General features: G+C 73.5%; 30 protein-coding genes. 13 read left to right on the forward strand and 17 right to left on the reverse strand.

Annotated elements, in window-relative coordinates:
* From BMW85_RS32330 to BMW85_RS32360, 7 genes are all read right to left on the reverse strand, one after another.
* Positions 1-2,366, reverse strand: a 2,366-nt coding sequence (locus BMW85_RS32330) for a non-ribosomal peptide synthetase (RefSeq protein WP_177240998.1), incomplete at its 3' end; no start/stop codon positions are given.
* Positions 2,367-2,379: 13 nt separating this feature from the next.
* Positions 2,380-2,571: an MbtH family protein gene (locus tag BMW85_RS32335; protein ID WP_091089109.1), complete on the reverse strand. Its 192-nt coding sequence runs from the start codon at positions 2,569-2,571 to the stop codon at positions 2,380-2,382.
* Positions 2,572-2,573: 2 nt separating this feature from the next.
* Complete coding sequence (locus tag BMW85_RS52105) at positions 2,574-8,060, reverse strand: type I polyketide synthase (protein ID WP_091089112.1); 5,487 nt, start codon at positions 8,058-8,060, stop codon at positions 2,574-2,576.
* Positions 8,060-12,952, reverse strand: coding sequence for a non-ribosomal peptide synthetase (locus tag BMW85_RS32345; protein WP_091089114.1), 4,893 nt, complete (start codon positions 12,950-12,952; stop codon positions 8,060-8,062). Before BMW85_RS32345 ends, BMW85_RS52105 begins: the two co-directional genes overlap by 1 nt.
* 46 nt (positions 12,953-12,998) lie before the next feature.
* On the reverse strand, positions 12,999-14,186 hold the full coding sequence (locus tag BMW85_RS32350) for a thioesterase II family protein (protein WP_091089116.1): 1,188 nt from the start codon (positions 14,184-14,186) through the stop codon (positions 12,999-13,001).
* 788 nt (positions 14,187-14,974) lie between these two features.
* Complete coding sequence (locus BMW85_RS32355) at positions 14,975-15,973, reverse strand: linear amide C-N hydrolase (protein WP_091089118.1); 999 nt, start codon at positions 15,971-15,973, stop codon at positions 14,975-14,977.
* 101 nt (positions 15,974-16,074) lie between these two features.
* Positions 16,075-17,997, reverse strand: a complete 1,923-nt coding sequence (locus BMW85_RS32360) for an Ig domain-containing protein (protein ID WP_091089121.1) — start codon at positions 17,995-17,997, stop codon at positions 16,075-16,077.
* Positions 17,998-18,345: 348 nt separating this feature from the next.
* Here BMW85_RS32360 and BMW85_RS32365 point away from each other — a divergent pair, with 348 nt between their 5' ends.
* Genes BMW85_RS32365 through BMW85_RS32380 form a run of 4 tightly spaced genes read left to right on the forward strand, consistent with a single transcriptional unit; the run spans position 18,346 to position 23,406 of the window.
* On the forward strand, positions 18,346-20,220 hold the full coding sequence (locus BMW85_RS32365; protein ID WP_091089123.1) for a glycoside hydrolase family 127 protein: 1,875 nt from the start codon (positions 18,346-18,348) through the stop codon (positions 20,218-20,220).
* Positions 20,221-20,232: 12 nt separating this feature from the next.
* Positions 20,233-21,603, forward strand: a complete 1,371-nt coding sequence (locus tag BMW85_RS32370) for an extracellular solute-binding protein (protein ID WP_091089126.1) — start codon at positions 20,233-20,235, stop codon at positions 21,601-21,603.
* Position 21,604: 1 nt separating this feature from the next.
* Entirely contained in the window at positions 21,605-22,504 is a 900-nt protein-coding gene (locus BMW85_RS32375; protein WP_218156020.1) for a carbohydrate ABC transporter permease, read from the forward strand.
* Between the two features lie 5 nt (positions 22,505-22,509).
* Entirely contained in the window at positions 22,510-23,406 is an 897-nt protein-coding gene (locus BMW85_RS32380; RefSeq protein ID WP_091089529.1) for a carbohydrate ABC transporter permease, read from the forward strand.
* 40 nt (positions 23,407-23,446) lie between these two features.
* Here the strand turns inward: BMW85_RS32380 and BMW85_RS32385 are convergent, their stop codons facing one another.
* The gene (locus tag BMW85_RS32385; RefSeq protein ID WP_091089129.1) at positions 23,447-24,475 is read right to left on the reverse strand and encodes a LacI family DNA-binding transcriptional regulator; all 1,029 of its coding nucleotides are present in this window, start codon (positions 24,473-24,475) and stop codon (positions 23,447-23,449) included.
* Positions 24,476-24,729: 254 nt separating this feature from the next.
* Between BMW85_RS32385 and BMW85_RS32390 the strand changes: the two genes are divergently transcribed.
* From BMW85_RS32390 to BMW85_RS32405, 4 genes are all read left to right on the forward strand, one after another.
* On the forward strand, positions 24,730-25,449 hold the full coding sequence (locus BMW85_RS32390; protein WP_218156021.1) for a fasciclin domain-containing protein: 720 nt from the start codon (positions 24,730-24,732) through the stop codon (positions 25,447-25,449).
* A 121-nt stretch (positions 25,450-25,570) separates the two neighbouring features.
* Positions 25,571-26,449, forward strand: coding sequence for an alpha/beta fold hydrolase (locus BMW85_RS32395; RefSeq protein WP_091089133.1), 879 nt, complete (start codon positions 25,571-25,573; stop codon positions 26,447-26,449).
* Positions 26,443-27,273, forward strand: coding sequence for a MerR family transcriptional regulator (locus tag BMW85_RS32400; RefSeq protein ID WP_091089136.1), 831 nt, complete (start codon positions 26,443-26,445; stop codon positions 27,271-27,273). The genes BMW85_RS32395 and BMW85_RS32400 overlap by 7 nt, the downstream gene beginning before the upstream one ends.
* 132 nt (positions 27,274-27,405) lie before the next feature.
* The gene (locus BMW85_RS32405) at positions 27,406-29,265 is read left to right on the forward strand and encodes a glycoside hydrolase family 15 protein (protein ID WP_218156022.1); all 1,860 of its coding nucleotides are present in this window, start codon (positions 27,406-27,408) and stop codon (positions 29,263-29,265) included.
* A gap of 31 nt (positions 29,266-29,296) precedes the next feature.
* Here BMW85_RS32405 and BMW85_RS32410 read toward each other — a convergent pair whose 3' ends face one another.
* Complete coding sequence (locus tag BMW85_RS32410) at positions 29,297-30,019, reverse strand: VOC family protein (protein WP_091089139.1); 723 nt, start codon at positions 30,017-30,019, stop codon at positions 29,297-29,299.
* A gap of 237 nt (positions 30,020-30,256) precedes the next feature.
* On the opposite strand from BMW85_RS32410, the gene BMW85_RS32415 reads away from it, so the two are divergent.
* On the forward strand, positions 30,257-31,906 hold the full coding sequence (locus BMW85_RS32415; protein ID WP_091089141.1) for an FAD-dependent oxidoreductase: 1,650 nt from the start codon (positions 30,257-30,259) through the stop codon (positions 31,904-31,906).
* Between the two features lie 11 nt (positions 31,907-31,917).
* On the opposite strand, the gene BMW85_RS32420 is transcribed toward BMW85_RS32415, so the two are convergent.
* The 3 genes from BMW85_RS32420 to BMW85_RS32430 form a co-directional block, all read right to left on the reverse strand.
* Entirely contained in the window at positions 31,918-32,733 is an 816-nt protein-coding gene (locus tag BMW85_RS32420; protein WP_091089534.1) for an alpha/beta hydrolase, read from the reverse strand.
* 133 nt (positions 32,734-32,866) lie between these two features.
* Complete coding sequence (locus tag BMW85_RS32425) at positions 32,867-33,511, reverse strand: M15 family metallopeptidase (protein WP_091089143.1); 645 nt, start codon at positions 33,509-33,511, stop codon at positions 32,867-32,869.
* Positions 33,512-33,604: 93 nt separating this feature from the next.
* Complete coding sequence (locus BMW85_RS32430; RefSeq protein ID WP_091089147.1) at positions 33,605-36,613, reverse strand: AfsR/SARP family transcriptional regulator; 3,009 nt, start codon at positions 36,611-36,613, stop codon at positions 33,605-33,607.
* A 147-nt stretch (positions 36,614-36,760) separates the two neighbouring features.
* On the opposite strand from BMW85_RS32430, the gene BMW85_RS52650 reads away from it, so the two are divergent.
* The 3 genes from BMW85_RS52650 (at position 36,761) to BMW85_RS32445 (ending at position 40,196) form a co-directional block, all read left to right on the forward strand.
* Complete coding sequence (locus BMW85_RS52650; RefSeq protein WP_091089149.1) at positions 36,761-38,110, forward strand: CHAP domain-containing protein; 1,350 nt, start codon at positions 36,761-36,763, stop codon at positions 38,108-38,110.
* 82 nt (positions 38,111-38,192) lie between these two features.
* Positions 38,193-39,674, forward strand: coding sequence for a GH25 family lysozyme (locus BMW85_RS32440; protein WP_091089152.1), 1,482 nt, complete (start codon positions 38,193-38,195; stop codon positions 39,672-39,674).
* A gap of 150 nt (positions 39,675-39,824) precedes the next feature.
* On the forward strand, positions 39,825-40,196 hold the full coding sequence (locus tag BMW85_RS32445) for a winged helix-turn-helix transcriptional regulator (RefSeq protein ID WP_091089155.1): 372 nt from the start codon (positions 39,825-39,827) through the stop codon (positions 40,194-40,196).
* An 86-nt stretch (positions 40,197-40,282) separates the two neighbouring features.
* Here the strand turns inward: BMW85_RS32445 and BMW85_RS32450 are convergent, their stop codons facing one another.
* Positions 40,283-41,194, reverse strand: a complete 912-nt coding sequence (locus tag BMW85_RS32450) for a TIGR03619 family F420-dependent LLM class oxidoreductase (RefSeq protein WP_091089156.1) — start codon at positions 41,192-41,194, stop codon at positions 40,283-40,285.
* A gap of 96 nt (positions 41,195-41,290) precedes the next feature.
* Between BMW85_RS32450 and BMW85_RS32455 the strand changes: the two genes are divergently transcribed.
* A complete protein-coding gene (locus BMW85_RS32455; RefSeq protein WP_091089158.1) occupies positions 41,291-42,544 on the forward strand; it encodes an aminotransferase class I/II-fold pyridoxal phosphate-dependent enzyme in 1,254 nt (417 codons plus the stop codon).
* 14 nt (positions 42,545-42,558) lie between these two features.
* On the opposite strand, the gene BMW85_RS32460 is transcribed toward BMW85_RS32455, so the two are convergent.
* From BMW85_RS32460 to BMW85_RS51445, 4 genes are all read right to left on the reverse strand, one after another.
* Positions 42,559-43,947, reverse strand: coding sequence for an APC family permease (locus tag BMW85_RS32460; RefSeq protein WP_091089161.1), 1,389 nt, complete (start codon positions 43,945-43,947; stop codon positions 42,559-42,561).
* Positions 43,948-44,059: 112 nt separating this feature from the next.
* Positions 44,060-45,004: a CAP domain-containing protein gene (locus BMW85_RS48725; RefSeq protein WP_218156023.1), complete on the reverse strand. Its 945-nt coding sequence runs from the start codon at positions 45,002-45,004 to the stop codon at positions 44,060-44,062.
* A 163-nt stretch (positions 45,005-45,167) separates the two neighbouring features.
* The gene (locus tag BMW85_RS32470; protein ID WP_091089164.1) at positions 45,168-46,337 is read right to left on the reverse strand and encodes a CaiB/BaiF CoA transferase family protein; all 1,170 of its coding nucleotides are present in this window, start codon (positions 46,335-46,337) and stop codon (positions 45,168-45,170) included.
* A 59-nt stretch (positions 46,338-46,396) separates the two neighbouring features.
* Positions 46,397-46,783: TetR-type transcription factor C-terminal domain-containing protein (locus BMW85_RS51445; RefSeq protein WP_483869909.1), on the reverse strand; the 387-nt coding region annotated here is incomplete at its 5' end.

Raw genomic sequence — 46,783 nt, forward strand, 5'->3', positions numbered from 1 at the left:
GTGACTCCGGCTCCGCCGATCAGCAGTTCGCCGGGCACGCCGACCGGCACCGGCCGCAGCTCCCGGTCCACCACGTACGCGGTCGTGTTCGCCAGCGGCCCTCCGATCAGCATCACGGCGGGGGAGCGCGGCACCCGGTACGCCGTCGACCAGATCGTCGTCTCCGTGGGCCCGTAGAAGTTCCACAGCTCGCCCGCGACGTCCAGCAGCCGCGCGGCCAGCCCGACGGGCAGCGGCTCGCCGCCGAGGATGACGCGCGGCAGCCCCGGCGGCAGGTGCTCCACCGCCAGGCTCGCCACCGACGGGGTGAGCTGCACCAGGTCCGCGTACTCGGCGGCCCGGCGGAGCTCCTTGGGGGTGCGGGCGGCGTCCTCGGGCGCGATCACGAGCGTGCCGCCGGACAGCAGCGGCGTGAAGATCTCCAGCGCCGCGATGTCGAACGACAGCGACGTCAGGTAGAGCGCGCTGCCGCCGCCCAGCCGCCGGATCACGTCGGTGACCAGGTTGACCACGCCGCGATGCGGCACCTGCACCCCTTTGGGCCGGCCGGTGGAGCCGGAGGTGTAGATGAGGTAGGCGAGGTGATCGGGCCCCACCGGCGACGGCGCCACCGCCGGCGCCACGGGCTCGGGCGCGTCCAGCAGCAGCGCCGGAGGCCGCTCCACCGGCAGCCGGTCGAGCTGCCCGGACTCCGTGACCAGCAGCGCCGCGCCGGAGTCGGCCAGCAGGTACGCCAGCCGCTCCGCCGGGTACGCCGCGTCCAGCGGCAGGTAGCACCCGCCCGCCCGCAGCACGGCGAGCAGCGCGACGACCTGGGACACCCCGCGCGGCAGGCACAGCGCCACGCACGTCTCGGCCCGCACGCCCGCCGCCGCCAGCCGCCCGGCCAGCGCTCCGGCGCGGGCGTCCAGCTCGGCGTAGGTCAGCTCCTCGCCGTCCGGCGCGCGCACCGCCACCGCGCCGGGGGTGCGCGCCGCCTGCTCGGCGACCAGCGCGTGCAGGGTCCGCTCCGGGTACGCCGCCGCCGTGCCGTTCCAGCGGGTCAGCAGCTCGTGCCGCTGCGCCGCCGTCATCAGCGGCAGCTCCGACAGCCGCGTGCCGGGATCGGCGGCGGCGGCCTCCAGCACCAGCAGGTACGCCTCCGCCAGGCGGGCGATCGTGCCGGCGTCGAACAGCTCGGTGCTGTACTCGAAGTAGACGCCCGCGCCGTCGGCGGTCCTGACGACGTCCACGTTCAGGTCGAGCTGGGCGGTGCCGTTCGGGAACTGGCCGCGCGTGCTCATCGGCAGCAGGTTGAACCCCACCTGGTAGAGCGGTGTGCGGCTGGTGTCGCGTACCGGCTGGAGCGCCTCCACCAGCCGGTCGAACGGCGCCTCGGCGTGGTCCAGCGCGTCCAGCACGGTCTCGCGCACCCGCTCCAGCAGCTCGCCGAACTCGGGGTCGCCGCCGAGGTCGGTCCGCAGGACCAGCGTGTTGACGAACATGCCGAGCAGCGGCTCGAACTCCGGCAGGTCGCGCCCCGCGACCGGCGTGCCCACGACGACGTCGTGCTGGCCGGCGTACCGGGACAGCACCGCCTTCAGCCCGGCGAGCAGCACCATGAACAGCGTCGCCCCGCGCCGCCTGGCCAGCGCTTCGAGCGCGCCGGTCAGGTCGGCGGGCAGCGCCAGGTGGTGCTCGGCCCCGGCGTGCCCGCGAACCGCCGGCCGGGGCCGGTCCGCAGGCAGCCCGAGGTCGGGCGGCAGGCCGGCGAGGCGTTCCCGCCAGTGGCCGAGCTGGGCGGCGAGCACCCCGCCCGCCAGGTGCTCGCGCTGCCAGGCGGCGTAGTCGGCGTACTGGACGGGCAGCTCGGGCAGCCGGGGCGGCCTGCCCTCGGCCCAGGCGGCGTCCAGCTCCTCCAGCTCGGCGGCGAAGTTGGTGGCCGAGCGGGCGTCGAACACGGCGTGGTGCACCACGAACACCAGCCGCTGCGCGGCTCCGCCGGGCATCCGCACCAGGTGCGCCCGCCACAGCGGTGCCCGCTCCAGCGCGAACGGCCGCCGCGCCAGCTCCCGCGCCAGCGCGCCGAACTCGCGCTCGGCCCGCTCGGTCGGCAGGCCGCGCAGGTCGGTCAGGGGAAGCGCGACCGGCAGCTCGACCTGCACGACCTGGACGAGCTCCCCGTCCTCGACGGCGAGGGCGGTGCGCAGCGTCTCGTGCCGCCGGACCAGCTCGCGCAGCATCCGCTCGCACCGGTCCGGGTCGTCGCGTTCGGGCAGCTCGATCACGGCGTTGATGTGGTACGCGGGCGCGCCGGGATCGAGCCGCGCCAGGAACCACAGCCGCTCCTGGGCGAACGAGGCGGGAAAGGCGTACGTGCCGGTCACCTGGGCCGCTCCTCTACTGCCCCATGGCCTCGCGCAGGCTGCGCGGGCGCATGTCGGTCCAGACCTGTTCGACGTGGTCGAGGCAGTCCTGCTTCGACCCCGCGAACCCGGCCTCCCGCCAGCCCTGCGGCAGGGGACGCCCGTCGAACCAGATGGAGTACTGCTCCTCGTCGTTGACCACGACCTTGTACGTGCCGTCCGCCATGTTCAGCGCCTTTCCTCTCGGGGCAGCCTGGTGATCGTCGCGGGCCGTGCGGGGGCGTCCTGGCCGCGCAGCTCCTCCACCAGCGCGGCCATCCCGGCCACGGTGGGCACCTGGAAGAGACTGCGCATCGGCAGCCGCACGCCGACCTTCTTCCTGATGAGCGCGATGAGCTGGACCGCGACCAGCGAGTTGCCGCCCAGCTCGAAGAAGTCCTGCTCGACGCTGACCCGGCGGGCGCCGAGCACCTCGCCCCACAGCCCGGCGAGCGTGCTCTCCAGCTCGGTACGCGGGGCGACGTGGTCGTCGTCGGCCGTGTCGCTCTCGCCGGTCGCGGCGGCGGCGCCCAGCTCGTCGGCCACGGTGTCCTGGGTCAGCTCGCGCACCCCGGCCACGAACTCGGGCAGCGCGGTCGCGTTCACCACGACCTGGCTGCCGAGGCCGGCGGCGAGCAGCCGCCGGAACGCCTCGGCGCCGTCGGCGGGCGGGATGCCGCGCCTGGCCCCGTCGAGGTCGAGGGCGACGCCCGCGGTCGCGGACTCCTCCTTGACCGGCACGGCCTCGGCGGCGTTCCTGGCGCCCTCGCCGACGGTCCTGGTCATCGACTGCCGGTCCACGCGCCTCAGCACGAAGTCGGAGATGTCCACCACCGGCTCGCCGGCGTCGTCGTACAGGGTGAGGTCGGCGGCCAGCACCTCGCCGCCGCCGGTGTCGCGCAGCCGCGCGTGGCTCCACAGCGTGGCGGGCAGCGGGCCGCGCACGGTGATGCGGCCGTAGCCGAGCGGCAGGTAGCTGTGCTCGCCGGACACGGCGACGAACGCGGTCGCCTCGTCCAGCAGCGCCGGGTGCAGCGGCAGCGCGGCCAGCTCGGCGGCGACGTCGGGGACGGCCACCAGGTGGGCGAGCTGCTCGTCGCTGCCGAGCCGTACCTCGCGCAGGCTGCGCCAGCGCGGCCCGAACGTGACCAGCCCGGACGCCGAGGCGAACGGGTCGGCCGCGCCGGAGCCGTACGCGCAGCGGGCCCGCACCTCGGCCAGGTCCGCGGCGGGCTCGCCGGCCGCCACCCACGCCGCCGAGCCGCGCGCGTGCTGCACCGGCTCGCCGCCGGCGGAGCTGACCACCTCGAAGTCCATGCCGTCGCCCGCCGGGGTGAGCAGCACCCGCAACTCCGCGCTGGTGCCCTCGGCGACCGGCAGCGGCGCGACGAAGGCGACGTCACGCAGCTCGATCGCGTGACCGGGCCCGGGGCTCGGCACGGCCGCCTCGAACGCGGCCCGCGCAGTCTCCAGGTAGCCGGTGCCCGGCATCACCGGCACCCCGGCCACCCGGTGCTCGCCGAGCACCCAGTGCGTCTCCGGCGACAGGGTCGCGGCGTACCAGGGGCGGCGGCCGGCGCTCTCGTGCCGGTGACCGAGGATCGGGTGCTCCAGCCGGGTGACCCGGTCGCCGCGCTGCAGGGCGCGGAACGCGACCGGCGCGGCCACCTCGGCGGCCATGCCGACCTCCAGCCAGGCCCCCCAGTTCACCGACACGACCCGGCCCGGCCAGACGTGCGCGTACGCGTCCATGAAGGCGTTGGCCGCGCAGTAGTCCACCTGGCCGAACCCGCCCGCGACGGCGGTCACCGAGGAGCAGAGCAGCACGAAATCGAGCGGCAGGTCGCCGAACACCTCGCGCAGCGCCGCCGTCCCCGCGAGCTTGGGCGCCATGACGGCGTCGGCGGCCCGCCGCTCCTTGACCTCGGCCATGCCGCCGCCGGGCACCCCGGCCGCGTGCACGATCCCGTCGATCCCGCCGAACCTGGCGAGCGCGTCGTCCCGTACCCGGCGCAGCGACGCGGGATCGGCCACGTCGGCGGAGAGCACGAGCACCTCGGCGCCCGCCCGCTCCATCCGGCGGACGGCGGCGACGGCCCGCCTGGTCCGCTCCGGCGCGCCGTCGAGCGCGTCCCACTCCTCGCGGGGCGGCAGCCCGGTCCTGCCGAGCAGCACCAGCCTGGCCTGGGCGCGCCGGGCCAGGTCCTCGGCCAGGGTCAGGCCGATGCCGCCGAGCCCGCCGGTGATCACGTACACGCCGTGCCGGCGCAGCGGGTCGTCCTGCGGCGGCAGCGGCACCGGCGTGAACGCGCGCACCCAGCGGCGGCCGGCGCGCAGCGCGACCGGGGACGGCGGCACGCCCTCCTCCGGCTCGACCGGCTCGGCGGCCAGCTCGGCCAGCACCTTCGCGGCGTCGTACGGCCCCGCCTCCAGATCGACGTGCCGGGCCGTCAGCCACCGGGCCTCCAGCGGGACCACGCCCGTGATCCCGGCCACCGTGGCGTGCTCCGGCCGCGACACGTCCCCGCCGGTGACGCCCTGCGCGCCGGCGGTCACGATGTCCAGGTGGACCGGCGTCTCCCGCTCGGCCCCGGCCATCGCCTGCGTCAGCGCGAGCAGGCTGTGGAAGCCGAGGTCCTGGGCCGCGGTGACCTGGTCGGCGGTCGCGGCGGGAGCACCGTCCAGCGCCCAGGCGTGCACGACGCGGGCCGGCACGCCGGTCGCGGCCAGCAGCGCCTCGTAGTCGTCACGCTCGCCCGGCCGGACGGTGAACGTCCCGTCCGGGCCCACGCCGTACGCGTCGCCCGGCACCACGTGCACCACGTCCGCGCCGGCCGCGCGCAGCCCGTCCAGCAGCGGCCCGGCGGCCGGTCCCGCGAACACCAGGCAGCGCAGCCCGGCGAGCGCCGCCGTCCCCGCCGGGGCGACCGGCTCCTGCCGCCAGGCCGGCACCGAGAACCACTCCTCCAGCGGCAGCGCGCCCGCCCGCGGCGGCCGGGGGAAGACCAGCTCGGGATCGAAGTCGGTGCGCACCCAGTGCTCGGCCCGCTCGTACGGGTACGCCGGCAGCGGCACCCGGCGGGCGGGCTCGGCCAGCGCGTCGGTGTCCAGCGGCACGCCCGCCGTCCACAGCGCGCCGGCCGCCGCGTACAGGACCTCCAGGTCGGCCTTCGCGTCGGCGGGTCCCGGCAGGCTGGCCAGTGGGCGCGGCGCGGTCTTGGGGAGCTGGTTCCTCGCCAGCCCGGCGAGCTGACGTCCCGGGCCGCACTCCACCAGCCGCCACTCGCCCTCGGCGGCGAGCGTCGCCACGCAGTCGCCGAACCGGACGGTCTCGCGCACGTGCCGCGTCCAGTAGGCGGGGTCCGTGGCCTGCTCGGCGGTGATCCACGTGCCGGTGACGTTCGACAGGAACGGCAGCGCGGGCGCGTGCCGGGCCACGGCGGCGACCGCCTCGTGGAAGTCGCCGAGTATCGGGTCCATCATCGCCGAGTGGAACGCGTGCGAGGTGCGCAGCGCGGTGTGCTGGACGCCGGCCTCGTCGAGACGGGCGGCGTATTCGGCGACCAGCTCGCCGGGACCGGCGACGACGCACGTGCCGGGGCCGTTGACGGTGGCGATCGACAGGCCGTCCGGCAGGTCCCCGCGCACCTCCTCCTGGTCGCGGCGGACCGCGAGCATCGCGCCCGCCGGCACGGACTGCATGAGCCGGCCACGGACGGCGACCAGGCGCAGCGCGTCGGGCAGGGAGAAGACGCCCGCGACGGTCGCGGCGACGTACTCGCCGATGCTGTGCCCGATCATCGCGGCCGGCTCCACGCCCCACGAGCGCCACAGGGACGCCAGCGCCCACTCCAGCGTGAACAGCGCCGGCTGGGTGAGCGCCGTCTGCCGCAGCCGCTCGTCGGCGGCCTCCCGCTCGTCGTCGCCGGGGAACAGCAGGGTGCGCAGGTCCAGGCCCAGCTCCTCGCGCAGGATCGCGGCGCACTCGTCCACGGCGGCGGCGAAGGCCGGCTCGGTCCGGTAGAGGCCCGCGCCCATGCCCGCGTACTGCGCGCCCTGGCCGGAGAACAGCCAGGCCACCTTCGGCGTGCCCGCCCGGCCCTTGACCAGCCGGCGCGGCGTGCTCAGCGCCGCGACCGCGTCGGCGGTGTCGGCGGCGACCACGGCGGCGCGGTGCGCGTACCGGCGGCGGGAGCGCAGCGTGTGGGCCACGTCGGCCAGGTCGAGCTCCCGCCCCTCCAGGTGGCCGGCCAGCCGGGCCGCCGTCGCGTCCAGCGCCGACGGGGTCCGCGCCGACAGCAGCAGCAGGTGGGCCGGGCGCGGCTGCGCGGTGGGCAGCGGTGCGGGCGGCGCCTGCTCGACCAGCACGTGCGCGTTGGTGCCGCCGATCCCGAACGAGCTGACGCCCGCCCGGCGCGGGAAGCCGTTCGTCTCCCACTTGGTCAGCGCCGAGACCACCCGGAACGGGTTGGAGCCGAAGTCGATGCGCGGGTTCGGCGTCTCGAAGTTGAGGCTCGGCGGGATCAGGCCGTGCTCCAGCGCGAGCACCGTCTTGATGAAGCCCGCGATGCCCGCCGCCGGGCCGAGATGGCCGATGTTGGTCTTGACCGAGCCGAGGCCGCACCAGCCCGCCTCGTCGGTGCCGGCGCCGAGCACGCTGGACAGGGCCGCCACCTCGATCGGGTCGCCCAGCGAGGTGCCGGTGCCGTGCGCCTCCACGTAGGTGACGGTGCGCGGGTCGATCCGCGCCACGCCGAGCGCCTGCGCGACCGCCGCCGCCTGGCCCTCGGCGCTCGGCGCGGAGAAGCCCATCTTGGTGGCGCCGTCGTTGTTGATCGCGTTGCCGATCACCACGGCGCGGATGTGGTCGCCGTCGGCGAGGGCGTCCGACAGGCGCTTCAGCACCGCCATGCCGCCGCCCCCGCCCCAGATCGTGCCGGCCGCGGCGGCGTCGAACGCCCGGCAGTGCCCGTCGGGCGCGTAGATGCCGTCCTGGTGGAACTGGTATCCCCACTCGGCGGGCAGCTCCAGCGAGGCGCCGCCGGTCAGCGCCATGTCGCACTCGCCGGTGCGCAGCGCCTCGCACGCCACGTGCAGCGCGACCAGCGAGGAGGAGCACGCCGTGTGCAGGGTCAGGCTGGGGCCGCGCAGGTCCAGCTTGTACGACACCATCGTGGCCAGGTAGTCGGGGTGGTTGCCGGTGTAGACGGCGAGGTTGCCGACGGAGGCGAACACCTTCTTGTTCGGCCGGATGTACATCCACTGGTACTCGTCGGAGCCGATGGCGCCGTACACGCCGATCTCGCCCGGATAGCGGGCCGGATCGTAGCCCGCGTCGTCCAGCGCGCTGCTCGCCAGCTCCAGGAACATGCGCTGCTGCGGGTCGCGTAACTCCGCCTCGCGCGGCGACATGCCGAAGAAGGCCGCGTCGAGGGCGCCGTAGCCGTCCGCGATCGAGCACGCCCTGACGAAGGTCGGATCGTCCAGCAGGTAGTCGGGCACGCCGAGCGCCGCCTGCTCCTCGCGGGTGTAGAAACGCACCGACTCGACGCCGCCGACCAGGTTGCGCCAGTACGCGGGCACGTCCTCGGCGCCCGGGAGACGGCAGGCCAGGCCGACGACCGCGATCGGCTCGACCCCGGGCCCCTCGTCGTCGTGGTTCAGCTCAGCGGTCATCAGTCACTCTCCCGTCTGGCCCGGTGGGGCCGAGTTGAGGGCCGTGCTCTGCGCGCCGCGACCCGCCGCGCGGCGCGCTCCGCGCCCGGCGTACGCCGCTCGCCGTCGAGGTGCGCGGCGAGCGTCCGTACGGTCGGGAAGCGGAACAGGTCCACGATCGGCACCTCGCGGCCGAGCGCGGTGGCGAGGCGGGCCTGGACCTGCGCGGTGGCGAGCGAGTGCCCGCCGATCTCGAAGAAGTTCGCGTCGGCGGCCACCCGGGGCAGGTTCAGGACCTCCCGCCAGACGCCGGCGACCAGGCGTTCGGTCGCGGTGGCCGGCTCCTGCCCCGGCCCGGCCGCGGCGCGCGGGGGAGGGGCGGGCAGGGCGGCCCGGTCCACCTTGCCGTTCGGCGTCAGCGGCAGCGCAGGCAGCAGCACCAGCTCGGCCGGCACGGCGTGGTCGGGCAGGCGGGCCGCGAGATGCCGGCGCAGCTCCCCGGCCTGTACGGCCGCGCCGGCAGGCACCGCGTACGCGTGCAGCACCGGCCCGCCGGGCTGCTCGGCCGCCCGTGCCGCCGCCGCCAGGACGCCGGGGTGCGCGGCCAGCGCCGCCTCCACCTCGCCCAGTTCGACCCGGTGGCCGCGGATCTTCACCTGCCCGTCGGCCCGCCCGGCCGGCACCACCCGGCCGTCGGGGTCGTAGCGGCCGAGGTCCCCGGTGCGGTAGCGGGCGGGCCCGCCGCCGGGCTCCCTGCTGAAGCGGCTCCTGGTCAGCTCGTCGTCGCCCGCGTACGCCAGCGCCAGGCGGCGGCTGCGCACCACGACCTCGCCGAGCTCGCCCACGGCCGTGGGGGAGCCGCCGGCGTCGAGCACCAGCAGCTCCGCCCCGTCCACGCCGTGACCGACAGGGACCGGGTCGCCGCTCGCGCCCACCTGGCCGGTGATCTCGTGGACGGCCTGCGCCTGGGGCGTCTCGGTGGTGCCGTAGGCGTTCACCAGGCGCGCCTTCGGCGCGACCGCCGCGAACCTGGCCACGTCCGCGAACGTCAGCCGGTCCCCGCCGAACACCACCAGCCGCAGGTCGGGCAGCTCCACCCCGGCCGCGGCGATCAGGGTGGCGAGCTGCGGCGTCACGTGCGCCACCGTGATCGCCCGCTCCCGCAGCCACGCCGCCAGCCGCGCCGGGTCGCGCACCCGGTCCTGGGCCGGCACGTGCAGCGTGGCCCCCAGGGTGAGCGGCGTCCAGACGTCCCTCAGCAGCGGGTCGTGCGCCAGCCCGGCCAGCAGCGCGAACCGGTCGTCAGAGGTCAGCGCGAACTCGGCGGCGTACCAGTCCAGGAACCTGGCCAGCGGCTCCTCGGCCGCGACCACTGGCTTCGGCTCGCCGGTGGTGCCGGAGGTGAACGCCAGATACCCCCGCTCCCCGGGCTTCGCCCTCCCGAGCGCCTCACCGGCCGGCTCGGAGGGCACGGTCAGCTCGGGCAGCCAGGCCAGCTCGGCGGGGACGGGGACGCCGGGGCAGGTGATCAGCGCGCGGGCCCCCGCGGCGCGCGCCTGGGCTTCGAGGCGCGCGGCCGGCAGGGCGGGGTCCAGCACGGCCCAGCGCCCACCTGCCCCCAGGACGCCCAGCATCAGCGCGGGCAGCTCGTACGTCCGGGCGGCCAGGATCGCCACCACCGCTCCCGGCTCCACCGCCGTGGCCACGGACCCGGCGACCGCCCCCGCGAGCCGGACCAGCCCGGCGTAACCGAGCGCGCCCTCCTCACCGGCGACGGCCACCCGGTCGCTCCCGGCCTGGCCGACCACCCGTTCCACCACGCCGGGCCCGCTCCAGCCGGGCAGGTGACGGGTGCCGTCGGGGAGCCGGACGCCCTCCCGGCCCGGCAGGGGGCGGAGGGACGCGCGGCGCACCGGCAGCTCAGGCGCGGCGACCAGGTCGCCGAGCAGCCGCAGGTAGCCGGCCAGCAGCTCCTCGATCCGCTCCCTGCGAAACAGCCGCGGGTTGTACGCGGCCTGCAGCACGTACCGCCCGTCGCGTTCCCCGGCGTACAGGGTCAGGTCGAACAGCGCGCCCGGCAGCCCGGGCGGCAGCGGGACGGCCGTGACGCCGGGCAGCTCCAGGCGCGGCTCGGCGAAGTCGTACATGTTGAACAGCACCTGGACCAGCGGGTTCCTGGACAGGTCGCGGCCCGGCCCGAGCCGGTCGACCAGCCGCTCCAGGTGCACGTCGAGATGGGCGAGCGCGCCGGACAGCGTCTCCTGGCAGCGCGTCACGTGCGCCGCGAAGCTCGCGCCGTCCTCGACGCGCAGCCGTACCGGCAGCACCTGCACCAGGCATCCGACCAGCGGATGGAAGGCCGGGTCGCGCCGGTCGGCGACGGGCGCGCCGACGATCAGGTCGTGCTGCCCGGTGAGCCGCCGCAGCACCTGCCCGAACGCCGCCAGCAGCACCGCGTACGGCGTGCTGCCGAGCCGCGCGGCCAGCGCCCGCACGCCGTCGCTGACGGACGCCCCGGCCTCGGCCGCCGCGCCGGCCCCCTCGAACGTCTGCACCGCCGGGCGCGGATGGTCGCGCGGCAGGTCGAGCACGGCGGGCGCGCCCTCCAGGTGCCGCCGCCACCACTCCAGGCTCGCCTCGCCGTCCCGATCGCCGAGGTAGGCCGTGTACCCGCCGAACGAGGTGCGCAGCGGCGCGAGCGCCGCCTCCCGGTAGGCGCGCCCGAGGTCGTCGTAGAGCACCCGCTGCGACCAGCCGTCGAACACCAGGTGGTGCGCCGTGATCGCCAGCACGTGCTCCCCGGCGGCGACCCGCAGCAGCCGGGCCCGCCACAGCGGCCCCGCCGCCAGGTCGAAGGCGAGCCGGGCCTCCTCCGCCAGCCGCTCGCCCACCTCCGCCTCCGTCACGTCCTCCACGGGCAGCGGCACCGGGCCGGGCGGCGACACGGCGACGGCCGGCACCCCGCCGGACTCCGGGACGCGCCACCTCAGCACCTCGTGCCGCTCGGCCACCGCCGCCAGCGCGGCGCGCAGGGCGGCGACGTCCAGCGGCCCGGACAGGCGCTGCGCCATCGCGATGTTGTGCGCGGGCGTCCCGGGCGCCAGCCGCTCCACGAACCACATCCGGCGCTGCACCGCCGACAGCGCGGCGGGCGCCGCGGCGAGCGGTTCGTCCCGCGCGGGCGGGGCCAGCTCGGCCAGGCGGGCGATGCCGGCCACGGTGCGGCCCGCGAGCACGTCCCTGACCTCGATCTCCTTGCCGAGCCCGGCCCGCAGCAGCGCGGCCAGGCGCATGGCCACCAGCGAGTGGCCGCCGGACGCGAAGAAGTCGTCGTCCGGCCCCGGCTCGGCCCCGCTCCCGAACGCCTCCGCCCAGGCCGCCGCGACGCCCCGCTCGGCCACGCTCCGGCCCGGCCCGGCCGCCGGGGACCTGCCGGGCCGGGCGTGCGACGCGCGCAGGGCCGCCAGGTCGATCTTGCCCGCCACCGTCAGCGGCAGCGCCGCCAGCCGCACCACCCGGGTCGGCGCCATGTACGCCGGCATGCTCTCCATGCAGTGCGCCCGCACCTCCTCGATGCCGGGCGCGTCCTCAGGCGTCAGGTACGCGGTCAGCTCCTTCAGCCCCGTGGCCCCGTCCGTCACGTCCGCGACCGCCTGCCGCACCCCGGGATGCGCCCGCAGCACCGCCTCGACCTCGCCGATCTCGACACGCTGGCCCTGGACCTTCACCTGCCGGTCCAGCCGCCCGATGAAACCGATCCGGCCGTCCTCCTCCAGCACGACCTGGTCGCCGGTGCGGTACATGCGCGCCCCCGGCCCGCCGTACGGATCCGGCACGAACCGCTCGGCCGACAACCCCGGGCGGCCGAGATAACCACGGGCGAGCTGCGGGCCGCCGATGCACAGCTCGCCCGGCGTGCCGGGCGGGCAGGGCCGCAGGAGGTCGTCGAGGATGTACGCCCGGCAGCCCGGCAGCGCGTGCCCGATCGGCAGCGGCCGGTCCCAGACGCCCGTCAGCTCGGTGCCGACGACGCACACCGTGGTCTCGGTGGGGCCGTACCAGTTGTGGAAGCGCCGCCCGCCCGCCGTCCAGCGGGCCACCTGCTCGGGCCCGGCGGGCTCGCCCGCGGTGAGCAGGTCGCGCAGCCACGGCAGCCGCTCCGGCTCCAGCAGCGGGAGCAGCGCGGGCGGGATCGTGCCCCAGGTCACCTGGTGTCGTTCCAGGAAACGCTGGAGCCGGGCGGCGTCCACCCGGTCCTCCTCGGGCACGAGCATCACCGAACCGCCGCGCGCCAGCGGCGCGAAGACGTCCAGCACCGACACGTCGAACCCGAGCGCGGCGAACCCGATGGACCGGCAGCCGGCGTCGAGCCCGAACACCTCGCCCGCCATCGTCACGAACGACACCGCCGAGGCATGGCTCACCACGACCCCCTTGGGCCGCCCGGTCGAGCCGGAGGTGTAGAGCACGTAGGCCGCCGCACCCGCCGGCGTGACCGGCGCGTCAGCCCCGGCCCGCTGCCCGTTCTCCAGCGGCCCGGTCTCCAGGCGTATGGGCAGCCCGGCCAGCAGCTCCGCGCCGGCCCCGTCCGCGACGACCGTGGTGATGCCGGCGTCCTCGATGACGCCGGCGAGCCGCCGGCGCGGATGCGCGGGGTCCAGCGGCACGTACGCGGCCCCCGACATCAGCACGCCGAGCACGCGGGCCAGCAGGCCGGGCGTGCGGCGGTGGCAGATGCCGATCCGCGTCTCGGGGCCCGCGCCGAGCTCGCGCAGCCGGTGCGCCAGCACCGCCGCCGCCGAGACCAGCTCGCGGTAGGTCAGGCTCCGCTCGCCCTGCCGTACGGCGGTCGCGTCCGGAGTGCGTCCGGCCTGCGCCAGGACGAGGTCATGAAGAAGCGGCCCGTCGGTCACTCGTGTCTCCCCGCATTCTTCCCGCTGTCTTCTCGCCCGCTCCCCGTCACCTTGCTCGTTCCGGCGGCAGGTCGACGCTCAGCCGCACCCCGTCGCGGGGCACGGCGACTGCGGCCAGCGCCTCGCCCCGGGCGGTGTGCAGCGCCAGGTGCGTGATCCGCCACCGGGACAGCCGGTCCGGCTCCTGTCCGGGCTGGACGCGCCAGGGGCCGGGATCGGCGAGGTCGGGAAACCCGATCGCCGCCGGGTCGGCGGCTCCGGCGTCGGCGGCCGTCAGCGCCCGCTTCGCGGTGACGGCGCGCAGCGCCAGCCACCCCCGGTCCTCCTCGGCGGCCTCCTCGACCTGCTCCCGCTCGTCCGCGCTCAGCTCGACCGGCTCGCCGAGGTCCCGCGCGCGCAGCACGCACACCCCGATCCCTGGCCCGTGCCCGGCGGCCACGGCGGCCAGGTCGCCGGCGTCGCTCGTGCCGACCGCGCCCCGCCCCGCGTGCCGGCGCAGCACCGCGTCGCGACCGGCCGCCGGCCCCACCCACAGGTGCACCTCGTCCGGCTCGGCGGGAACCTGCGCCGCCGTGAGATCGGCGGTGATGAGCTCGGCGAGCTCGGCCGGGCGGTCCTTGACGAACAGGTGGCCGCCGCGGACCGTCCGCAGCCGGAAGCCCGCGCCGGTGTGCCTGGCCCAGCCGAGCATCTCCGCCACCCCGGCCTCCCCGTCGTCGAGCCCGGCGAAGGCCACGATGGGGGTGTCGAGGGGCGGCTCGGGGACGAAGGCGTAGTTCTTGATCCAGGCGAAGTCCGAGCGCAGCACCGGGAGCATCAGCTCCCGCAGCTCCGGCAGGTCCCTGAGCTCGGGCAGCGCCCCCGACCTGCGGATGAGCTGGTCGATGAAGGCGTCGTCGGGCAGGTCGGCGGCGGCGGCCAGCGGCACCCGGCGGTCCGGCGGGTGCGCGCCGCCGACGTACAGTCTCGACGGCTCGCGAAGGCCGCGCCTGCGCAGCTCGCGGGCCACCTCGAAGGCCAGCCGGGCGCCCATGCTGTGGCCGTACAGGACGTACGGCTCGCTGGTGGCGGGCACGATCTCGTCGGCGAGGTCGCTGATCGTGAAGGTGGGCGGCTCGCCGATGCGGTTCTCCCTGCCGGGAAGCTGGAGGGGGAGCACGGTGAGGCCGGTGAGCCGGCGGAGGAGCCCGGCGTAGGCGCTCGCGCCTCCTCCGGCGTAGGGCAGGCAGATCATCGTACGGGCGGGGCACGGACCGGTGGGGTGGGGGTCCCGTGTCGCCGCGGCTAGCTGGCCACTGATCGCCCAGCACCTCCCTTGCCGGGAGTCGCCGTCCGCGGCGCACGCGGCCTGGGGAGGGGGGTCGGCTGGGGGTTTCGTCGCTGAGTACGGAGGTCGTCAACCGCCATGTTACGGCGCTCCTCGACAAATGCCGCGAAACAACACCGAAATGTAAGGGGTGCGAAATGTCGGACAATGCGTGTGATCTCACGCGGTTGCACGACATGAACCTTATATCGACGCGGCCGGGTGACGTCAATGAGCGATTCGCGGGCCCGCGTCAGGCCGTCATTCGCCCAAGGAGCCTCTTGCACGGCGGGTCGCGCGGTGATAGATGAGCGAGCTCAGGCGAGGACCGTAAAGAAGATTCGGACGTCCGAAACCCCGGTCTGTACCCGCCGGCCACCCGGGGAGAAGCCGCACGAGAGCCGGGGCGCCGCGCCGCCCGCCGCCGTTTTCCGGCGGCCATTCGCCAAAAACCGCCCAGCCCTGGGGTCCGAGGGCCGGACGGCACGTCCACTCACCTCCGGACTCTCTTGTCGGCGACTTTGTCAAGCGGCCATGAAACTTTCAAGTATCGGCCCGTCCGGATTGCTTGATCACCCTGACCCGGGCTCGTGACGCGCCGAAACTTCCGGCTCGACGTGCGCGGTTGAGTATTCACCAGAAAATGAGTTCATTTCCGGATTAACCGAGGAAAGGCGAAGCAGTCCGCCGGAGAAGTCAACGCGAAAGTCGCGCGCTCAATCGGCCGCGGAAAGACGTAAATCACGCACGCGGTTCCACCGCTGCGCCGTGACGATTCTCGCCGTCAAATTCTCGAGGTCATAAACGATCGACCATTGGGTGTGCGGCTGGGCGACCCGGCGGAGCAGTTTCATCGCCTCCGTGCCGCCGCCCTCGGCGAGGAGCCGGTAACGGCGGTCGGCCATCCTGGCGGCCCGGTCCGCGCCGGTCATCGTGATGTTGGTGAGGTAGCGGTCGTCGATGACGTTCATGCGGCCCTCGGCGTACTCGACCACCGCCGACCTGCCCGCGCGGTCCGCGATCAGATAGTGGAGCTGCGGGCCGCCGGTGAAGTCGAGGTCGTAGCGGCGCATCAGCTCGATCGCCTCCGGCACGGTCGCGGCCTTGTCCAGCATCAGCCGGATGATCCGCACCCCGCTCACCGTGGTACGGCCCGCGCCCGGCTCGGGCAGCTCGGCGTCCGGGGCCTGGGCCAGGCCGACGACGAGCCCTTTCTCGTTCATGCCGTCGAACGGGATCAGCACCGCGTGCGCCAGCCGCCGCCGGTCCTCGGCCTTGGTCAGCTTCGGCTTGATCCGCGGGTAGAACAGGTAGGAGACGTCCACCAGGGAGATCGAGGCGTAGCCGCCCGGCGGGCGCGCGTGGACGACCATCGCCGGGTTGGGCTGCCAGTCGAAGTTCCTGCCGAACTCGCCGGGGCGGTGGAACAGCGAGCAGGCCCAGCCGTCGCCCTTGCGCGCCAGCTCCGCGTCGGTGAGCGGCGCCTCGGCGTCGTAGCCGCCGTGGTAGGTCATCTCGTACAGCGGCAGGTCGTCGAGGAGGCGCATGCTCGCCGACGTACGGGCGATCTCGTCCGCCGTCTGCCGGAGGATTCCCTGCGGGGCCGTGGGGGTGGGCTTCGGGGTCTTCGGGGGCGGCGGGGCCGCGGTGGGCGCGCACGCCACCGACGCGGCGAGAGCCAGAGCCGACAACACCGCCATGGCAGGGGTCCGCATGCCTGTAGTGTGCCGCACCTCACAAAAGGTGTCACCCGCGCGAACGGTGTGACCCGCGCGCCCCGGACGCACGGCGGCGTCCGGGGCGCGCGGGGCGCGCGTCAGGCGAACGCCTTCACCTCCAGCAGCCCGACCGACCCCTGGCCGCTCTGCAGCACCACCCGCAGCCGCGTGGTGCTGACCGCGGCGAAGCACACCCGGTTGTAGGCGTCGGCCGCCACCGGATATGTCCCCGGCACGTCGGCGTAGGCGCTGCCGGTCCAGTACTGGAGTTTCCAGGACGCCGGGACGCGCACGCCGCCGCCGTCGTCGAAGAAGTACACGTCGGCCGAGCGCAGGGTCTGCGTGGCCGGCCAGGTCAGCTCGGCCCATTGCGTGCCGGTCTGGGGCCAGGTGCCCCAGCGGCGGTTGACGGTGTCGTTCGAGCGGGGCGGGTCGATGCCGTCGTTGATCGCCGCCACGCTCTCCCACGCCGAGGTGTAGGAGGCCGACGGGGTGGCCGAGCGGGCCAGGTTCGAGGGGGCGGTGCCGGTGACCGTCAGCGTGTACGTCCTGGTCACCGGCGTGCTGAGCCGGTCGTAGTCGCGCAGCCTGACGGTGAAGGTCGACGTCCCGGCCGCCGTGGGGGTGCCGGTGATCGCGCCGGTGAAACGGTCGAGGCTCAGCCCGGCCGGCAGCGACCCGCTGGTGACCTGCCAGTCGTAGAACGGCACGCCGCCCTTGGCCTGGAGGGTCTGCTGGTAGGCGGCCCCGGCCGCGGCCTGGGGGAGCGAGGTGGTGGTGATCGACGGCGGCAGGAACGGGGTGAGGTCGCGGTTGAGCTTCCAGCCGGCGTTCTCGGCGACGAGCAGCGCCAGCTTGGTCAGCATCCACCGGCGGGTCGGGAACAGGTGCGTCCAGCCGCCGCTCTGCCCGCTGATGCGGTCCCAGTTGGGTTGGTCGCCGGGGATGTGGTAGCTGGAGTCCAGCGGGACCGCGCGCCCCTGGTAGGCGACCACGTCGGGGTCGGTGCCGCCGGAGGCGACATAGGCGCGCATGCCGGCCCAGTCGCTGTGGAAGGCGACCGCGTGGCCGTACTCGTGCATGACCAGGCCGTGCACGTCGAGCACGGAGCCGGCGATGTCGGTCTTGTACCAGTCCTCGTCGGCCAGGGAGGTGAACAGCTGCTTGCCCGCCTCGTCGTACTCGAAGATCATCGCGGTCGAGCGGTGCAGCGGGCCGGCGAGCTGCTGGCCGCCCCGGGTGCTGTAGCGGCCGTTGGCGGCGGGGTAGCCGGTCGAGTACGGGGTCTGGATCCCGCGGAAGAACACGTACATGCCGTTGTAGGCGGCGTTGTTGGTGACCGTGACCGTGTTCTGCCAGTCGTTGCCGGGCAGGTGGTTGGTCTCCGCGCCGGCCGCCACGGTGTCGAAGGGCGCCATGTCGAAGAAGCGGAACCAGTCCTTGACCGCCTCCTCGGCCGCCGTGCGGAAGGCCGGGGCGGAGAAGTAGCCGGTGATGGTGTCGTAGCGGTAGTCGAACGTGAGCGGCAGCGAGGGCTCCAGCGCGGTCTTCTCGTCCTGCTGGACCCGGATCGGCATCGACTGCTGGTACGTCGCCCCGCCCGCGTCCCTGACCGTCAGCCGCAACGTGTGCAGCTCGTCGGCGCCGGGCCCGCGCTTGGAGTGGATGGCCAGCCGGAACACCTTCGTCTCGGAGGCGGAGGCGAAGGTCAGGGTCTTGGTCGCGCCGGTGGCGGTGAGCTGGCTCGGCAGGTCCATCATCAGCCGGGAGGTGCCCTCGGCCTTGAGATCGACGGTGATCGGGTAGCGCACGTCGGCGGGCGGCCGGACGGTCAGCTCGACGTACGGGTTGGCCAGGTAGCCCTGCCAGTCGACGAGCTTGACGCCGTAGTCGTTGACGACCCGGCCGAAGATGTCCACGACCTGCGCGGTGGGCGCGGCGTGCGCGGCGGGCGGCGCGGCGGTGAGGAAGGACGCGAGCAGGACGGTGAGAAGGGTGGCCAGCACGGCCGGTCGTCTCATCGGCGGCACCTCTCTGTGTTAGCGCTAACAAAAGCGCGGCGGGACGAGCGGGGGGAACAGGTCCTGCGGATGGCGCCCGGGTGCGCGTGCGGACGCCCACGTACTCGAAAATGACTGAAAGGTTTTCGGCAGCAAACCCCACCGTCAACCCCACTGTCAAGAGCCGACTGCAACTCCAGCACAAAGGTTTTCGCTCAAACCCGGCTCACGGTGCAGCGCAACCGTTTTCTCGCCGCTGCTCACCGCCCCGGAAGTCGGCGGTCTGCACCGGTACCTCTATTGACGAGTGCTGTATCACACCTTACATTGCCTGCGAGAAAACCTATTCTCAGTTCGACGAGGAGCTCGATGTCCGGCTTCCCCGACCCCGTCCGCGGGCCGCTCGCCCCCACCGCCGGAGTCCTGCGGCCGTTGGGCGTGCACGACGTCACGATCAGCGGCGGTCCGTTCGCCCGATGGCAGGAGATCAACCGATCGGCCAGCATCCCGCTCGGCCTGGAGCAGATGGAGGCGTCCGGCGCGCTGCCCAACCTGCGCCTCGCGGCGGGGGAGGGCGACGGCGACTTCCGCGGCTACCGTTTCCAGGACTCCGACCTGTACAAACAGCTCGAAGCGGTCGCCTGGGAGCACCTGCGCGCCCCGGACGCCGGCTACCCGGAGTTCGTCGCCGCCTCGGCCGCGCTGCTGGCCCGCGCGCAGCGCCCCGACGGCTATCTCAACTCGCACTACCAGGTGGTCAAGCCCGGAAAGATCTTCGCCGAGCTGGAGTACAGCCACGAGATGTACTGCGCCGGCCACCTGTTCCAGGCGGCGGTCGCCGCCTCCCGCGCCGGGTGCGGCGACGACCTGCTCGCCGTCGCCCGCCGCTTCGCCGACCTGCTGGTGGAGCGGTTCCTGACCGGCGGCGACGACGGCATCGACGGGCACGCCGAGGTCGAGACGGCCCTGGTCGAGCTCTACCGGCACACAGGCGTGAGCGCGTACCTGGAGCTGGCGCGCAAGCTCGTCGACAACCGGGGCAAGGGCCTGATCGCCGACAGCGGCATGGGCCCGCTCTACTCCCAGGACCACCTGCCGGTCCGCGAGGCCGGCACCGCCGCCGGCCACGCGGTGCGCCAGCTCTACCTGGAGGCCGCCGTCGTCGACCTCTACCTGGAGACGGGCGACGAGTCGCTGCTCGAATGCTCGGTGCGGCGCTGGGAGGACATGGTCGCCACCAAGACCTACCTCACCGGCGGCCTCGGCGCCCGCCACGACGGCGAGTCGTTCGGCGAGCGCTACGAGCTGCCCTCCGACCGCGCCTACAGCGAGAGCTGCGCCGCCATCGCGAGCGTCCACTGGAACTGGCGGCTGCTGCTGGCCACCGGCCACGGCCGCTACGCCGACCTCATCGAGCGCACCCTCCACAACGCCTTCGCCGCCTCCACCTCGGCCGACGGCGTCCGCTTCTTCTACGTCAACCCGCTGCAGCGCCGCGCCGACCTGTTCGAGGACCGCTACCTGGGGCGGCGCAGGGAGTGGTTCGCCTGCGCCTGCTGCCCGCCGAACATCATGCGCCTGGTCGCCTCGCTCGGCCACTACGTCGCCACCACCGACGACGAGGGCCTGTCGGTCCACCAGTACGTGCCCGGCGAGATCCGCGCCGGCGCGGTCACGCTGGAGGTCGAGACCCGCTACCCGTGGGACGGCCGCGTCCGGTTCACCGTCAGGGAGACCCCCGGCGGCCCGTGGACGCTCAAACTGCGCATCCCCGCCTGGAGCGAGGGCGGGCTCGTCCCGGACGCCGACGGCTACGCCCGCGTCCGGCGCGACTGGAAGCCCGGCGACGTGCTCGACCTCGACCTGGACCTGACGCCCCGGCTGGTGGTGCCGCACCGCAGGATCGACGCGCTGCGCGGCTGCGCGGCCGTCGAGCGCGGCCCGCTGGTCTACTGCTTCGAGCAGATCGACCAGGAGGCCGACCTCGAGGACCTGGCGCTCGCCGCCGAGCCGCGGCTGCGCGCCGTCGAGCGCGACGTGCCCGGCCTCGGCCCGACCGTGGTGATCGAGGCGGACGCCGTCCGGCTGCCGCCCGCCCCGGCCGACGGCCTGCCCTACTTCCCCTCCACCTCCACCGCCGCCGCCGAGTCGGCGCCCACCCCTGTCACCGCGACCGCCGTTCCCTACTACCAGTGGGACAACCGGGACGGCGGCGTCATGCGGGTCTGGACCCCCCACCTGTAAGGAAGCACGCCGATGAAGAGAAGAGACCTGTTCAGGATGGGCGGCCTGGCCGCCCTCGGCGCCGCCGCCGCGGCCTGCGGATCGGGGGGCGGGACGGCCGGCGCGGGGGCCACGCGGCTGCAGTTCATGTACTGGGGCTCGACCTTCGAGAAGACGGCCGTGGAGAAGATGCTCCGCTCCTTCGCGGAGAAGAACCCCGGCGTCGAGGTCAAGCCGCTGTTCACGCCCGACGAGTACGACGTCAAGCTCAACAGCCTCATCGCCGGCGGCAACGTGCCCGACCTCGGGTACGTGCCGATGTCGATGTCCTACCGCCTGGCCGAGCAGGGCAAGCTCGTCAACCTGTTCCCGTACCTGAAGAAGTATCCCCAGCTCGCCGGCTACCTGCCGGACGCCTACCTCTGGTACGGCCCCGACCAGCTGCACGGCGTCGCCACCGCCAACGAGATCGAGCTGCTGTGGTACAGCAAGGCGGCGATCGCCGAGGCCGGCATCGCCGCGCCGCCCGCCGTCGCCGCCTCCGCCTGGAGCTGGGACCAGCTCGTCGAGAACGCCTACAAGCTCACCGTCGACCAGAACGGCCGGCACCCCGACGAGTCCGGCTTCGACCCCAAGCAGGTCCGCCAGTTCGGCATCTCGGTCAGCATCACCTACGCCGCCGCCTGGTACGGCTTCCTGCGCAGCAACGGCGCCGACTTCGCCGACGAGGCCGGCAAGCGCTGCCTGCTGGACACGCCCGAGGCGATCCAGGTGTTCCAGAACCTGCAGGACCTCATCCACAAGCACCGCGTCGCGCCGGGCCCCGGCCAGCTCGCCGCGACCGGCGACGACGTGCCCGGCACGAACATCCTGCTCAAGACCAAGCGGGTGGCGATGGTCGTGGACGGCCACTGGGCGCTGCTCGACATGAACGAGAGCAAGGTCGACTACGGCATCGGCGTGCTGCCGAAGTACAGCGAGCCGTTCACCACTTCCCAGGTGGCCGGCGCCTCGTCGGTGTTCGCCGGCGGCAAGCACGTCGAGGAGGCGGTCGAGCTGTTCGCCTTCCACATCGACCCGCGTTACGTGGACCTGTACCGGCAGGGGTTGTGGATGCCGCAGGAGCGCAAGTACTACGAGGACCAGGCCGCCATCGACTCCTGGACGAAGAACGACGGCCACCCGCCCGAGTTCCGCACCGCCGTGGTCGACTACGCCCGCGAGCACGGCGTGCCCGACCTGCGCAACCGCGTCAAGAACCTGTCGGCCATCTCCAGCGACGTCCTCACCCCCGCGCTGCAGGAGATCGAGTCGGGCAAGCGGCCCGCGGCCGAGATCCTGAAGGCCGTCACCCCGAAGATCACCGGCATGCTGCAGGGCTGGCAGCACACCCAGGAGGTCTGACGTGGCCGGCCTGTCGGGTCAGCGCCGCCTGGAGCGGCGCTGGGGCTGGCTCATGGCGCTGCCCGCCGTCCTCGGGTTCCTGATCTTCACGGCGGGGCCGATGGTGGCCTCGCTGGCCTTCAGCCTCACTGATTGGCAGGTGGGCGGCAGCCCGTCGTTCGTCGGGCTGGACAACTACACGGCGATGGCGAGCGACGAGCTGTTCTGGACGTCGCTGGGCGCGACCACGTACTACACGCTCGGCGCGGTGCCGCTGGTGCTCATCGTGTCGTTCGCGGTGGCGATGCTGCTCAACCAGCGCGTACGCGGCCTGTCGCTGTGGCGGACGATCTTCTACCTGCCGACGCTGGTGCCCTCGATCGCCAACGTGGTGCTCTGGATCTGGATCTTCAATCCCGACTTCGGGCTGCTCAACTCGCTGCTGCGCCAGGCCGGGCTGCCGTCCGGGCAGTGGATCTACGACGAGGCGACGGCGATCCCGTCGCTGATCGTCATGAGCACCTGGGGCTTCGGCAACACGATGGTGATCTTCCTGGCCGGGCTCCAGGGAGTGCCGCGCCACCTGTACGAGGCGGTCTCCATCGACGGCGGCGGCGCCTGGCGGCGCTTCTGGCACGTGACGCTGCCGATGATGACGCCGACCATCTTCTACAACCTGGTCGTCGGCGTGGTCGGCACCTTCCAGGTGTTCAACCAGGCGTACGTGATGACCGAGGGCGGCCCGAACAACGCCACCCTCTTCTACGTCTACTACCTGTTCCGCAAGGCGTTCAGGGAGAGCGAGATGGGCTACGCCAGCGCGCTCGCGTGGGTGCTGTTCATGATCATCGTGGTGATCACGTTCCTGCTGTTCAGGAACGCCCGCCGCTGGGTCCACTACGAGATGGCGGGCGCGAGGTGACCGCCGTGGCCGCGCCGCCCCGCGAGCCGCGCACCGGCCGGGTAGCCCCCACGGGCGGGCTGCGCCGGCGGCGCCCGTACGGCAAGGCGCTGCTCTACCTCGCGCTGGTCGCCGGGGCGGTGCCGACGTTGCTGCCGTTCGTCTGGCTGGTGCGCAGCGCGCTCATGGAGGACGCGCAGATGTTCACCGCGCCGCCGGAGTGGATCCCGCGGCCGTTCCGGTGGTCGAACTTCGGCGAGGCGCTGACCGCGCAGCCCTTCGGGCTGTACTTCGTCAACACCGTGATCGTCGCGGTGATCAGCGTGCTGGGGACGGTGATCACCTGCTCGGTGGCCGCGTTCAGCTTCTCCCGGCTGCGCTGGCGCGGCCGGAACGTGGTCTTCGCGCTGCTGCTGAGCGCCGTGATGCTGCCGTACGCGGTCACGCTCATCCCGACGTTCGTGATGTGGCAGGAGCTCGGGGCGCTCGACAGTTTCATCCCGCTCACCGTGCCGAGCTGGTTCGCCGGGGCGGGCGGCGGGGTGTTCAACGTGTTCCTGCTGCGGCAGTTCTTCCTGACGATCCCGTTCGAGCTGGACGAGGCCGCCTACATGGACGGCGCCTCGCCCTGGCGGGTGTTCTGGACGGTCGTCATGCCGCTGTCGAAGCCCGCGATCGTCGTCGTCACCATCTTCACCTTCATCGGCACCTGGAACGACTTCCTCGGCCCGCTGCTCTATCTCAACGACGAGGAGAAGTACACGCTCTCGCTGGGGCTGGCCTCGTTCCAGAGCATCTACATCACGCAGTGGGGCTACCTGATGGCCGCCTCGGCCGCCGTCATCGCCCCGATCATCGCGCTCTTCTTCTTCCTGCAGCGCTACTTCATCGAGGGCGTCACCCTCACCGGTATCAAGAACTGAGAGGGGCCCCCTGGGAAACCCGTTTCCCAGGGGGCCCCGGTCAGATGCTGCGCCGGGTCGAGGCGCGCGGCACGAGCGCGGCCGGGACGACGTGGACGCCGGACGGGACCGGCTCCCCGGCGATCGCGTCGAGCAGGTGGCGGGCGGCCAGCCGGCCGATCTCCCCGAGGTTCATGTCAACGGTGGTGAGCGGCGGCCGGCAGCCGAGCGCCATCGGCTCCCAGTTGTCGAAGCCGACCAGCGCCACGTCGTCCGGCACCCGCCGCCCCCGCTCGCGCAGCGTCTCGGCCACCCCGCGGGCGATCTGGTCGCTGCCGCAGAAGACCGCGTCCACGTCGGGGGCGGCGTGCAGGAGGATGTCGGCGGCCTGCCGCCCCCACTCCTCGCTCCACTCCCCGAACAGGATCTCCCCGGCGGGGGCCAGGCCCGCCTCCGCCAGCGTCGCCGTCAGGCCGGCGGCGCGCTCGCGGGCCGCCTGGAACCCCTCGGGGCCGGTGATGTGCCCGACGCGGGCGCGGCCGGTCGCCAGCAGGTGGCGGGTGGCCAGGACGCCGCCGCCCCGGTCGTCGGGGATGATCGAGTAGTCGGACTCGTCGGTGGACTGCGTCATCGCGTACACCACCGGGACCGGCAGGTCGTGGCCGATGCTCGGGCGCGGCTCGGTGCGGCGGCCGGTCACGATGATCCCCTCGACCCGCCGGGCCAGCAGCCGCTCCAGGTAGTGCCGCTCCCTGATCGGGTCGTCGCGGGTGTCGCAGAGGAAGACGGAGATCTTCCCGGCGCCGAGCGCGTCCTCCGCGCCGAGCATCACGGGGATGCTGAAGCGGCCGTAGCTGTCGCCGGTGACCAGGCCGACCGTGTACGTGCGGCCGGCCAGCAACCCCTGCGCGAGCGGGTTGGGCCGGAAGCCGAGCCGTTCGGCGGCGGCGAGCACGCGGTCGCGGGTCTCGTCCCGCATCCTGCCCCGGCCGTTCAGCGCCTTGGAGGCGGTGCCGATCGACACGGCGGCCGCGGCGGCGACGTCCCTGATGGTCGCCGGGCGCGCCACCTGCTCTGGAGGGCTGGCCAATCCTGGGTCCTTTGCGTACGAGGAGGTGGGTGTGCTGTATGACACTCTACTCCGACCGTGCGCAAAGGTATTCCCACTTCGCTGTGATCTACAATGTAAAGGCGGCGGGTTTCACCTTTTGTCCCGCTTTGGTGGGGATAGTACTTCTTCTTCTCCTTCTGCCAGAGAGACTGGAAGCGCTCGGAACGTACGTGAGATCTGCTTCGATCGCGCCGCGGGCCAACCCCGGAGGCGCGAGAGATTCGGGGGACACTGTGAAACGAGTGCTTCTCGCGGCGGCGCTCGCGCTGACCGCGGCCACCGCCGGGACCAGCGCGGCCTCCGCCTACGCCCCTGAGCCGGAAGGCTCACCGGCGCCGGAGATGACCAACATGCCGGAGGAGAACGCGCCGGACGAAGGCGTCCCGGAAGAGACCACACCCGGAGAGACCGGCGCTCCCGGAGAGACCGGCGCTCCCGGCGCACCCGGCGGTCCGGAAGCGACACCGACGGGGGAGATGACGCCGGGCATGACCGCCAGCCCGATGGGACCGGGCTGCGCGTCGCTCAAGGACACCATCTCCGGTGTCGCCGATCAGCCGGCCGGCACCGCCCTGACGAAGATCCCGGACCTGTCGAAGCTCTCGCAGGCGGTCAAGCAGGTCGGGCTGGAGGAGAAGCTGAACTCCGCCAAGGACATCACGATCTTCGCGCCCAACGACGCGGCCTTCGGCTCTGCCCCGACGGACGTGCAGGACGCGATGTCCGACAAGGCCGCCGCGACCAAGATCCTTTCGTACCACGTGGTCGAGGGGAAGGTGAACCCGGCCGACCTGAAGGACGGCGACATGCTCAAGACGCTCCAGGGCGGCGAGCTGTCCGTGAAGGGCACCGGCGAGAACATGACCATCAACGACGCCAAGATCGTCTGTGGTGGCATCCCGACCAGCAACGCCACGCTCTACATCATCGACAAGGTCCTCATGCCCAAGTGAGGCACCCGCCCGCCTGTGACGGACGGAGAGAGCACGGCCACCGCGTTCAGTGGTGGCCGTGCCTTCTTCACGTGGGGGCGGATTTGGCCCTGACGCAAGGTCAACCTCCCACCATGGGCGCATGACGACGACGACCACCTCGCCCGGCGACGGCACCACGCTCCGGCAGCACACGATCCACCACGACGGCGTCACCATCCCGGTGACGCGCGGCGGCACGGGCCGGCTGCTGGTCCTGTGCCCCGGGCTGAGCTCCACCCAGGCGGACCTGAGCGAGCTGGCCCGGCTGCTGCGGCGCGACCACGACGTGGTCACCTTCGACCTGCGGGGCCACGGCCTCGCCTCGGCCGCCTCCCGGTACTCCTTCGCGGCGTTCCGCGCCGACCTCGCCGCCGTGCTGGCGGACCTGGCGCGCCGCGAGCCGGGCGTGGCGCCCGTGCTCGTGGGCTACTCGATGGGCGCCGACCTCGCCGTCCACCACGCCGCCGACAGCGCGGCCGACAGCGCGGCCGACAGCGCGGCCGACAGTGCGGCCGACAGTGCGGCCCACCACCCTGTCGCCGGGCTCGTGCTCATCGACGGGGCGAACCCCGTGCCGGAGCCGTTCCTCACCGACGACCTCCTGCCGCAGCTGCGCGTGATGTGGGAGGACCAGGCCGCGCGGCAGGAGGCACTGCGCGGCACCCCGCGCCAGGTGCTGCTCACCGCCCCCGAGATCGAGGCACTGAACGCCGAGATCGACGCGGTCCGCTCCGCCGTTCTCGGCCGCTACCGGAGGATCGAATGCCCGATCAGCATGATCATGTCCACCGCGATGGCCGGCCACGGCGACGAGGAGCCCCTGCCGCGGCTCAACCGGAACTGGCGCTCCGGCGTCGAGCGGCTGACCCGCGAGCGGCCGCAGGTCGCCGTGTCCTGGCTGGACGCCGATCACGGGCTGGTCCACACGCACGCGCCGGAGATCGCCCGGATCATCCGTGGGAGGCTGGAACGGTGCTGACCATCGGGGAGCTGGCGTCGTACGCGGGGGTGTCCGTGCGCACGGTGCGGCACTACCACGCCAAGGGGCTGCTGCCGGAGCCGGAGCGGGACCACCTCGGCTACCGCAGGTACGACGCGGGCGCCGTGGTCGAGCTGATCAGGATCCGCACCCTCACCAGGGCCGGGGTGCCGCTGGCGCGCACGCGGGAGCTGCTGCGGGCCGGCGAGGAGGAGTTCGCCGCGGCGGTCGCGGACATCGACCGGCGGCTGGAGGCCGAGATCCGGCAGCGGCAGCGACGCCGCGAGCACCTGGCCGGGCTCACCGCCGGTGACGGCCTGGCCCTGCCGCCCGAGGTGGCGGGATACCTGGCCCGGCTGCGGGAGCTGGGCGTCGGCGAACGGCTCGTACGGGCCGAACGCGACGGCTGGGTCCTGCTGGCCGCGCACGCCCCCGAACGGGTCGCCGAGTGGATCGCCCGCAAGCGCGAGCAGCTCGCCGACCCGCGGCTCGCCGGCTTCTACCTCACCCTGGGCCGGGCCCTGGACCACGCCCCGGACGACCCCCGGACGGCCGAGCGGGCCGACGAGCTGGCCGCCTGGCTCACCCGGCTCGCGGAGGAGAAGGGCGAGGACTACCTCGGCGACGTCGACCTGGAGCCGCCGCTGATCACGCTGATGGACGCGCGGGCGCTCGACACGCTGCCCGCGGCCCGCCGGCTGATCGAGCTGCTGCGGGAACGCGGCTGGACCGGCTGGACGAAACTCGAACGCGTCCCCCCGCCCACGCAGAGAGGGGTGTGCGAGCCCTTCCCCACCTCATCTCTCCGAAAGGGCTGGTCGTGACGGGCCTGCGGGTGGTGGACAGGACCTCGGCCGGGGAGGTCGTCTCGCTCTGGCGTCTCGCCGGCGCCTGACGAAGGATCGTCACCGGGGGGTCCGCGGGACCTGGGCCGCGTCGCTGTTTATGTTGGAAACATGCAGGCAGACAGCGCCGCACCGGCAGACGGCCCGAGCGGTCCCTGCGGGCGCCGGGGCGACCCCCGCTATCTGCCGATCGGCGAGCACGGGCTGATCGGCGATCTGCGCACGGTCGCGCTCGTCGGCACCAACGGCACCATCGACTGGTACTGCTGCCCTCGTTTCGACGCCCCGTCGGTGTTCGGCTCGATCCTGGACGCCGACCGGGGCGGCTCGTTCGAGCTGGCCGCCGACGTGCCGTACACGACCAAGCAGTTCTACTTCCCGGACACCAACGTCCTGATCACCCGGTTCTTCGCCGACGACGGCGTGGGCGAGATCCAGGACTTCATGCCCGTGGAACGTGACAACACCGAGGTCGACCGGCACCGGCTGATCCGGCGCGTCACCGTCGTACGCGGCCGGCTGCCCTTCCGCGCCCTGGTCGCGCCCCGCTTCGACTACGGCCGCGTGCCGCACACCGTCACCCAGGACGCCGGCCTGACCGTCTTCACCTCCCCGGAGCTCAGCCTGACGCTGGTCTCCAGCGTGCCCGTCGAGCACGACGGCCGCGACGCCACCGCCAGGTTCGTGCTGCGGGAGGGGGAGCAGGCCGTGTTCGCGCTCGACCGGGTCGCTCCCGGCGTCGAGCCCCGCGGCTGCGCGCTGGAGCAGGCCGAGGACCTGTTCACGGCCACGGTCGGGTTCTGGCGCAAGTGGCTGTCGGCCTCCCGCTACCGGGGCCGCTGGCGGGAGATCGTGCACCGTTCGGCGCTCACGCTCAAGCTGCTCACGTACGCGCCGACCGGCGGCATCGTGGCCGCGCCGACGACGAGCCTGCCCGAGCGGATCGGCGGCCGGCGCAACTGGGACTACCGGTACGTGTGGGTGCGCGACGCCGCGTTCTGCGTCTACGCCCTGCTCCGGCTCGGCTTCACCGAGGAGGCCGAGGCGTTCATGGGCTTCCTGGACGAGCACGTCCGGATGGACGGCTCCTGCCCGGCCGGGCCGTTGCAGATCATGTACGGCATCGACGGCCGCCGCGAGCTGCCCGAGGAGGAGCTGTCGCACCTGGAGGGCTACCGCGGCTCGCGTCCTGTCCGGATCGGCAACGACGCGGTCGGCCAGCTCCAGCTCGACATCTACGGCGCCCTCATCGACTCGGTCTACCTGTACAACAAGTGGGGCACGCCCATCTCCAGCCGGCGCTGGGACGAGCTGTGCACGGTGGTCGACTGGGTCTGCGCCCACTGGGACCAGCCGGACGAGGGCGTCTGGGAGACGCGCGGCGGGCGCAAGCACTTCACCTACTCCCGCCTGATGTGCTGGGTCGCGATCGAGCGCGCCATGCGCATGGCGATCCAGCGGGGCCTGCCCGCGGACATGCCGCGCTGGCGCGAGAGCCGCGACGCGATCTACCGCGACATCATGGAGCACGGCTGGTCGGAGCGGCTGCAGGGGTTCGTCCAGCACGCCGGCGACGAGGTGCTCGACGCCGCCGTGCTGATGATGCCGCTGGCGAAGTTCGTCTCGCCGACCGACCCCAAGTGGCTGTCCACGCTGGACGCGCTCGGCGACGCGCTGGTCTCCGACTCCCTGGTCTACCGCTACGACCCCGAGCAGAGCCCGGACGGGCTGGAGGGCCCGGAGGGCACGTTCTCGATCTGCTCGTTCTGGTACGTCGAGGCGCTGTCGCGGGCCGGCCGTCTGGACGAGGCCCGCCTGGCCTTCGAGAAGATGCTCACCTACGCCAACCATCTCGGCCTGTACGCCGAGCAGATCGGGCACACCGGTGAGCAGCTCGGCAACTTCCCGCAGGCCTTCACCCATCTGGCGCTCATCAGCGCGGCCTTCAACCTGGACCATGCCCTCGGCTGATCAGGCGCTTGTGATCAGGGGGCTCGGCTGATCAGCGGGTGGCGAGCAGGCAGAACTCGTTGCCGTCGGGGTCGAGCATCTCCACCAGGCCGCCGCCGTGCCGGCCACCCTCGGCGAGGCTCGCGCCGAGGGAGAGCAGGCGCTCGATCTCGGCCTGCTGGTCGCCGCCCTCCGGGGGAGCGAGGTCGAAGTGCAGGCGGTTCCTGCCGTGCTTCGGGCCGACCGGCGGGCCGCCCCACGTGATCTTCGTGCCGCCGCGCGGCGACTGGATCGCGGTCTCCTCGTCCTGGTCCCAGACCAGCGGCCAGCCGAGCGCCTGGCTCCAGAAGTAGCCGACCGCCTGGGTGCCGTCGCTGGCGAGCGCGCCGATGAAGCCGCATCCGGCGAGGAACTTGTTGCCCGCCTCGATCACGCAGAACTCGTTGCCCTCGGGGTCGGCGAGCACCACGTGGCCCTCCTCCGGGCGCTGCCCGACGTCGATGTGCCGCGCGCCGAGCTCCAGCGCCCGCGCCACCGTCCGCTGCTGGTGCTCGGGGGAGTCGCTGGTCAGGTCGAAGTGCGCCTGGTTCTGGCCGATCTTCTCGTCCAGGGTCGGCAGGCAGCGGATCTCGAAGCCGGCGTCGTCGTCGGGCGGGAGCACGACGCCGTCGTGGCGGCCGTCGGTGAGCTTCCTGCCCAGCAGTCCGGCCCAGAACCGGCCGAGTCCGACGGGGTCGTGCGCGCCGAAACAGAGCGCCGCGAGCTGGGAACTCATCGGTGTCTCCCATCTGGCTGAATGGCGGGCGCGGGCGGGCACCCGGTCCGCCACACGCATGACGCTCGCCACGCTAACCAGCCGGGGATTCGCGACGCCAATGCTTTTCCCGCCGAGCTGGTGACGTGGCTGAGCCCGTATTGACCCGGTGGGCGGTCATCGCCCAGACTACGGTGCCAACCGGACACTTTCGTCCGGTTCGAGGGAGGCGACTTCCGCGATCCGAAAGGGGCCGAGTTGACCGACCACTGGGACAGCATCGTGGACGTGCTCGTCGCGGGCTCCGGCGCGGCCGGCCTGACCGCCGCCATCGCCGCCGCCGACCGCGGACTGGACGCCCTGGTCGTGGAGAGCACCCCGCGCTGGGGCGGCACCACGTCCGTCTCCGGCGGCGGCCTCTGGATGCCGGCCAACCCGCTCATGCTGCGCGCCGGCGTCCGCGACTCCGCCGAGGAGGCCCTGCGGTACATGGACGAGGTCATCGGCGAGGCCGGCCCCGCCTCCTCGCCCGAGCGCAGGAAGGCGTACGTGCGGACCGCCCCCGAGGTGGTCGCCTTCCTGGGCCGCCTCGGCGTGCGCTGGCGCAGGTCGCCCGACTACCCCGACTACTACCCCGACCGGCCGGGCGGCAAGGTGGGCCGGGCGATCGAGGTCGCGCCGTTCGACACCAAGCTGCTCGGCGCCTGGTACGACCGCGCCCGCTCCAAGGAGAGCGGCATCCCGCTGCCCCTCATGACCGACGACGTGTGGCTGCTGTCGCGCGCCTGGTCCACCCCGAGCGGTTTCGTACGCGGAGCCCGGTTCGTCTTCCGCACGCTCGGCCAGTACGCCGGCGGCAGGCGGCCGACCGGCATCGGCGGCTCGCTCGCCGCCTCGCTCATGCACATCGTCCGCACCCAGCAGACCCCCGTCCGGCTGTCCACCCCGATCGTCGACCTGATCATCGAGGACGGCGCGGTCGTCGGCGCGGTCGTGGAACGCGAAGGCCGCGCCCGCCGGATCCGCGCCAGGCACGGCGTCGTCCTGGCCGCCGGCGGCTTCGCCAACAACGGCGAATGGCGCCGCAGGCACCACGGCATCCCCGGCTACTCCTCCGCCCCCGAGGGCGACCTGGGCACGGTCATCGCGATGGGCGCGAAGGCGGGCGGCGCGCTGGCGCTCATGGACGACGCCTGGTGGGGCGCGTCCCTGCTCGGCCCCGACGGCGAGCCCCGCTTCCTCGTCGCCGAGCGCTCACTGCCGTTCTCGATCATGGTGAACGCCCGCGGCGAGCGCTTCACCAACGAGTCGGCGTCCTACATCGACGTCGGGCACGACATGCTCAAGCATGGCGAGGCCGGCCCGATGTGGATGATCACCGACGTCCGGCACGCCCGCCGCTACCTCAACACCGCCGTCGCCGGGCAGGCGAAGAAGTGGAAGCGGGCGGGCCTGCTGGCCGAGGCCCCGACCGTGGAGGCGCTGGCCGCCGAGATCGGCGTCGACCCCGTACGCCTCGCCGCGACCGTCGAGCGCTTCAACGGCTTCGCCCGCACCGGCGTGGACCCGGACTTCGGCCGGGGCCGCACCGTCTACGACAACTACTACGGCGACCCGCGCGTCAAACCCAACCCGAACCTCGGGCCGCTGGAGAAGGGGCCGTTCCGCGCGTTCCGCGTCCATCCCGGCGACCTCGGCACCAAGGGCGGCCTGCTCACCGACGAGCACGCCCGCGTGCTGCGCGAGGACGGCGGCGCCATCCCGGGCCTGTACGCGGCGGGCAACACCACCGCCTCCGTCATGGGCCGCACCTACCCCGGCCCCGGCTCCACCATCGGCCCGGCCGTCGTCTTCGGCTACCGCGCCGCCCGCCATGCCGCCCGCCACGCCGCCGGCGACCCCGCCTGACGGACCCGCGGTCAGCGTACGGAACAGATCGCTTCCTGGATCACCCGGGTCACGGCGGCCGGCTGCGAGACGAGGGCGAGATGCGAGCCGCCCGCGAACCGCGTCACGCGGGAGCCGGCCCGCTCGGCCATGGCCTGCTGCGACGCCGGGACGATGATCTGGTCGCCGGTGGCGATGAAGGACCATGACGGGATCGTCTTCCAGGCCGCCGCCTTCGACGGCGTCTGGAAGGCGGCCGTGGAGGCGGCCCGCTGCGCCGCCCAGAGCCGCAGGGCCTTGCCCCTGGGCAGGTCCGAGGCGAAGGAGCGCACGAAGACCTGCCGCTTCAGGTACAGATCGGCCGCCCCGCCGCTCGCGCCGGAGTAGGGAACCCGGTCGTAGAGGGTGGCCGGGTCGCCCCCGAGCGCCGAACCGGCGCCGCTGAGCTGGGCGGTGGTCTCGCCCACGTCCGGGACCGCCGCGTCCACGTACACCAGGGCCTTGACGTCCCGGTCGCCCGCGGCCGCGTTCGTGATCACCGAGCCGCCGTAGGAGTGGCCCACGAGGACGACCGGGCCGGTCAGCCCGTTCAGGAAGTCGCGTACGGTCCGGGCGTCCTCGGTCAGGCCGCGCAGCGGGTTGCCCACCGCCCGCACGTCGTACCCGGCCCGCTGGAGCGCCTTGATCTCGCCGTTCCAGCTGGAGGTGTCGGCCCAGGCGCCGTGCACCAGCACGACGGTGGGCCGGCCGGCGGCGGGCGTGGGGCACGGAGACGGCGCGGCGGCGGGAGCCTGCGCGGTCCCCGCCACGAGCAGCAGCGCGCACCCCGTGAGGGCGAGTCCCGGCATGGCCACCACCTCCACTCCTTCTCCCAGGCTGCCAGCCACCGCCCCCAGAGCCGGTGACGGGCCGGCCAAGCGAGCCCTTCGGCCGCGTAAAGGCCGCCCGGCGGACGGGAGCGACGCGGCCGGGCAGGCCGGCCTAACGGGCGCCGTAGCGGGCGTGCCGGGCGTCCGTGGCGAACGCCCAGTACCGCTCGCCGAAGGACCAGTGCCACCACTCGGTCGGATAGTTGACGAAGCCGACGGACGTCATGGCGTCGATCAGCAGCTCCCGGTTGGCCCTGGCCTCACGGGAGACGCCGGCCGAGGCCGTACGGCACTCCTCGCCCGCCTCCGGCGGCGTGGCGTTGACCGGCGTGCCCATCGGCAGCTCGACGCCACCGGAGGTGCACAGGGTCAGATCGACCGCGCCGCCGGTGACGTGCGGCGCCACCTCGGGCGGGGAGACGAACTTGGCGGCTTCGGCGTGGGCGCGTTCCTCGTCCCAGTCGGGGCGGGCGGCGCGGTGGCGGGCGACGGACGAGGCGAAGTACCGCCGCTGCACCCCGACCGGCCGATAGCCCTCGACGACCAGCAGCCGCAGCTCGCGAGGGAGCCGGGTCTGCGCGGCCACCAGCAGGTCGGCCACGCTCTGCCGCACGTGCGCGTACGCGCCCGCGTCGTCGGCCAGCCGCGGATCGACCCGGAGGGCCTCCACTCCGCGCAGATCCACCAGGGGTTCCCCGCACTCCTCGACGGGGACCGCGGCGATCCGCGGGTCGGACAGGAGCACGATCTCCGGCATGGGAAGCCTCCGCTTGTGAACCAGGCGCGCCCACCTTGCGCACGCCTGCGCCATCGTTCACCGGGCTGCTCCAAGAACCCTGTAACCCGCCTTTCAACGGGACAGCTCGCCGTGCTCGCGGGAGCCGTGCAGCCGGAACACCTCCAGCGCCTCGGCCAGCAGCGCGCGGGCGCCGTCGGCGTCGCCGAGCGCCTCGCGGACGGAGGCCAGGTCCCGCAGGGTACGCGCCCGGAACAGGCCGAGCCGCAGCGTCTCCCACAGCCGCGCGGACTCCTCCAGCCGCGCCTCGGCCCGGTAGAGACCGCCCTCGGCGAGGTCGAGCTCGCCGAGGGTGCGCAGCGTGCAGGCCTCGCCCCACCGGTCGTGCAGGGTGCGCGTCACGCCCAGCGCCTCCTCCAGGAGCCGCCGGGCCTGGTCGTGCCTGCCGATCCTGATCTGCACCTTGGCCAGGGAGCGGGCGCAGTAGGCCGCCATGAGCCGGTCGCCGAGCCCGCGGAAGATCTCCAGCGCCTGCTCGCACAGCCGTTCGGCCGGGCCGTACTCGCCGCGGGCGCGGTGGTACAGCGACATGTTGCGCAGGGTCAGGCCGGCGCCGCGGGAGCTGCCCACCTCCCGGTAGAGCGTCAGCGCCGCGTCGAGGTCGGCCCACGCCTGCGGGTAGTCGCCCCGTTCGAGGTGCACGGTGCCGGCCAGCCGCCTGACGTGCGCGAGCGCGCCGGCGTCGGCGAGGCCGTCCCAGAGCGGCCGGGCCTCGCCGAGGAAGTGCAGCGCCTCGGCCAGGTGGCCCTGCTCGCGGCAGGCGGCGCCGAGCGCGGCCAGCGTGGCCGCCTCCCCCCGGACGTCCCCGGCGGCCCGGAACAGCGACAGCGCCTGGCTGAGGTAGCGCCGGGACTCGGCGTAGAAGTCCCGCTCGTAGTAGAGCCGGCCGAGCCCGGCGAGCAGACTCGCCTCGCCGGGCACGTTGCCGGTGCGCCGTGCCGCGCCGAGCGCCGCCTCGTGCGTCCGGTGCCAGGACGTGAACGGGTCGTCGAAGACGTACTGGCTGCCTTCGAAGGCCACCGACGACAGCGCGGTCGCCAGCTCGACGGCGAGCCCGTCGAGCTCCAGGGCGGCGGCCAGCTCGACGGCCGCGATCAGCGACTGCTCCTCGCCGCGGAACCAGCCGCGCGGGTCGGCGAGCGCCGGCCGCGCGGCCTCCTCCTCCAGCGGGTGCAGCAGCGCGGGAGCGACCCGTACGGGGATGGCCCCGGTGGGCACGGCCTTGCTGAGCCGCTCGACCAGCCACAACCAGCCGCCCAGCACCCGCCCGGCCACCGCCGACAGCTCCCCGGCCGTCTCCTCGGCGCGGGCGCGCTCCCCGGCGAACAGCCGGACCAGGTCGTGCAGGCGGTAGCGGGCCTGGCCGGTCTCGTCCGGGTCCACCTCGTCGACGAGCGAGGTGTCCACGAGCTGCTCCAGAAGCTGCTCGGCCGCGCGCAGCCCGCTGTCCACGGCGGTCGCCGCCACCCAGACGGGGAAGCTCGGCAGGCCGAGGAGCCCGAGCCGGCGCAGCCCCCGTCTCTCCTCGGCGGAGAGCATGTCGTAGCTGAGGGCGATGCTCGCGCGCACCTCCAGGTCGCCGGCGGCCAGCTCGTCGAGCCGGTGCTGCTCGTCGGCGAGGCGCTCGGCCAGGCGGCGGGCCGACCAGCGGCGCCGCGAGGCCAGCCGCGCCCCGGCCACCCGCAGCGCGAGCGGCAGGCCGCCGCACTGGCGGACGATCTGGCGGGCGGCCTCGGCGTCGCCGGTGATCCGCTCCTCGCCGGCGATCCTGACGAGCAGGTCGATGGCGGACCCGGCGGGCAGCATGCCGAGATCGACGAGCATCGCGCCGGACAGCCCGGCGAGCCGGTTCCTGGAGGTGACGATCACGGCGCAGCCCTCGCCGCCCGGCAGCAGCGGGCGTACCTGGGCCTCGGAGGCGGCGTCGTCGAGCACGATCAGCCTGCGCCCACCGGCCAGCAGGGTGCGGTAACGGGCGGAGCGCTCCTCCAGCGTGAGGGGGAGCGGCGTGCCGGGGGACTCCAGCTCGCGCAGCAGGCGGCCGAGTACCTCCTCGGCGCCGGCCGGGGCCCGCGTGGTGCCGCGCAGCTCGACGTGGAGCTGGCCGTCGGGGTAGGCGTGCGCGATCTCGTGCGCGGCGCGTAGAGCCAGAGCGGACTTCCCCACGCCGCCCTGGCCGGAGATGACACAGATCGGCATGGCGCCGGCCCTGGTGAGGTGGTCGCGCAGCGCCGCGACCTCCTCCTCCCGGCCGGTGAAATCGGGCAGCGGGGAAGGAAGCTGGCGCGGCAGGCGCCCGCCGGGCCTGGCGGGCCGCGCCAGCGCCGCGTCCGAACGCAGGATGGCCTCCTGCGTCCGGCGCAGCTCCGGCCCCGGCTCGATGCCCATCTCCTCGACGAGCACCTGCCTGCCCTGCTGGTAGACGGCCAGCGCGTCGGCCTGCCTGCCGACGCGGTACAGGGCCACCATGAGGTCGCGGCGCAGCCGCTCGCGCGCCGGGTGCAGCGCGACCAGCTCGGCGAGCTCGTCGATGAGCTGCTCGTCCCGGCCGGCGGCCAGGTCGGCGGCGACGCGCTCCTCGGTGACGGCGAGGCGCAGCTCCTCCAGCCGGACGGCCTCCGCCCGCAGGTAGGCGCCGCCGATCCCGCCCAGCGCCTCGCCGCGCCACAGCCCGAGCGCCTTGCGGAAGGTCTCCGCCGCCTCCTCCGGCCGTCCCCGGCCGGCCGCGTGCCGGCCCTGGGCGACCAGCCGCTCGAAGACGTTCCTGTCGAGGGCGTCCGGCGCGATCTCCGCCAGGTAGCCGAGCCGGTGCGAGACGATCACGTCCGGCAGCCCCGCCCCGGCGAACGCCCGGCGCAGCGAGGCGACGTAGGTCTGCAGCACGCCGCGCGCGGTCGGCGGCGGGTCCTCCTCCCAGATCGCCTCGATCAGCCGGTCGGCGGTGACGACGCGGCCGGCCTCCAGCAGCAGGGCGGCCAGCAACGTCCGCGGTTTGGCGCCGCCGAGGGGCACCTGCCGCCCGCCGCTCCACACCTCCACCGGTCCCAGGAGCCGTAGGTCCATGCGTTCCCCCAGGTTCGCGTCAGCCGCGCCACACCTGCCGGACCCCGATCATGACAGCAGGAACCGGTACAGCGCTATTGCAGCTGATTTGGAGCGGCCCGGACCACTCTCGGTGGCGTCGCACACAGAACCGGGAGAGGAAAGACCATGAGCATCCCCACGCGAACGCGCGCCGCCACCTGCCTGGCCTCGGCGGCGGTGGCCCTGGCCGGATTACAGACCGCGGTCGCCACGCCGGCCGCCGCCGCGAGCCGCGACACGATCGTCTCGATCGCGCAGCGCGAGGCCGGCAACGCCGTACGCAACAAGGAGAACCCCGCGGGCAGCGGCTGCAACTACTACACCGGTGTGTTCCGCACGTGGAAGCCGGCCGGCGGCTGCGGCTCGGGCGACGGCGTGCAGTTCCGCGACAGCGACTGGTGCGCGGACTTCGCCAAGTACGTCTGGAAGAGCGCCGGGGTGCGCCACGCGGACGTCGCCGAGGGCAACGGCGGCGTGCTGACCGGCTGGGCGTCGTCCTTCAAGGACTACGGCACCCGCAACGGCACCTGGCACGCCCGCTCCAGCGGCTACACCCCGCAGCCCGGGGACGCCGTGGTGTTCGACTGGGACCAGAGCGGCAGCATCGACCACGTCGGCATCGTCAGGTCGTCCGACGGCGGCAGGGTCTACACGATCGAGGGCAACAGCGGCGACGCGATCAGGTACAAGGACTACTCCCGCTCCGACATCGACATCGTGGGCTACTCCGCGCCGGTCGACGTCGGCGGCGGCACCCCCAACCTCGGCGTGCTCGAGTTCTACCTGTCCGACAGCCAGTCGTCGAGCGTGGCCACGCGGCCGGTGATCGCGTTCGGGAACTCGCCGATGGTGCCGATCCGGGGGGACTGGAACGGGGACGGCAAGGACACGGTGAGCACGTTCGATCCGGCGACGGCGACGTTCTACATCTCGGACACGCCGGAGACAGGTCAGGCGTCGTACACGTTCCGGTACGGGGATCCGGGGGCGGTGCCGTTCGTGGGTGACTGGGACGGCGACGGCAAGGACAACGTGGGCGTGCGGATGGGTCTGACGTTCTACATGCGTACGAGCCCGGTGACGAGCGGCACGGAGACGACGACGTCGGTGGCGTACGGGGACCCGGGGATGCTCCCGGTGGTGGGCGACTGGAACGGCGACGGCAAGGACACGGTGAGCGCGTTCAATCCGGCGACGGCGACGTTCTACATCTCGGACACCCCGCAGACGGGCCAGGCGTCCTACACGTTCCGGTACGGGGACCCGGGCGCGGTCCCGCTGGCCGGTGACTGGGACGGCGACGGCAAGGACAACGTGGGCGTGCGGATGGGCAACTCGTTCTACCTGCGCACGAGCCCAGTGACCAGCGGCACGGAGACGACGACGTCGGTGGCCTACGGCGACGGTGGCGCGGAGCTGCCGATCACGGGCGACTGGGACGGCGACGGCAAGGACAGCCAGGGCGTCGTCCGCTGACGACCACTCCGGACACCCGGCGGGGCGGGCCACGAGTCCCGCCCCGCACCCACCCACCCCCACGACACCAGCGGAGAGAACCATGTTCCGACGACTTTCACCCACCACCCGCTTACGCCGCCTTGCGGCGGTCATGGCCACCGCCCTGTCGCTGCTCGCCCTCGGGGTCCGGCCCGCGGAGGCCGCCGTCCCGCCGGGATACACGGTCGGCGGCACCGACGTCTCCAACCACGCCGGCACCATCGACTGGGCACAGACCGCCGCCAAAGGCGTGAGGTTCGGCTGGGCCAAGGCCACCGAGGGCCTGGACTTCGTCGACGCCCAGTACAGCGCCAACTACCGCAACGCGAAGGCCAACGGCGTCTACATCGGCGCCTACGCCTTCGGCCGCCCCGACAAGGGCGTGAACACCGGCAAGGCGCAGGCCGACTGGCTGATCGCCCACGCCCAGTACGTCAACGACGGCAGGACGCTCCCCCTGCAGCTCGACATCGAGTGGCCCTGGTGGACGACGGCCGCCCCCATGTATCCCTGCTACGGCCTGTCCACCAGCCAGATGGTCACGTGGATCCGCGACTTCGTGGACCAGGTCAAGGCGAGGACCGGCCGGGAGGCGTCCATCTACACCAACCCCAACTGGTGGAACCAGTGCACGGGCCGCAACACCTCCTTCTCCGCCAACCCCCTGGAGACCTCGAACTACAGCGGCTCGCCCGGCACGCTGCCCGCCGGCTGGTCGCGCTTCACGGCCTGGCAGTACGCGGGCTCGTCCAGCACCCTGCCCGGCTCGCCGACGGTCTTCAACGGCAGCGCGGCCGATCTGGCCGCCTTCGCCGCCGGCGGGAACAGCCTGGGGGTCCTGGACTTCTACCTGTCCGACAGTCAGTCGTCGAGCGTGGCCACGCGGCCGGTGGTGCACTACGGCAATTCGCCGATGGTGCCGATCCGGGGGGACTGGAACGGTGACGGCAAGGACACGGTGAGCGCGTTCGATCCGACGACGGCGACGTTCTACATCTCGGACACGCCGGAGTCGGGGCAGGCGTCGTACACGTTCCGGTACGGGGATCCGGGGGCGGTGCCGTTCGTGGGTGACTGGGACGGTGACGGCAAGGACAACGTGGGCGTGCGGATGGGTCTGACGTTCTACATGCGTACGAGCCCGGTGACGAGCGGCACGGAGACGACGACGTCGGTGGCCTATGGCGACCCGGGGATGCTCCCGGTGGTGGGCGACTGGAACGGCGACGGCAAGGACACGGTCAGTGCCTACGACCCGAAGTCGGGCACCTTCTACATCTCCGACACGCCGCAGACGGGCCAGGCCGCGTACGTGGTGCGTTACGGCGACGCCAACGCGGTGCCTCTGGCGGGTGACTGGGACGGCGACGGCAAGGACAACATCGGGGTGCGCATGGGCATCGGGTTCTACCTGCGCACCAGCCCGGTGACCAGTGCCACGGAGACGACGGTGTCGGTGCCGTACGGCGACGGTGGCGCGGAGCTGCCGATCACCGGCGACTGGGACGGCGACGGCAAGGACAGCCAGGGCGTCGTCCGCTGACGATCGACACCCCCGCACGATCGCGCCGGAGCAGGCGGGCCGGTCGCGCAGGAGAGCCGGGCCGGCGTCGAGCGCCGGCCCGGCGCCGCTGTGCCGCGCGGTGCTGCCGCCGGCGTCCTCCCCGGTGGCGGGGCGGGTAGGCTGGCGGCCATGACCGAGCGCCCTTCCCCAGCCGTGACCGCGGATCAGCACGGGCAGGTCAGCGCGTGCGACGTGCAGTTCGTGGACGTGTTCAAGGTGCTCGGCAAACGCTGGAACGGCATGATCATCGTCGCCCTGATGCACCGGCCCGCGCGGTTCAGCGAGCTCGCCAAGATGATCCCCGGCATCACCGACGGCATCCTCTCCGACCGCCTCCGGGAGCTGATGGCGGTGAGCCTGGTGGAGCGGCAGCTCGCCGACGGCCCGAGCACGGCGGTCCTCTACCGGCTCACCCCGGTCGGCGAGGACCTCCGGTCGGCCTTCCACGAGCTGCGCGAATGGGCCGCCCGCAACAACCTCGGCGAGCTCTGCCGGGGCTGACAGCCCCGCCGGCGGCGGCCCCCGTACACCGCCGCCGGGCGACCGCGCCCCGCCGCCCTACCGGCGGGCAACGGCGCCCCGCCGCCTTACCGGCGGGCCAGGCGGATGAGGTCGGAGTAGAGGGAGAGGGTCTCGTCGAGCCCGGTCTCCGTGCCCGCCGTGGCGAACAGCACGTGGTCCACCCCAGTGCCCTCCAGTCCCGCGAGGTCGTCGGCGACCTGGCGCGGTGAGCCGCCCAGGAACGGCCGCTCGTCGCCCAGGGGCTCGGCCGTGAGCGGCACGTTGGCCCGGGCCACCACGGTCACCGAGCCGGGGTCGCGGCCCTGCTCCTCGACGGCCGCCCGGAACGCCTTGGTCATGTCGACCAGCGTGTCGCGGGTGATCACCACCGGGTTGAGGCCGTCGGCGATGCGCGCGGCCCGCCGGATGCCGCCCGGCGTCATGGCGCCGAGCAGGACCGGCAGCCGCGGCTGCACCGGCTTCGGGTTGATCTCGGAGGCGGCGATGTGGGTGAAGTCGCCCTCGTACGCGACCGGGTCCGGCCCCCAGCAGGCCCGCATGGCGGCGACGACCTCGTCCATGCCGCGCCCGATCCGGCTCATCGGCACGCCGGCGGCGGCGAACTCCTGCGGCATCCAGCCCTGGCCGAGCCCGGCCACCGTCCGGCCGCCGCTGAGCTGGTCGAGGGTGGCCAGGCGTTTGGCGAGGACGACTGCCGGGTGCAGCAGGGCGTCGATGATGCTGGTGCCGAGCTTGATGCGGTCGGTGAGCGCGGCCACGTAGCTCAGCGTCTCCAGCGGCTCGTAGACGACCCGGTAGATCTCGGGCACCGGCTGTGGGTCGCCGCCGCCCATGGCGACGGGCGCGGTCGGCCGGAGCAGTCGTTCGTAGGTCCACAGCGAGTCGTAGCCGAGTTGCTCGGCCTCCTGGGCGACGCGGGCGATGGCGGCGGGGCCGGCCAGGGGCCCGGAGGTGGGTAATGCGATACCGAGTTCCATGCCCGCCACACTACTATGTTCTTCATAGTTCACTCGCAAAAAACGAGTTGCGTGTCCGTATTGTCCGCCCGGCGGCCCGTCTGATCTTCTGGGATCATGACCGCTCAAGCCGTACGCCCCTCCGACGGGCTGCCGTACGCGTCCGGCACGATCCTCCCCGACACCGAGGCCCACCTGCGCAAACAAGCCGAGGCCTGGCGGCACATCCAGCACCGGCGGGCGGCCGGCGCGCCGCTCCACAACGTCACCGGCCTGGAACGGGGCCTGCCGATGCCGGACGTGGACCCCTGGCTCATGGACGACGAGTGGACCGGCGCCCTGTACGGCGACCGGCTGCGCGAGCTCGGGCTCGCCCACCTGGGCGGCACCCCCGGCGAGCACGACATCGTGGTCACCAACCGCCTGACCGCCGCCCTCTTCGCGGCCATGCAGGTCGTGGTCCGCCCCGGCTCCACCGTGGTCGGCCTGTCACCCTCCTACAGCCATCCGGCCGTCGTCCGGGCGGTGCGCGACGCGGGCGGCCGGCTCGCCGACACCACCGGCCTGGAGGCGTACGAGCGGGCGCTTGACGCGCACCCCGACGTCTCGGTGGTGGCCGTGACCAGGCTCGCCGTCACCTACGAAGCCCTCGACGAGGCCGACATCCACCGCGCGGTCGAGCTGGCGCACGCCCGCGGCGCGCTCGTCGTGATGGACGACGCCGGCGGCGCGCGGGTCGGCCCGGCCGCTCTCGGCCAGCCCCGCACGCTGCGGCTCGGCGCCGACCTCGGCGCCACCGGCCTGGACAAGTACGGCGTCGCCGGTCCCCGCGTCGGCCTGCTCGGCGGCCGGGCCGACCTGGTGGCCCGCGCCCGGGCCAGGGCCTACGAGCTGGGCAGCGAGTGCCGTCCGGTGCTGTACCCGGCCGTCGTGCGCACCCTGGAGACCTACACCGACGAGCGCGTGCGCGAGCTGATCGCCTCGACCCGGCTGGTCGGGGCGGCGCTGCGCGAGCGGCTCGGCGGCGAGCTCGTCCAGGACACCCCGTTCATCACCCGCCTGCCGGGGGAGGCGATCAACGCGGAGCTGGCCCGCCGCGCCGGTCCAGGCGCGCCGCCGCTGGAGCCGATCGAGGCCACGGCCGCGCTGGCGATGGTGCTGCTGCGCGACCACGGCCTGCTCACCGTGCACTTCGCGGGCCTGCCGCCGGGGACGGCGGCGCTGCTGGTCAAGTTCCTGCCCGCCGGCACGGTCGCGGCGCTCGGCGGTCCGGAGGCGTTCGCCGCCGCAGTGGACGACTCGCTCGACCGGGCCGCGGCCGTGCTGGGCAAGGGGGAGGAGGCGGTGCGCCGGCTGATTCTCGGCCCCTGACCCGGGACCGTGGGTCAGGCTCTGGGTCTGGTGGCCAGCCGGGTCACCAGCCAGAGGGCCGCCCCGAGCACCAGCAGCACGCCCGCGATCTCGTATTGGCCGGCCGGCCGCCCGGACGACCACGGCAGCACCAGGTAGAGGCAGGTGACCGTGCCCAGCACGGGCAGGACCCGGCCCGCGTGGAAGTGCTCGGCCTCCACCTGGTCCCGCCGCAGGACCAGCACGGCCACGTTGACGGCGGCGAACACGGCGAGCAGCAGCAGCGACGTCGTCCCGCCCAGCAGCGCCACGACCGGGCTCTCCGGATCCAGGGAGACGAAAATGATGAGCCCGACGGCCAGCACGGTGGTGAACAGGATCGCCGCCTGCGGCGTGCGCCTGACCGGGTGCACCGAGGCCAGGACGGGCGGCAGCACGCCCCGTCTGCCCATGCCGTAGAGGAGCCTGCTGGCCATCATCATGTTGATCAGCGCGGAGTTCGCGACGGCGAACATGGAGATGAACGGCATCAGGTCGGCGATCGGGAAGTCCGGCGTCGCCGTACGCACCACGGTCACCAGCGGCGTCTCGCTGCCGGCGAGCCGCCCGACCGGCACCACGGCGACGGCGCAGATCGACACCAGCACGTAGATCAGCCCGGTGATGCCGAGCCCGGCGAACATCATCCGCGGGAACGTCCGCACCGGGTCCTTGGTCTCCTCGGCCATGTTGACCGAGTCCTCGAAGCCCACCATGGCGAAGAAGGCCAGCGACGTCGCCGTGCTGATCGCCAGGAACACGTTCTTGTCGGCGGCGGTCTCGAAGGCGACGACGCGGGAGAAGTCGGCCTGCCCGCCGAGGATGAAGAACATGCTGAGCACGATGACCAGCAGCAGCCCGGACAGCTCGATCAGGGTGAGCACCACGTTGGCCTTGACGCTCTCGCCGACGCCGCGCAGGTTGACGGCCATGACCAGGAGCATGAAGCCGGCCGCGACGAGCAGCACGAGGAGGTTGCCGCCGTCCAGGCCGAACCCCTCGACGAGGTTGGCGGCGAAGGCCCGCGCCGCGGCCGAGGCGGAGGTGATGCCCGAGCACATGACGGCGAAGCACACCAGGAAGGTCAGGGAGTGCCTGCCGAACGCCTTGTCCACGTAGAGCGCGGCGCCCGCGGCCTCGGGGTACTTCGTGACGAGCTCCAGGTAGGAGCAGGCGGTGATGAGCGCGACCGCGAAGGCGACGACGAACGGCAGCCAGGCGGCGCCGCCCACCTCGCCGGCGACCTCGCCCATCAGCGCGTAGACGCCGGTGCCGAGGATGTCACCGATGATGAACAGCAGCAGCAGACCAGGGCCCATCACCCGCTTCAGGCTGTGAGGGCCGTCGCCGGTCCTGGTCGGGCCGGGGGGAGTGGTCTGGGTCATGGCCGCTCCTTCGCTGTACGTCCTGCGGAGCCGTGCGTGCGCATACCTTTACGGTAAGTCACGAGCGCGCCGGCATCCGGTGGTCAGCGACACTGCCCCGCCACGGCCCGGATCAACGTCGGGCGAAGTCCTGCGTCCAGTAGAGCCGGCCCTGCCCATCCTTGGCCGCGCCGACGCCGATGTGGGTATAGGCGCAGTTCATGATGTTGCGCCGGTGGCCGTCGCTGTTCATCCAGCCCTTGACGACCTCGGCCGCCGTGCGCTGCCCCATGGCGATGTTCTCGGCCCAGGCCGAGGCGGTGAAGCCGGTCGCGCTGATGCGGTCGCCCACGTCGCGGCCGTCCTGCGAGTCGTGCTCGAAGTAGTCGTTCTTCGCCATGTCGGCCGAGTGCTCGTACGCGGCCCGGCGCAGCCTGCTGTCGTGCGTGAGCGGGCCGCAGCCGCCCTTGGCCCGCTCGGCGTTGGTGAGCCGGACGACCTCGTTCTCCACCGCCGTGCCGACGGTCGTGGCGGCCTTGGCCGTCGCCTCGGTGGGGGCCTGCGTCCGCGGGGCCGTGGGAGCGGGGGTGGGGGCGGCAGTGTGAGTGCGGGCAGGGGTGGGCGTGGCGCAGGTCAGCCGGACGGCCTTGGACGTGGCGGTCCCGCCCCGGTAGTCGGTGGCGACCGTGTAGTACGTGCCGGGCTTGCACGGCAGCCGCAGGGTGATCCGGCCGTCCCTGGTGGCGCCGCTCTTGACGACCGGGTCGTCGCCGGGGACGGCGCGCTTGACGCGGATGCGCAGCAGCGCCGGACGGACGCAGTCGCGGCGGGCCGCGCCGGCCACGATGGTGAGCGCGGCGACGTCCGGGCGGGCCACGCTGACCCGGCAGTCGTCCGGCTCCTCCTGCGGCTGCTTGTCCGGCCGCCGGGACGGGGCCGGTGTCGCCGTGTCCGCCGGGGCGGTCACCTGCGACGCCGCTCCGGCCGCCGCGTCCCGCGCGTCGTCGGCGGACGGGCCGCAGGCGGTGAGGGTGGCGGCGGTGGTGACGGCGGCGAGCACCCCTAGGGGTCTGCGCATGAGGTTCCTCCAGGTGGCGGGAGACGCAACGCAGTCCCGCATTCTGCCACAAAAAGGACATTTCGCCCGCCGGTCATGCCGGCTGGGCATCATTGGCACTCTGACACCGCGAGCGTGCTATGGCAACATCCGCCCCGTACGACTCGCCGGACCGGCTCCATGATCACGAGGGCTTCTTCGCGCCGCCCTGCTGAGGGCCGGGGTCCTGCCGGGCGGAGTCGATCAGGGCCGCGGCGTCGGGGACGCCCCACTCCTCCAGGACTTCGCGAGTGTGCCGGCCCGGCGCCGGCGGCGGCGGGCCCAGCGCGGTGGGCGTCCGGGAGAAGCGGGGCGCCGGGGCGGGCTGCAGCAGCCCCTCGTGCTCCACGATGGATCCTCGCGCCTTGATGTGCGGATGGTCCGCGGCCTCGCGCAGGCCGACCACCGGCGCCACGCAGGCGTCGGACCCGGCGAAGACCGCCGACCACTCCGCCTGGCTCCTGCTCGCGAAGGCGGCCGCGAGCTTGTCGCGCAGCGCGGGCCAGCGCGCCTTGTCGTGCTGGCGCGCCGGGTCCTCGTCGAGCTCCAGCGTGGCCAGCAGTTCCGCGTAGAACTTGGGCTCCAGCGCGCCGACGGCCATGTGCCGGCCGTCGGCGGTCTCGTACACCGAGTAGAAGGGCGCCCCGCCGTCCAGCAGGTTGACGCCGCGCTCGTCCGCCCACGTGCCGGTGGCGAGCATCATGTGGGTGCCCGCCAGAAGGTGCGCGGTGCCGTCCACGATCGCGGCGTCCACGACCTGCCCCTGCCCGGAGCGGTCCGCCTCGCGCAGCGCCGCCAGCACGCCGATGACCAGATAGTTGCCGCCCCCGCCGAAGTCGCCGACCAGGTTGACCGGGATCTGCGGCGGCCCTCCCGCCTCGCCGATGGCGTGCAGGGCCCCGGTCAGCGCGATGTAGCCGATGTCGTGGCCCGCCTGCTGCGCCATCGGGCCGTCCTGCCCCCAGCCGGTCATCCGGCCGTACACCAGGCGGGGGTTGCGCGCGTGGCAGGCTTCGGGGCCCAGCCCCAGCCGCTCGGCGACACCGGGACGGTAGCCCTCGATGAGCACGTCGGCCACGGCCGCCATCGACAGCACGGCCGCCACGGCCTCGGGCCGTTTGAGATCGAGGACCACCGACCTCTTGCCGCGGTTCAGCAGGTCCAGATGCTCCAGGCCGGGGAAGAAGGCGCCGCCTCCTGGCCGGTCGACGCGCACCACGTCGGCGCCCAGGTCGGCCAGCATCATCCCGGCGAACGGGCCGGGCCCGATGCCGCCGAGCTCCAGCACTCTGACGCCGGACAGAGGACCGCTCATCGTCAACACTCCAGTCGGGATCGGTCGTACGGACGGAAGAAGGGTGAGGAACCGGCGGATCAGGACGTGCGACGGGTCGTTCTGCGCGCGGTGTCCCCGGCCTCGTCGCCCAGCTGTGCTCGGCTGCTGAGGCCGTGTCGGACCAGGGACTGGGCGGTGCGGACGACCGTCTCATAGGTGTCACGTCGGGGGTTCCACCACTCGGCCGCCCAGTTGAGCGCGCCGATGACGAGGAGTTGGGCGGTGAGGGGGTCGAGGTCGGGCCGCAACTGGCCGTCCTCGTGGAGGTCCTGGAAGAGGTTGCGCCACAGCTTGCCGTAGGCGGCCTCCTCGGCGAGCTGCCGGGTGCGGAGGTGTTCGGGCATCTGTCCGGAGTTGCGGATCAGGGCCGTGGCGAAGTCGGAGAGTTCGAGTTCGAGGTGCAGGTGGGCCTCGACGGCGGCGCA

The organism is Nonomuraea wenchangensis, from assembly GCF_900111685.1.
GTDB classification, from domain to species: Bacteria; Actinomycetota; Actinomycetes; order Streptosporangiales; family Streptosporangiaceae; genus Nonomuraea; species Nonomuraea wenchangensis.

Excerpts from the sequence above, each read along its gene's own strand:
- BMW85_RS32450 (WP_091089156.1), bottom strand. The coding sequence starts at position 41,194 with ATGGAACTCGGTATCGCATTACCCACCTCCGGGCCCCTGGCCGGCCCC.
- BMW85_RS32420 (WP_091089534.1), bottom strand. The coding sequence starts at position 32,733 with ATGCCGGGACTCGCCCTCACGGGGTGCGCGCTGCTGCTCGTGGCGGGG.
- BMW85_RS32470 (WP_091089164.1), bottom strand. The coding sequence starts at position 46,337 with ATGAGCGGTCCTCTGTCCGGCGTCAGAGTGCTGGAGCTCGGCGGCATC.
- BMW85_RS32370 (WP_091089126.1), top strand. The coding sequence starts at position 20,233 with ATGAAGAGAAGAGACCTGTTCAGGATGGGCGGCCTGGCCGCCCTCGGC.
- BMW85_RS32410 (WP_091089139.1), bottom strand. The coding sequence starts at position 30,019 with ATGAGTTCCCAGCTCGCGGCGCTCTGTTTCGGCGCGCACGACCCCGTC.
- BMW85_RS32460 (WP_091089161.1), bottom strand. The coding sequence starts at position 43,947 with ATGACCCAGACCACTCCCCCCGGCCCGACCAGGACCGGCGACGGCCCT.
- BMW85_RS32445 (WP_091089155.1), top strand. The coding sequence starts at position 39,825 with ATGACCGAGCGCCCTTCCCCAGCCGTGACCGCGGATCAGCACGGGCAG.
- BMW85_RS32440 (WP_091089152.1), top strand. The coding sequence starts at position 38,193 with ATGTTCCGACGACTTTCACCCACCACCCGCTTACGCCGCCTTGCGGCG.
- BMW85_RS52650 (WP_091089149.1), top strand. The coding sequence starts at position 36,761 with ATGAGCATCCCCACGCGAACGCGCGCCGCCACCTGCCTGGCCTCGGCG.
- BMW85_RS32430 (WP_091089147.1), bottom strand. The coding sequence starts at position 36,613 with ATGGACCTACGGCTCCTGGGACCGGTGGAGGTGTGGAGCGGCGGGCGG.
- BMW85_RS32350 (WP_091089116.1), bottom strand. The coding sequence starts at position 14,186 with ATGATCTGCCTGCCCTACGCCGGAGGAGGCGCGAGCGCCTACGCCGGG.
- BMW85_RS32405 (WP_218156022.1), top strand. The coding sequence starts at position 27,406 with ATGCAGGCAGACAGCGCCGCACCGGCAGACGGCCCGAGCGGTCCCTGC.
- BMW85_RS32425 (WP_091089143.1), bottom strand. The coding sequence starts at position 33,511 with ATGCCGGAGATCGTGCTCCTGTCCGACCCGCGGATCGCCGCGGTCCCC.
- BMW85_RS32455 (WP_091089158.1), top strand. The coding sequence starts at position 41,291 with ATGACCGCTCAAGCCGTACGCCCCTCCGACGGGCTGCCGTACGCGTCC.
- BMW85_RS32360 (WP_091089121.1), bottom strand. The coding sequence starts at position 17,997 with ATGAGACGACCGGCCGTGCTGGCCACCCTTCTCACCGTCCTGCTCGCG.
- BMW85_RS32365 (WP_091089123.1), top strand. The coding sequence starts at position 18,346 with ATGTCCGGCTTCCCCGACCCCGTCCGCGGGCCGCTCGCCCCCACCGCC.
- BMW85_RS32335 (WP_091089109.1), bottom strand. The coding sequence starts at position 2,571 with ATGGCGGACGGCACGTACAAGGTCGTGGTCAACGACGAGGAGCAGTAC.
- BMW85_RS32355 (WP_091089118.1), bottom strand. The coding sequence starts at position 15,973 with ATGCGGACCCCTGCCATGGCGGTGTTGTCGGCTCTGGCTCTCGCCGCG.
- BMW85_RS48725 (WP_218156023.1), bottom strand. The coding sequence starts at position 45,004 with ATGCGCAGACCCCTAGGGGTGCTCGCCGCCGTCACCACCGCCGCCACC.
- BMW85_RS32395 (WP_091089133.1), top strand. The coding sequence starts at position 25,571 with ATGACGACGACGACCACCTCGCCCGGCGACGGCACCACGCTCCGGCAG.
- BMW85_RS52105 (WP_091089112.1), bottom strand. The coding sequence starts at position 8,060 with ATGACCGCTGAGCTGAACCACGACGACGAGGGGCCCGGGGTCGAGCCG.